The 57,671-nt window shown below is 39.9% G+C and carries 55 protein-coding genes (1 of these 55 running past the window's edge); 20 read left to right on the top strand and 35 right to left on the bottom strand.

Going from position 1 to position 57,671, the window contains the following annotated elements:
- From hisIE to rsfS, 12 genes are all read left to right on the top strand, one after another.
- Positions 1-413 carry the 3' end of a bifunctional phosphoribosyl-AMP cyclohydrolase/phosphoribosyl-ATP diphosphatase HisIE gene (gene hisIE / locus BLP87_RS02070; protein ID WP_074461218.1) on the top strand. Its footprint begins 874 nt before the window's first position, so only the last 413 of its 1,287 coding nucleotides appear in the window; its start codon lies beyond the left edge, outside the window; its stop codon occupies positions 411-413.
- Positions 414-422: 9 nt separating this feature from the next.
- Positions 423-2,300, top strand: coding sequence for a TIGR03960 family B12-binding radical SAM protein (locus BLP87_RS02065; protein WP_074461217.1), 1,878 nt, complete (start codon positions 423-425; stop codon positions 2,298-2,300).
- Between the two features lie 17 nt (positions 2,301-2,317).
- Entirely contained in the window at positions 2,318-3,046 is a 729-nt protein-coding gene (locus BLP87_RS02060; protein WP_074461216.1) for a TIGR03936 family radical SAM-associated protein, read from the top strand.
- Entirely contained in the window at positions 3,039-4,211 is a 1,173-nt protein-coding gene (locus BLP87_RS02055; protein ID WP_074461215.1) for a ribonuclease E/G, read from the top strand. The genes BLP87_RS02060 and BLP87_RS02055 overlap by 8 nt, the downstream gene beginning before the upstream one ends.
- An 86-nt stretch (positions 4,212-4,297) precedes the next feature.
- Complete coding sequence (gene rplU / locus BLP87_RS02050; RefSeq protein WP_074461214.1) at positions 4,298-4,606, top strand: 50S ribosomal protein L21; 309 nt, start codon at positions 4,298-4,300, stop codon at positions 4,604-4,606.
- A gap of 20 nt (positions 4,607-4,626) precedes the next feature.
- Positions 4,627-4,965, top strand: a complete 339-nt coding sequence (locus BLP87_RS02045; protein WP_074461213.1) for a ribosomal-processing cysteine protease Prp — start codon at positions 4,627-4,629, stop codon at positions 4,963-4,965.
- Positions 4,959-5,246, top strand: a complete 288-nt coding sequence (rpmA, locus tag BLP87_RS02040; protein WP_026654869.1) for a 50S ribosomal protein L27 — start codon at positions 4,959-4,961, stop codon at positions 5,244-5,246. The genes BLP87_RS02045 and rpmA overlap by 7 nt, the downstream gene beginning before the upstream one ends.
- Positions 5,247-5,324: 78 nt before the next feature.
- A complete protein-coding gene (gene obgE / locus BLP87_RS02035; RefSeq protein WP_074461496.1) occupies positions 5,325-6,683 on the top strand; it encodes a GTPase ObgE in 1,359 nt (452 codons plus the stop codon).
- On the top strand, positions 6,683-6,997 hold the full coding sequence (yhbY, locus tag BLP87_RS02030) for a ribosome assembly RNA-binding protein YhbY (protein WP_074461212.1): 315 nt from the start codon (positions 6,683-6,685) through the stop codon (positions 6,995-6,997). The genes obgE and yhbY overlap by 1 nt, the downstream gene beginning before the upstream one ends.
- Positions 6,998-7,024: 27 nt before the next feature.
- On the top strand, positions 7,025-7,633 hold the full coding sequence (nadD, locus tag BLP87_RS02025) for a nicotinate-nucleotide adenylyltransferase (protein WP_074461211.1): 609 nt from the start codon (positions 7,025-7,027) through the stop codon (positions 7,631-7,633).
- A complete protein-coding gene (gene yqeK / locus BLP87_RS02020; protein WP_074461210.1) occupies positions 7,630-8,211 on the top strand; it encodes a bis(5'-nucleosyl)-tetraphosphatase (symmetrical) YqeK in 582 nt (193 codons plus the stop codon). Before nadD ends, yqeK begins: the two co-directional genes overlap by 4 nt.
- A gap of 13 nt (positions 8,212-8,224) precedes the next feature.
- A complete protein-coding gene (gene rsfS, locus BLP87_RS02015) occupies positions 8,225-8,587 on the top strand; it encodes a ribosome silencing factor (RefSeq protein WP_074461209.1) in 363 nt (120 codons plus the stop codon).
- Between the two features lie 92 nt (positions 8,588-8,679).
- Here rsfS and lexA read toward each other — a convergent pair whose 3' ends face one another.
- Positions 8,680-9,300, bottom strand: a complete 621-nt coding sequence (gene lexA / locus BLP87_RS02010) for a transcriptional repressor LexA (RefSeq protein WP_074461208.1) — start codon at positions 9,298-9,300, stop codon at positions 8,680-8,682.
- Positions 9,301-9,471: 171 nt separating this feature from the next.
- On the opposite strand from lexA, the gene BLP87_RS15695 reads away from it, so the two are divergent.
- Positions 9,472-9,891, top strand: coding sequence for a LysM peptidoglycan-binding domain-containing protein (locus BLP87_RS15695; protein WP_176756587.1), 420 nt, complete (start codon positions 9,472-9,474; stop codon positions 9,889-9,891).
- Positions 9,892-10,049: 158 nt separating this feature from the next.
- The gene (locus tag BLP87_RS02000; protein WP_074461207.1) at positions 10,050-11,285 is read left to right on the top strand and encodes a D-alanyl-D-alanine carboxypeptidase family protein; all 1,236 of its coding nucleotides are present in this window, start codon (positions 10,050-10,052) and stop codon (positions 11,283-11,285) included.
- A gap of 93 nt (positions 11,286-11,378) precedes the next feature.
- On the opposite strand, the gene BLP87_RS01995 is transcribed toward BLP87_RS02000, so the two are convergent.
- From BLP87_RS01995 to BLP87_RS01865, 27 genes are all read right to left on the bottom strand, one after another.
- Entirely contained in the window at positions 11,379-12,395 is a 1,017-nt protein-coding gene (locus BLP87_RS01995; protein ID WP_074461206.1) for a tyrosine-type recombinase/integrase, read from the bottom strand.
- A 171-nt stretch (positions 12,396-12,566) separates the two neighbouring features.
- Positions 12,567-12,785: a hypothetical protein gene (locus tag BLP87_RS01990; protein ID WP_074461205.1), complete on the bottom strand. Its 219-nt coding sequence runs from the start codon at positions 12,783-12,785 to the stop codon at positions 12,567-12,569.
- A 123-nt stretch (positions 12,786-12,908) separates the two neighbouring features.
- Positions 12,909-13,682, bottom strand: a complete 774-nt coding sequence (locus tag BLP87_RS01985; RefSeq protein WP_074461204.1) for a PHP domain-containing protein — start codon at positions 13,680-13,682, stop codon at positions 12,909-12,911.
- A gap of 22 nt (positions 13,683-13,704) precedes the next feature.
- On the bottom strand, positions 13,705-14,754 hold the full coding sequence (locus BLP87_RS01980; RefSeq protein WP_074461203.1) for a M42 family metallopeptidase: 1,050 nt from the start codon (positions 14,752-14,754) through the stop codon (positions 13,705-13,707).
- 149 nt (positions 14,755-14,903) lie between these two features.
- Complete coding sequence (locus BLP87_RS01975; protein WP_074461202.1) at positions 14,904-15,236, bottom strand: hypothetical protein; 333 nt, start codon at positions 15,234-15,236, stop codon at positions 14,904-14,906.
- Positions 15,237-15,404: 168 nt separating this feature from the next.
- Positions 15,405-16,040: a cytidylate kinase-like family protein gene (locus BLP87_RS01970; RefSeq protein ID WP_074461201.1), complete on the bottom strand. Its 636-nt coding sequence runs from the start codon at positions 16,038-16,040 to the stop codon at positions 15,405-15,407.
- Positions 16,041-16,089: 49 nt separating this feature from the next.
- Positions 16,090-17,016 (bottom strand): RluA family pseudouridine synthase, encoded by a 927-nt coding sequence (locus BLP87_RS01965; protein WP_074461200.1) that lies wholly within the window; start codon positions 17,014-17,016, stop codon positions 16,090-16,092.
- Positions 17,017-17,028: 12 nt separating this feature from the next.
- On the bottom strand, positions 17,029-17,571 hold the full coding sequence (gene lspA / locus BLP87_RS01960; protein ID WP_074461199.1) for a signal peptidase II: 543 nt from the start codon (positions 17,569-17,571) through the stop codon (positions 17,029-17,031).
- A gap of 25 nt (positions 17,572-17,596) precedes the next feature.
- A complete protein-coding gene (gene aroB, locus BLP87_RS01955) occupies positions 17,597-18,703 on the bottom strand; it encodes a 3-dehydroquinate synthase (protein WP_074461198.1) in 1,107 nt (368 codons plus the stop codon).
- A 57-nt stretch (positions 18,704-18,760) separates the two neighbouring features.
- Positions 18,761-19,288: a cell division protein SepF gene (locus tag BLP87_RS01950; RefSeq protein WP_026654882.1), complete on the bottom strand. Its 528-nt coding sequence runs from the start codon at positions 19,286-19,288 to the stop codon at positions 18,761-18,763.
- Between the two features lie 115 nt (positions 19,289-19,403).
- Positions 19,404-20,870, bottom strand: a complete 1,467-nt coding sequence (locus BLP87_RS01945) for an HlyD family efflux transporter periplasmic adaptor subunit (protein WP_242871797.1) — start codon at positions 20,868-20,870, stop codon at positions 19,404-19,406.
- Positions 20,871-20,918: 48 nt separating this feature from the next.
- Positions 20,919-21,338 (bottom strand): twitching motility protein PilT, encoded by a 420-nt coding sequence (locus BLP87_RS01940; RefSeq protein ID WP_074461196.1) that lies wholly within the window; start codon positions 21,336-21,338, stop codon positions 20,919-20,921.
- 72 nt (positions 21,339-21,410) lie between these two features.
- Positions 21,411-22,376, bottom strand: coding sequence for a D-alanyl-D-alanine carboxypeptidase family protein (locus tag BLP87_RS01935; RefSeq protein ID WP_242871796.1), 966 nt, complete (start codon positions 22,374-22,376; stop codon positions 21,411-21,413).
- A complete protein-coding gene (mgsA, locus tag BLP87_RS01930) occupies positions 22,360-22,755 on the bottom strand; it encodes a methylglyoxal synthase (protein ID WP_026654885.1) in 396 nt (131 codons plus the stop codon). The genes BLP87_RS01935 and mgsA overlap by 17 nt, the downstream gene beginning before the upstream one ends.
- Positions 22,756-22,773: 18 nt before the next feature.
- Positions 22,774-23,901 carry an FtsW/RodA/SpoVE family cell cycle protein gene (locus BLP87_RS01925; protein ID WP_242871795.1) on the bottom strand — a complete coding sequence of 376 codons (1,128 nt, stop codon included), beginning with the start codon at positions 23,899-23,901 and terminating at the stop codon, positions 22,774-22,776.
- Positions 23,902-23,917: 16 nt separating this feature from the next.
- Complete coding sequence (locus tag BLP87_RS01920; protein ID WP_074461195.1) at positions 23,918-26,929, bottom strand: penicillin-binding transpeptidase domain-containing protein; 3,012 nt, start codon at positions 26,927-26,929, stop codon at positions 23,918-23,920.
- The gene (gene mreD, locus BLP87_RS01915; RefSeq protein WP_083334404.1) at positions 26,922-27,446 is read right to left on the bottom strand and encodes a rod shape-determining protein MreD; all 525 of its coding nucleotides are present in this window, start codon (positions 27,444-27,446) and stop codon (positions 26,922-26,924) included. The genes BLP87_RS01920 and mreD overlap by 8 nt, the downstream gene beginning before the upstream one ends.
- A 6-nt stretch (positions 27,447-27,452) precedes the next feature.
- Positions 27,453-28,334, bottom strand: coding sequence for a rod shape-determining protein MreC (mreC, locus tag BLP87_RS01910; RefSeq protein WP_074461194.1), 882 nt, complete (start codon positions 28,332-28,334; stop codon positions 27,453-27,455).
- On the bottom strand, positions 28,334-29,338 hold the full coding sequence (gene mreB / locus BLP87_RS01905; RefSeq protein ID WP_083334403.1) for a rod shape-determining protein: 1,005 nt from the start codon (positions 29,336-29,338) through the stop codon (positions 28,334-28,336). The genes mreC and mreB overlap by 1 nt, the downstream gene beginning before the upstream one ends.
- 10 nt (positions 29,339-29,348) lie before the next feature.
- Positions 29,349-30,062, bottom strand: coding sequence for a RadC family protein (gene radC, locus BLP87_RS01900; protein WP_074461192.1), 714 nt, complete (start codon positions 30,060-30,062; stop codon positions 29,349-29,351).
- Between the two features lie 61 nt (positions 30,063-30,123).
- The gene (locus BLP87_RS01895) at positions 30,124-31,425 is read right to left on the bottom strand and encodes a methionine gamma-lyase family protein (RefSeq protein WP_074461491.1); all 1,302 of its coding nucleotides are present in this window, start codon (positions 31,423-31,425) and stop codon (positions 30,124-30,126) included.
- Positions 31,418-32,356, bottom strand: a complete 939-nt coding sequence (gene miaA, locus BLP87_RS01890) for a tRNA (adenosine(37)-N6)-dimethylallyltransferase MiaA (protein WP_074461191.1) — start codon at positions 32,354-32,356, stop codon at positions 31,418-31,420. The genes BLP87_RS01895 and miaA overlap by 8 nt, the downstream gene beginning before the upstream one ends.
- Positions 32,353-34,389: a DNA mismatch repair endonuclease MutL gene (gene mutL, locus BLP87_RS01885; RefSeq protein ID WP_074461190.1), complete on the bottom strand. Its 2,037-nt coding sequence runs from the start codon at positions 34,387-34,389 to the stop codon at positions 32,353-32,355. Before mutL ends, miaA begins: the two co-directional genes overlap by 4 nt.
- Positions 34,390-37,032, bottom strand: coding sequence for a DNA mismatch repair protein MutS (gene mutS / locus BLP87_RS01880; RefSeq protein WP_074461490.1), 2,643 nt, complete (start codon positions 37,030-37,032; stop codon positions 34,390-34,392). It abuts the gene before it with no gap.
- 65 nt (positions 37,033-37,097) lie between these two features.
- The gene (gene miaB, locus BLP87_RS01875) at positions 37,098-38,567 is read right to left on the bottom strand and encodes a tRNA (N6-isopentenyl adenosine(37)-C2)-methylthiotransferase MiaB (protein ID WP_074461189.1); all 1,470 of its coding nucleotides are present in this window, start codon (positions 38,565-38,567) and stop codon (positions 37,098-37,100) included.
- Positions 38,567-39,811: a peptidase T gene (pepT, locus tag BLP87_RS01870; RefSeq protein WP_074461188.1), complete on the bottom strand. Its 1,245-nt coding sequence runs from the start codon at positions 39,809-39,811 to the stop codon at positions 38,567-38,569. Before pepT ends, miaB begins: the two co-directional genes overlap by 1 nt.
- A complete protein-coding gene (locus BLP87_RS01865) occupies positions 39,808-41,799 on the bottom strand; it encodes an alpha-amylase family glycosyl hydrolase (RefSeq protein ID WP_074461489.1) in 1,992 nt (663 codons plus the stop codon). Before BLP87_RS01865 ends, pepT begins: the two co-directional genes overlap by 4 nt.
- 143 nt (positions 41,800-41,942) lie before the next feature.
- Here BLP87_RS01865 and BLP87_RS01860 point away from each other — a divergent pair, with 143 nt between their 5' ends.
- Positions 41,943-42,302, top strand: coding sequence for a DUF1292 domain-containing protein (locus BLP87_RS01860; RefSeq protein ID WP_074461187.1), 360 nt, complete (start codon positions 41,943-41,945; stop codon positions 42,300-42,302).
- 34 nt (positions 42,303-42,336) lie between these two features.
- Here BLP87_RS01860 and BLP87_RS01855 read toward each other — a convergent pair whose 3' ends face one another.
- The 5 genes from BLP87_RS01855 to BLP87_RS01835 all read right to left on the bottom strand — a co-directional run bounded on the left by BLP87_RS01855 (position 42,337) and on the right by BLP87_RS01835 (position 50,816).
- Positions 42,337-44,241, bottom strand: a complete 1,905-nt coding sequence (locus BLP87_RS01855; RefSeq protein ID WP_074461186.1) for an ATP-dependent helicase — start codon at positions 44,239-44,241, stop codon at positions 42,337-42,339.
- Positions 44,231-45,709 (bottom strand): glutamate--tRNA ligase, encoded by a 1,479-nt coding sequence (gene gltX, locus BLP87_RS01850; RefSeq protein WP_083334399.1) that lies wholly within the window; start codon positions 45,707-45,709, stop codon positions 44,231-44,233. The genes BLP87_RS01855 and gltX overlap by 11 nt, the downstream gene beginning before the upstream one ends.
- 174 nt (positions 45,710-45,883) lie before the next feature.
- Positions 45,884-46,321: a dUTP diphosphatase gene (locus tag BLP87_RS01845; RefSeq protein WP_074461184.1), complete on the bottom strand. Its 438-nt coding sequence runs from the start codon at positions 46,319-46,321 to the stop codon at positions 45,884-45,886.
- Positions 46,322-46,506: 185 nt separating this feature from the next.
- Positions 46,507-49,119 (bottom strand): heavy metal translocating P-type ATPase, encoded by a 2,613-nt coding sequence (locus BLP87_RS01840; RefSeq protein ID WP_074461488.1) that lies wholly within the window; start codon positions 49,117-49,119, stop codon positions 46,507-46,509.
- A gap of 62 nt (positions 49,120-49,181) precedes the next feature.
- A complete protein-coding gene (locus BLP87_RS01835) occupies positions 49,182-50,816 on the bottom strand; it encodes a class I adenylate-forming enzyme family protein (RefSeq protein ID WP_074461183.1) in 1,635 nt (544 codons plus the stop codon).
- 173 nt (positions 50,817-50,989) lie between these two features.
- Here BLP87_RS01835 and iorA point away from each other — a divergent pair, with 173 nt between their 5' ends.
- Genes iorA through BLP87_RS01815 form a run of 4 tightly spaced genes read left to right on the top strand, consistent with a single transcriptional unit; the run spans position 50,990 to position 55,158 of the window.
- Positions 50,990-52,747 (top strand): indolepyruvate ferredoxin oxidoreductase subunit alpha, encoded by a 1,758-nt coding sequence (iorA, locus tag BLP87_RS01830; RefSeq protein WP_074461182.1) that lies wholly within the window; start codon positions 50,990-50,992, stop codon positions 52,745-52,747.
- A 2-nt stretch (positions 52,748-52,749) separates the two neighbouring features.
- Positions 52,750-53,325 carry an indolepyruvate oxidoreductase subunit beta gene (locus tag BLP87_RS01825; RefSeq protein ID WP_074461181.1) on the top strand — a complete coding sequence of 192 codons (576 nt, stop codon included), beginning with the start codon at positions 52,750-52,752 and terminating at the stop codon, positions 53,323-53,325.
- Positions 53,326-53,381: 56 nt separating this feature from the next.
- The gene (locus BLP87_RS01820; RefSeq protein ID WP_074461180.1) at positions 53,382-54,683 is read left to right on the top strand and encodes a phenylacetate--CoA ligase family protein; all 1,302 of its coding nucleotides are present in this window, start codon (positions 53,382-53,384) and stop codon (positions 54,681-54,683) included.
- 40 nt (positions 54,684-54,723) lie between these two features.
- The gene (locus tag BLP87_RS01815; protein WP_074461179.1) at positions 54,724-55,158 is read left to right on the top strand and encodes an acetolactate synthase; all 435 of its coding nucleotides are present in this window, start codon (positions 54,724-54,726) and stop codon (positions 55,156-55,158) included.
- A gap of 69 nt (positions 55,159-55,227) precedes the next feature.
- Here BLP87_RS01815 and BLP87_RS01810 read toward each other — a convergent pair whose 3' ends face one another.
- Positions 55,228-56,460 carry an ATP-binding protein gene (locus tag BLP87_RS01810; protein WP_074461178.1) on the bottom strand — a complete coding sequence of 411 codons (1,233 nt, stop codon included), beginning with the start codon at positions 56,458-56,460 and terminating at the stop codon, positions 55,228-55,230.
- Between the two features lie 300 nt (positions 56,461-56,760).
- A complete protein-coding gene (locus BLP87_RS01805; protein ID WP_074461177.1) occupies positions 56,761-57,204 on the bottom strand; it encodes an endonuclease V in 444 nt (147 codons plus the stop codon).
- Positions 57,205-57,424: 220 nt separating this feature from the next.
- On the opposite strand from BLP87_RS01805, the gene BLP87_RS01800 reads away from it, so the two are divergent.
- Positions 57,425-57,671: transposase (locus tag BLP87_RS01800; protein ID WP_074461176.1), on the top strand; the 247-nt coding region annotated here is incomplete at its 3' end.

Raw genomic sequence — 57,671 nt, 5'->3', positions numbered from 1 at the left:
ACGTAAAGTCTATTTATACAGATTGCGACTACGATACGATTCTTGCGAAAGTTAAGCAGATAGGCGCAGCTTGTCATACAGGAAAGTATTCCTGCTTCTTTAATGAGATTGCCAGCAGAAACTACACCGAAAAGAATCCTCAGAAGGTTCTTGACAGCGTGTTTGATGTTATCAAAGACAGAAAGGTCAATCCAAGAGAGGGCTCTTATACAAATTACCTGTTTGACAAAGGCGTGGATAAGATTCTTAAAAAGCTCGGTGAAGAGGCAACAGAGATCGTTATTGCTTCCAAAAATCCCGAGGAAAAAGAAATAGTTTACGAAATTTCTGATTTCCTGTATCATATGATGGTCCTTATGGCTGAGAAAAATGTCAGCTGGGAGGATGTTACAGACGAATTGTCAAGACGATAAGGGAAAAATATGAATTACAATTTAGCACTGTCAGATGACATACTTTTAAGTATCGAGAAACCTGAAAGATACATCGGCAACGAAGTCAACAGCATTATGAAGGATAAAAAAGCGGTTGATATTCGTTTTGCCATGTGTTTTCCTGATGTTTACGAGATTGGTATGTCACACCTGGGAATACAGATTTTATACGGAATGTTCAATTCTTTTGAGGACGTCTGGTGTGAGCGCGTTTATTCACCGTGGCTTGATATGGATGAAGTCCTCAGAAAAGAGGGCATTCCTCTTTTTGCGTTGGAATCTCAAGAACCTGTCAAGGATTTTGATTTTCTCGGATTTACTTTGCAATATGAGATGTGTTACACGAATATATTGCAGATTCTGGATCTTTCTAAGATTCCGCTTTTGGCAAAAGACAGAACATGGGATCATCCCATTGTCATAGGCGGAGGACCGTGTACATATAATCCGGAGCCTATCGCGGACTTTTTTGACATATTCTATATAGGCGAAGGCGAGACAAGATACAGAGAGATCTTTGATTATTATAAAAAATGTAAAGCCGACGGAACTTCAAGGGAAGATTTCCTTCATGCCTGTGCAAAGATGCCCGGTATCTATGTTCCGGGACTTTACAATGTCGAATACAAGGAAGACGGCACTATTAAATCCATGCTTCCGATATATGATGATGTTCCCAAAACCATCAAAAAAGAGATGTGTTTGGAAATATCAGATGTTTTTTATCCGACCAAACCTGTTGTCCCCTATATCAAGATAACTCAGGACAGAGTTGTTCTCGAGATCATGAGAGGATGCATCAGAGGATGCAGATTCTGTCAGGCCGGACAACTCTATAAACCTCTCAGGGAAAAAGATGTCGAGCATCTTAAGGAACTTGCCATTGAATCGCTTAAGAATACGGGATATGAAGAAATCTCACTTAGCTCTCTGAGTTCAAGTGATTATTCAAAACTTCCCGAGCTTATAGATTTCCTGATAAAGAGCTGTAATGAGAGAAAGGTCAATATTTCTCTTCCTTCGCTTAGAATTGATGCGTTTTCGCTTGATGTTATGAGTAAGGTTCAGGATGTAAAAAAGAGCAGTCTTACATTTGCGCCCGAAGCCGGTACTCAGAGAATGAGAGATGTTATAAATAAAGGTCTTACCGAGGAAGATATCTTAAGAGGCTCACATGAGGCATTTCTCGGAGGCTGGAACAAAGTTAAGCTCTATTTCATGCTCGGACTTCCGACAGAGACGGATGATGATATCCTGGGAATCGGAGAGATTGCCAATAAGGTTGCTGCGGAATATTTCGAGACCGTTCCGAAGGAAAAGAGAAACGGAAGAACAATTGATATTGTTGCAAGTACGTCGTTCTTTGTGCCAAAGCCGTTTACACCTTTCCAGTGGGCTCCCATGAATACGAAAGAAGAGTTTCTTGAAAAGGCCAATAAGACAAGAAAAGGCATCATGTCACAGCTTAACCAGAAGCATATCAAGTACAACTGGCACGAAGCAGATGCGAGTATGATGGAAGGCGTTCTTGCAAGAGGCGACAGAAAGCTTTGCGACGTCATCCTGAAAGCATATGAAAAAAGCTGTATCTTTGATGCCTGGGGCGAGTATTTCAAGTTTGACGTATGGATGGATACCTTCAAGGAATGCGGAGTTGATCCGATGTTCTATACCGTAAGGGAGAGAAGCGACGATGAGATTTTCCCTTGGGATATATTAAACTGCGGTGTTACCAAGTCCTTCCTTCTTCGTGAATGGAAAAATGCTCTTGCAGGAAACAAGTCAAGCAACTGCAGAAACGGCTGTCTTGGCTGCGGAGCCGCTTCATACGGCGTCGGAGTTTGCTTTGAGAACAAACTCAAGTAAAAAGGATAAATATATACATGAATAAATTACGTCTAAAATTTTCCAAAAACGGCCCGATCAAATTTATCGGCCATCTTGATGTAATGAGGTATTTTCAGAAGGCTATAAGAAGAGCCGAGATAGACATTAAGTATTCTGAAGGCTTCAGTCCGCATCAGATCATATCTTTTGCCCAACCGCTCAGCGTAGGTGCCACAAGCGACGGCGAATACATGGATATTACGGTTAATACCATGAATAGCGCCGAAGATATCATGAACAGGTTAAACGCTGTTATGAATGAGGGTATTGAGATTCTTGCGATAAGAGAACTTTCGGATGAAGACGAAAAGGCTATGACCGCGGCTTATGCGGCAAAATATAGAATTTCTTTCAGGGAAAAATTTATCCCTGATTACGACTGGATTGAGAAATTCAGGGAATATCTTTCTCTTGATTCGCTTCCTGCAATGAAGAAAACAAAGAAGGGCGAAAAAGAAATTGATATGAAGCCTTTAATATTTGATTTTTCTTTTAACAAGGAAGAGGGATACGTTGAGCTCTTGCTCAGTATGAGCAGCAGTGCGACTTTAAAGCCGGCGCTTTTGCTACAGGGCTTTTTTGACCATATCAAAGAGGAACTTGCGCCTCATGCGATGGCAATTCACAGACTTGATATATACAGGCTTGTCGAAAACGAAGATAAGCCCTATATTGAGCCATTTATAACAGATGATATGCAAACGAGGTTTTATTTAAATGTCTGAGATTATTATTTCCGAATATTTGAATACGCCTGTTGTAACTGCTTTTATCGGCAATAAGATGGAGTATCTTTCTTTTGTAAGAGATAATGAGCTTGGAAATATTTATGTTGCCAAAGTCGATCATATCGTAAAGAACATAAATGCCGCTTTTGTCAGATATGACAAGGATAAGACCGGATATCTTCCTCTCAAAAACATAACAGGTGCTTGTGTTATCAATCGCAAATTTACAAGCGATGACACTCTGAAAAACGGTGACGATGTTATTGTTCAGGTGGAATCCGAGGCGGTTAAGACTAAGAAGACCAAGCTTACAACAAATCTGTCGGTATCTGATAATTATGTCGCCGTAACTCTCGGAAAATACGGCGTCGGCTCATCGATAAAGCTTTCTGACGATATAAGAACGTTTCTTTCTGATAAGATAAAAGAAGATTATGAAAATATCATGGATGCTTATCACGAAAAACTTTCAGGCGCAACGGCGGGGATCATAATAAGGACACAGGCTTCAGAAATTGAGGAAGAGAAAGCCTTTAACGTTATCGAGGATTCATTTAAGTCATGCCTTGATGAACTGGCAAAAATCCTGTCAGACGGAAGAAACAGGACGACTTACAGCTGCATTCACAGGTCGGATAACGGAAGCACGGCGCAGCATATAGAAAATGCCGAAGCTTTTCTTAAAGTTAGAGGTGAATCGGATTATTCCGTCATTGAAGATACGGGTATTCACGGCATCAGATCTGCAATCGACGATCTTAAACACAGGAAAGTGTGGCTCAAGAGCGGCGCATATATCATAATCGAACAGCTTGAGAGCTTTAACGCGATCGATGTAAATACGGGCAAAGCCATTAAGGGAAAAGATGATATTGCCTTTAAGGTAAATCTTGAAGCCGTAAACGAGATATTCAGGCAGATACGCCTAAGGAATCTCACCGGCATGATTCTTATAGATTTTATCAATATGGATGATGACGAAAAATACGAAGAACTGATACATAAAGTTAAAGCGTTCTGCAAATATGAGCAGGTACATACGTGCTTTATAGACGTGACGGGGCTTGGCATAATGGAGCTCACCCGAAACAAAAACGATAAAACGTTAAAAGAAATATTGAAGGATGTCGAAAAAGCTGTTGACAACAGTATTTATCAATGATATTATATCTTGGTATGCCGCATAACTAGGCTTAAGTGGTTTTATCCCGCCAAAGTTAGCGAGTTTTTTGAAGAAGGAGGTAACTTATGTACGCAATTATTGTAACTGGTGGAAAGCAGTACAAAGTTTCCGAGGGCGATGAGATCAAGGTAGAGAAGCTTGATGTAGAGCCCGGAAAAGAAGTAACATTTGACAATGTTATTGCAGTAAATGATGACAAGGCACTTAAGGTTGCCGGCGATGTTAGCGGAGCTAAAGTTAGCGGAACAGTTGTTGAGCAGGGCCGTGCTAAGAAGGTTGTTGTTTACAAGTACAAGAGAAAGACTGGCTATCACAAGAAGAATGGTCACAGACAGCCTTTCACACTTGTTAAGATTAACAAGATCACACTGTAATTTATTTACAAATCGGAATAATGACTACTATTACATTTACCAAATCTTCAACAGATTCATATAAGAGAGTTGAATGTAGCGGACATGCGGGTTTTGCCGACAGCGGCGAAGATATTGTATGTGCTGCCATATCGGTTCTTACGATAAATCTTATCAATTCACTTGAGAAGTTTACCGAAGACGTTTTCAATCTCGATCAGAATGAAGATGACGGGTACATTTCAATTTCTTTTGAACATGATCCGTCGAAGGATGCAGATTTACTTCTGAGATCCTTTGAACTTGGTGTGAATAGTATATTCCAAGAGTACGGTAAGAAGTTTTTGAACATTAAATTTAGGAGGGATAAGTCATGTTGAATATGAACCTTCAATTTTTTGCTCATAAGAAGGGTGTTGGATCAACCAAGAACGGTAGAGATTCAGAATCCAAGAGACTTGGAGCAAAAAGAGCTGACGGACAGTTCGTTAAGGCCGGTAATATTTTATACAGACAGCGTGGAACACACATTCATCCCGGTGTAAATGTTGGAATCGGTAGCGATGACACATTATATGCACTTGTTGACGGTGTTCTTAGATTTGAGCGCAAGGGCAGAGATAAAAAGCAGGCTAGCGTTCATCCTGTAGAGAATAAGTAATTTAATTTAGCAGGGCTTCAAACTGATATGTTTGAAGCCCATATTTTATTGAATAGGAATTTTGAAAAGGGACAGATTATGCCAGTATTTGTAGATAAAGCCAAAATCTTTATACAAAGCGGAAAAGGCGGAGACGGACACGTTTCGTTTCGAAGAGAAAAGTATGTACCTAACGGCGGCCCCGATGGCGGAGACGGCGGAAAAGGCGGAGATATAATTTTTGTCGTTGATGAAGGAATCAATACACTTGCAGACTTTCATTACGGCGGAAAATACAAGGCACAAAACGGTCAGGACGGAAATAAGAGACGTTGCCATGGTAAAAATGGCGAGGATTTATATATAAAAGTTCCGGAAGGAACAGTCATAAAAGAAGCAAATACAGGCAAAGTCATTGCCGATATGAGCGGAGATAACAGAAAGGTTGTTGTTTTAAAAGGCGGTCGCGGCGGAAACGGTAACATGCACTATGCCACATCCACCATGCAGGCACCCAAATATGCACAGCCAGGACAACCTGCGCTTATGCTTGAAGTTATGCTTGAACTTAAAGTTATTGCTGATGTTGGGCTTGTAGGATTCCCAAATGTCGGTAAATCAACTTTTTTGTCCAAAGTATCAAATGCAAAGCCCAAGATTGCCAATTATCACTTCACCACATTGTCACCTATGCTCGGTGTAGTTGATCTTTCCGATGCAAGAGGATTTGTTGTAGCGGATATCCCCGGACTTATAGAGGGCGCTTCCGAAGGACTCGGACTTGGTCATGAGTTCTTAAGACATATTGAGCGTACCAGAATGATGATACATGTAGTCGATGCGGCATCTACCGAGGGACGCGATCCCCTGGAAGATATAGAAGCGATAAACGCAGAGCTAAAGAACTACAATGCGGATATATCCAGCAAGCCCCAGGTAATCGCAGCAAATAAAGTAGATATGCTTCCCGACGGAGAAGAGTCGGAGATCATCAAAAAGATAAGAGATAAATACGAACCTCTCGGAGTCAAGGTTTTTGCCACATCAACACTGACTGGAAAAGGAATCAGGGAACTGCTATACTATGTAAGTAGGACTCTTGATGAAATGCCTGAGGAATCGGTTGTATTTGAACAGGAATTCTTCCCTGAAACAATGGCTCGTGAGACTGATGAGGCATTTACAGTCACATATGACAGCGATGAGAAAGAATATGTCATTGAAGGACCTAAGATTGAGAAGATGCTCGGTTATACCAATCTCGAATCTGAGAAAGGATTTGCATTCTTCCAGAACTTCCTCAAGGACAATGGTATTCTCGATGAACTTGAGAAACTCCATATTAACGAAGGCGATACTGTCAGAATGTACGGATACAGCTTTGAATACTATCGAAATGCGGACACCGTTCCTGCAGACGATACAGATGATTATGATGATGAAGAGGATGAAACATAATGACTTTAACCAGTAAACAAAGAGCTTATTTAAAGAGTCTTGCGGCAGATCTCGATCCTGTTTTTCAGATAGGAAAATCAACCGTAACTCCGGAAATAATAGACGCAATTGCTGAAACATTCAATACACATGAACTTGTTAAGATCACAGTTTTAAAGAACTGCATGGATGACGTATCAAATGTTGCGATAATGGTTTCGGAAAGAACACGTTCCGATCTCGTGCAGGTTATTGGAAGAAAATTTGTATTATACAAACCTTTTAAGGATGAACCCAAGATTGTATTACCCAAGACAAAAAAGGCTGTAAACTGATATTTTTACCATTACGGAGGCACTCTTATGGCTAGCAGAAAGATTGGTATTCTTATTGGAAATTTTGACCCAATTCATTACGGACATCTTCTTTTAGGAGAAGCCGCAAGGGAGCAATATGGTCTGGACAGAGTGATATTTATCCCCGAGAAGCTTGCTCATCTTATGAAGGGCAATAATCTGTCATCGGGTGATATCAGATACAATATGGTCAAGTTGGCGATCAAGGATAATCCATATTTTACTTGTTCCAGAATTGAAATCGATAAGCCCAAGGGAACCTATACATATGATGTATTTCAGGAACTAAGAAGCATGTATCCTGGCGATGAATTATACCTGATACTTGGCGGAGACGCCGTTGTTGATATTGAAACCTGGTATAATGCAAAAGAGCTTTTAAAGTCATGTACCATTTTAGCTGCCGTAAGAGACAACCACGATGTTGCAGCCCTTGATAATGTAAGAAGAAAGCTGCTTAAACAGTATGATGTAGACATACAGCTTCTTACATTTAACAGAATTGATATTTCGTCGCAGGATATAAGAAAAAGAGTAAGAACGGGCAGAAGTATTAAATATATGGTTCCCAAAGAGTGCATAGAGTTTATTTGTTTAAAAGGATTATATAAATGAAGACCCTGGAGATTACTCAGAAACTTAGAAAAGAGCTTGAAAAAGAGCTAAAGCCCGACAGATACGACCATACTCTCGGTGTTGCATATACAAGTGCATCTCTTGCAATGGTACACGGTGCCAATGTTGACAAGGCTTTGATCGCAGGATTTCTGCATGATTGTGCCAAATGCCTTTCGCACGAAGAGCAACTTAATATATGCGAAAAAAATAATATTGAGATCACTGATGTTGAGAGAAGGAATCATTCTCTTCTTCATGCAAAAGCCGGAATGTATATCGCAAGTACAAAGTACGAAGTCAGGGATCCCGAGATACTAAATGCGATAAGATATCATACGACCGGAAAAGAAGATATGTCTCTTCTTGAAAAGATAGTATATATCGCAGATTTTATCGAACCAAACCGTAAGCCGCTTGATGACATGAATATTATCAGAAAAGAGGCTTTCACGGATATAGACAGATGCCTTGCGCATATATTGCACAATTCGATCGTATATTTAAGAACCATAGGTAAAGAGTGTGATGATACAACCATGAAAGCTTATGAGTTCTATAAGAAATACTATAATTAAGAACGAGGTGAATATGTCAGATATTGAGAACTCAAAGAAGATGGCTTTGATGGCGATGGAAGCGTTGGAAGACAGAAAAGGAATTGATGTTCACGCCATTGATATAAGCGAAATTTCTACACTTGCAGATTATTTCATCATTGCAAACGGAACTAACTCAAGCCAGGTTCAGGCAATGGCAGACAGTGTTCAGGATGCTCTCGGAAGAGCCGGATATCTTACAAAGAATGTTGAAGGATATGAATCGGCAAACTGGATATTGCTTGATTTCGGTGATATCATTGTTCATGTTTTTGACAGCGAAAACAGAGTATTCTACGATCTTGAGAGAATATGGCGCGATGGTAAGCCGATAGAGAAAGATAATCTTAACTGATTATAATAATTAAATACAATAATAAAGCGGTCGGTATGATCAGGTTTTAAACCCGAATCTTACCGACCGTTATTTATTTCATTAATGATAAATTACTTATAAAATCTCATTACTCCGAATACTTTTCCGAGGATCTTACAGTCATCGACGATTATCGGATCCATAGAATCATTTTCGGGCTGAAGTCTGATATGACCATTCTCTTTATAAAAAGTCTTAACGGTAGCAGAGTCATCTATAAGAGCAACGATCTGATCGCCGTTTTTTGCAGTATTGCATACTTCAACGAAAATCTGATCGCCGTTATATATGCCTGCATTGATCATTGAATCGCCCTTAACATTCAGAATAAATGCATCTGAGCCCTTGGGGCACATAGATGCGGGAATCGGAATGTATGAATCTATATTCTCTTCCGCAAGAATAGGTGCACCTGCAGCAACCTGTCCGACAACAGGAATACTTACAATCTCTGTCCTTATCATATTGAAGCTGTCATCACAGATGGTTATTGCGCGAGGTTTGGTGGGGTCGCGCTTAATATAACCTTTCTTCTCAAGATTACCTAGATGTGTGAAAACAGAAGATGTTGATTTAAGATTTACCGCAGCGCAGATATCGCGCACTGACGGAGGAAAGCCCTTTGTTAATGTCTCTTCTTTGATATAATCAAGAATTTTCTGCTGAATTGGTGTGAGTTTGCTTTTATCCATAATAACCTCCTAATCTAATCCAAGTATATCATAGAGAAAAGCATAATACAAATGTTTGTTCGAGAAAATATGTTCTCTTTTTTTCTTGACAAACGAATGTTTGCTCGATATTATGATAACAGAACGGTTGTTCGCAAATATTTGTTCGTATTTTACAGAGAGGTGAAGATTATGAGCGAAGCAATGATGATTGCAGCAAGTTTGTACAACGATCCGAGATATTTCAGTGAAAGTGAGGTCAGAATCAGAAATAACAAGATACGACGCAGGAAGATTGTAAGACGACAGTTTATTATGCTCATGGCTGTTTTGTCTGTTCTTATTTTTTTTATAATGTTTAACATTTCTGTTTTTAATTCAGATGCGCAGTCTGATACATATATGCCTGAATATAAGTATTACAAGTCAATTACGGTGAATTACGGGGATAGTCTTTGGACGATAGCCGATAGTCTGTATTCATCCGATCATTACGACGATATAAATGATTATATTACGGAAGTATGCAATATAAATAATCTTGCGGATGCTTCCGACATAATTGCAGGAAAATCGTTGATAGTTCCATATTATTCAACAGAATTTAAGTGAAATTTGTTAAATATACAGAAAAAACCTTTAAAAAAAGTGAGTTTTACATTCATGTAAGTTTTTTTTTCATTATTTTGTAGCTTTTTCCACTTGAACAAATAGATAAAAAAATGATAACATTTACTTGTTGTATTTTTTTATTAGGGTGGATTTAAAATTTGAGAAACAGCAGAAAGAGAAGACGTTCTTTAGGGAGAAGAACTTACAGAAAAAGAAACGGACAAAGACTTTCCGTTAGAGAATATAAATTAAGACGAAGAAAAGAAATAATCGTACATACAGTTTCACTAGCCGCGGGGGTTGCGTTACTTGTAACAGTATTTGTATTTATCATAAGCAAAGTCCATATAACCTTACCGAAGGATGGACCGTTCGATACTATGACCGAACAAGGGGACGATGAAGTAGCACATGATATTGTCGATACAGAAATAAAAGAAGTCGAGTTAAATCCTTTCTTGGAAAAATCCGAGGATGCGCGTTCATTCTTCAAGGGTTATAAAGTTGATTATATGGAGACTAATGTTGCTCATTTAAACAGCAACAATAAAGAAAAAGAAGACTTTGTAGCCAGTTCATACGCTGTTCTTCTCGATCTTGATACCGGAAAAGTTATCGCGGGAAGAGGCGCCAAGACTAGAATGTTTCCGGCATCCATGACCAAGATATTGACAGTTTTGGTTGCAGCGGAACATATAAAAAGCCTTGATGACGAATATGAGATAAATGAAGGCATCGTCAAATATGTCTTAGAAAATGACTGTAGTAACGTAGGTCTTGATGTCGGCGACAAACAGACAGTCAAAGACCTTATGTACGGTACGATTCTTAAATCAGGCGCTGATGCAGCTATCGGACTTGCCGAATATGTTGCAGGCTCTCAAGAGGCCTTCGTAGAGCTTATGAACCAGAAAGTTGCAGAGCTCGGACTTTCAGGTTCTGCGCATTTTACGAACTGTGTCGGAATTTTTGATGAGGACCTTTATTGCACGCCATTGGATATTGCGATTATTTTAAAAGCTGCCGAAGAGAATAAACTTTGCCATGAAATCCTTTCTACAAAAGAGTATACTACATCCCCTACAAAGGCTGCGCCGAATGGAATAAATATAAGCAACCTTTTTATCAGAAGAATAGAAGATAAAGATACTCTTGGTACAGTAATGGGAGCAAAAACCGGTTATGTGCATCAGGCAGGATCATGCGCGGCCAGTTATGAAGTCTCTGCTACAGGAAAACATTATATCTGTGTTACAGCAAAGTCATGGAGTTCCTGGAGATGTATTTACGATCATGTGGCTATTTATACCTCTTTCGTGGATAAAACACCTGAAGAAATAGCTAATGAAGACAGCGAAAATATCGAAGCAAGTAAAGAAGCTTCGAAACAATAATTTAGTTAAAAACCTGCTTGGAGAAATTTGATTCTCAAGCAGGTTTTCTCAAAACTTTCTATTATTCAATCATATTTACTTTAAGTGATATTTTCATCTCAATCCCTGTAACAATGACCTGGATTCTTTCATAGCTGTATCAGAGGCTTTTGCATATATATTTGTTGTTTGAATACTCTTATGATTCATTTTTTTCTTAAGAAGCAGAATATCATTATCGCTTGCAGCATAAAAACTCATCGCAAAACTTGATCTTAATTTGTGAGGCGATATTATCCTTGTTTTTTCCGGAAGGCATACAGAAACATATTTCTTTACCAGAATTTCGACCGCACGCACTCCCAGCCTATTGCCGGTAGTAGTGGTGAAGGCGGGGAATTTAAGATTCTTTGAGGATAAGCCAAATTTGGCCTTTTGAGATGTGAAATATATCTCCAGATAATCTCGGCATTCATCGGAATAGTAGATTGTCTGCGTATCACCGCCTTTTCTTGTGACAACAACGCTACATTCCTCAAAATTATAGTCAATAATATCCGTATCGAGCATCTCGGAAACACGCAGTCCTGTATCAAGAAGCAACAAAAACATGGCCGAATCTCTGTCAGCATAGATATAATGTACCTTTGCGACAGAATCGTGAAGATTTGTTCCATGCCTTACAGTATCCAGAAGTACACGTTGTTCTTGATTTGTTAAATAAATAACATCTTTGCTTGGAATTTTAATTGTCTTGGTAGCGGCAATTGGATTGCGTGGCATTTTTCCCGTAGCAACAAAGAAGCCATACATACTGGATAATGAAGCGCGTTTTCTTTTAACCGTTGATTCCTTGTGATTACCTGAAAGCGTTGTCAGAAATCTGTTTATATCAAGGATCTCTACATTTGCAACGTCATCTATGGACAATTCCTTAATATTTTTATCGCAGTGCTTTGGAAGGTAACTTACAATATATTCAAGATAGACCTTTATGTCACGACAATATTCGAGTTTAGTCGCATAATTTTCAACACGACCGAAGTTATATATGAAATCTGAAACAAACTCAGGCATTTCATTTAAAAGCTCATTAATCTTATCAGAGTATTGCGTTTTGTTCTCAGGCATAGTAAGTTTTCCTCCAATAGGTACAGTTTTATAACCAATAAAATATAGATATATAGGATTAAATCCCATATATCTATATTATCACACTATATCTTTTTCGTAAAACTAGAATTTTGCGAAAAAGTATATTTAATACAAAACTACTATCAATTGCTTCCAAATTGTACAGTTTTATTTCTTAAATAATCCTCCGGCAATATTCTTGATATCACCAAGGTCAAACTTGCCGTCTGCAAGTGCCGATTGAACCTTTTTGACATCTGCCTCGTCAATATTGATGTTTGCTTTTGCAAGAAGATCCTTTGCCTGACTGAGATCGGCCGCCGAAAGTTGTTTTAAAAGATCTTTGTTACCTGAAATCTGCTTGATAATACTTGTGATATCTGCCATATTCAAATACCTCCTTTAATAACAATACTTTTTTATCATTATATCAAAAACAACCTAAAAACAAGCATAAAAAAGAGGTTATCTTATCTTTAAAATAAATAACCTCTCCATTTAACTAAATATTCAATGCCAGATAACTTCAAGTGTCGGTCCCTGTGTAGGTACCGTAAGAGCTTTATCGCCTGACACTTCCTTAAATTCACGATTTGAAGATATATCTCTCATAAATACCGGTGTTCCCTCGTTATTCATGAAAGCTTTGACATACTCGTCTATTGAATTTATCTTATGATCAAAGCTCATTCCGCCCATATCAGGTTGTCCGGGATTATGAATATCGGAACCGGCGGACATTCTGAAATTCTTCTCAACGGCATATTGGTAGCCGAGTGAATTCTGATAATCGGGATTGCATGCGTTGTAAGCCTCAACGCCGTCGCAAACCGAAGGTGTCAGATTTATTTCGCTTAGATAGCCTCTTTCCCTGTAAGGGTGAGCCTGTATCATTATTCCGCCGTAATTATGCACGGATTCATAAACTTCATGTCTGCTCTTTTCAAGAATATCGGGATTATCAAGCAGCCACTTTTTATCTACTCCGTAAAGAAGAAATTCATCTCCGTGAAAATTATATTCTATACCGAACATGACAACCAGATCTGAATTTGTACTACTGGCTTCTTCAAGAGCATGCTCATAGCCGCTGCAATACTTCTCTACTCTCTCCTCCCAGGGAAGATCCTTGGGAATGCAACTGTTTCCGTTAAAAAAATGATCTGTAATAATTATTCCGCTGTAACCAAGATCGGACATGTATTTAATGAACTCGCGGGCCTCTGTTCCGGAGCAGGCGCTCGCTTCCTTGGTGTGCATGTGAGTCTCATAAATATACTTCATAATGTAGTCTTTTCACACTCCTTTAGTCAGTTGTATATGCCAATAATAAGCGAAGTGTATTTTCTGCACCGTCTTTGTGACTTCTTTCATATCCGTGAGAAGCATAGACACCGGCGCCTATAAGGCCGTGCCTTAGATCGTTTCCGGCACGAAGCGATGCTTCGGCGTCACTTCCGTAAAAAGGATATACATCAACGGCATAGTCAATATCATTATCCATTGCTGCCTTGATAAGAGACTTTACAACATTGTAATTGTACGGTCCCGCGCTGTCTTTCGCACAGATAGAAACCTGTCTCTCACTGCAGTCAAGCTTTTCTCCGACGCATCCCATATCAACAGAAATTACCTCTGTACAGCCTTCGGGAACGCTTCCGCATCCACCGTGCCCAACTTCTTCAAAAACCGTTATATGGGCATATATAGCTCTTTCAGGGGTAATGTTATTATCTTTAAGATATTTTGCATAAGCAAATAAAATTCCGACACTGAGCTTATCATCAAGGAATCTGGACTTGATATATCCGCTCTTTGTCACTCTGAAATTCGGATCAAAACAGACTATATCACCGATGGCGATTCCAAGCTTCTTGACGTCATCGGCAGTTTTTACATCTTCATCAAGAACAACTTCACAGCTGTCCCAGTCTCTTTTTTGCTCGTTATATTTTCCGTTAACATGGATCGAGGCATCGTTTAACTGGAAAGTACCTTCATACTCACCGTTAAATTTCGTAATGACTTTAACATTTTCAGTCTCGGCATTATTGGGATTCATACCGCCGAGATTTGTAAGCTCCAGTCTGCCGTTTGACTTGATCTTAGAGACCATTCCGCCAAGCGTATCAACATGAGCTTCCAGAAGGAGCCCGTTGTCTTTATCTTTGCCGCCAAACTCGACAATAATACCGCCTTTAACCGTGTAATAAGCATTAAAACCAAGCGCTTCAAATTCATTTTTTACAAAAGAAGCGGCTTCTTCGGTATAACCCGTGGGAGAATCAATATTTATGATCTCTTCGGTTTTCTTTACAAGATAATCGACATATTTCTTTTCAATTTTTCTCTTCATATTTACTTCGCTCCTCAACAAAACATTCTACTCTTGAAAAATGCAATATTCCAGCAAAAAAGGATAAAAACTTTGGTAAAACTTTATTTTGAATCCCCTGATAACGCAAAAAGTCTGTATCCGTAAGATACAGACTCTATTGATAAAAATTATTGCAACAATGATTCCGCAGCATTATCCATTGCAGATTTAACTTTAGTATTCATATCATCCGAGATCTGCACATGAAGCATATTGATTACTCTGTTATCAATTGAGTAGCCCAGTCTTGACGCATGTTCGTTCAAATCGTCAGAATGCATATTCTCATAACTTGTACGAAGATTTGCGCTCAAGAGTTTCATTGATGTCATTGATTCATATACTTCGGCAAAATCAGCTCCAAATTTCTTCTTGTCCTCTTCACTAAGTGACGAAATTGCAGTCTGATTCAGATATTTATTAGTAATGCTGTCAACCGATGCTAAAAAATTAAAATCCATAAATGAATTATCTCCCTGGAATTGTTCAGCTACAAAATATATATCGGAGAAGACGTATTTTAGTTAAGTTATTTTATAAAAAATTCGAAATATGCCATATTTTGTTTAATAACATAAAAAGAGCAAAACAGATTTAAAACCTGTCCTGCTCATGATTTTCTCTTGCTATTAGTCTTTTTTGGCAGCTTCATAGTCTTCGATATACTGAATTATCAGCTTCACCGTGCCTTCAATACCAAGAATGCTTGAGTTTATGCATAGATCGTAGCTGTCAGCTCTTCCCCACTTCTTGGAAGAATAGTAATTGTAGTAGCTCTGACGCTGCTTATCTTTCTTTATCATCATCTCACGTGCTTTTTCGTTTGATGTGATATCGGAAAACCTCTCTCTGATCCTCTTGATCTTACATTCTTCATCGCCGTAGATAAAGAGATTAAGAACATTAGGAAGATCGCTCAGCGCATAATCCGCGCATCTTCCTACGATGATACAAGGCTCTTCCTTTGCAATCTTCTTGATCGTATCAAACTGAGCAAGGAAAACCTTGTGACTGATAGGCATATCTACAAAACTTGAGGAATTATATCCAAAAGAATATGTATCCATTACAAGATTGTACAAAAAAGAATTTGTAGGCCTCTCATCGTGATTCTGGATCATCTCTTCACAAAATCCGCTTTCCTTGGCAGCTCTTGATAAAAGCTCCTTGTCATAACATTTTATTCCAAAATGATCGGCAACCATTTCTCCGATTTCTCTTCCGCCCGATCCAAACTGTCTTCCGATAGTGACTATAGTATTCATACAGATCACCCCTTTTTTTATAAAAAGCTTTACCTACTTATATCTTACATTATTTGAGAACATCAAGCAAATGCTGAAAATATGCGGGTAAAGGAGCATCTGTCTCGATATATTCAGATGTCTTTGGATGAACAAAGCACAGAGTCTTGGCATGCAGACACTGTCCGTCCGTTTTAAACTTACTCTTTCTTCCGGAAGCATAGACCTCATCTCCCAAAAGAGGATGCCCGATATGCGCCATATGAACCCTAATCTGGTGCGTTCTTCCTGTTTTTAACTTACACTCTATATAAGTCATATTATCCTGCTCAAAACGCTTTAAAACGCGATAATGTGTAAACGCATCTTTTCCGCCTTTTGAAACGACAGCCATTTTCTTTCTGTCAGAAGTACTTCTTCCGATCGGCGCATCAATATCGCCTTCATCTTCTTTGATTATTCCATAGCAGATGGCATGATAAATGCGGTCTATGGAATGTTCCTTGAGCTGAGCCGCAATTTCTCTGTGCGCTGCGTCATTTTTGCAGATAATAACGGAACCTGTCGTATCTTTGTCGATCCTGTGCACGATTCCGGGTCTTAAAACGCCATTTATACCCGACAGATTCTTGCAATGAAACATAACGGCATTTACGAGCGTATCGGAATAATGGCCGGGAGCCGGATGCACCACCATGTTTTTTGGCTTATTTACAACAAGCACATCTTCATCCTCATAAATGATATCAAGAGGGATATCCTGCGGTACAATCTCGGGAACTTTAAGCGGCGGAATCTCCATCTTTATAACATCATTCTCAGATACAACATAACTTGCCTTTACATTCTTATCATTGCAAAAAACCTTTTTATCATCGATAAGTTTTTTTATATAAGAACGCGAAAAAGAATCGATAAGTTCACTTATAAGCTTATCGATTCTGTATCCTTCATATTCATCGGTAACTACACATTCAAAGAGATTAGTTTCATCCATTCTCAAAATACCTTATTTGAACTCCTTGAATTTCTTCTGCTGCTTGAAGCTCAAAAATTCAAAATCGTTATCCTTGTAGTAAAAAAGAAGAAGTACCGCAAAGATAAATGTTGCAACCGTAACATAAATATCGGCCACATTAAAAATAGGAAAATTGATGATAACAAAATAAATGAAATCAATAACATAATCATTATGTATTCTGTCGATCATGTTTCCTGCGGCACCGCTTGCAACAAGCGCCAAAACAATATGCAAGATATTATATTTCTTGTCATCGGGCATTCGGAAAAGAACGTATGCGATGACAACAAGCATGATAGCTGCGATAAGTACAAAGAAAACCTTCTGATTCTGAAGCATTCCAAACGCAGCTCCGCTGTTTTTCAAAAAATTAAGCTCGAGAACACCGTTGATTATCTTGATCGCAGGCTTATCCTGAAGATGTACAAGTGCAAGATATTTCGTGAGCTGATCCAAAAATATCAGCAAGATAATAAGGAATAGATCTGAAAGTAAAAAAAGTTTTTTCTTCTTAGATAAATTTGTGTTCATAATAAATCCTCTGTAAAACTTCTATTTATTCATTGGCCTTTTTGGACCAATCAATTTCTTCGAGAGCGGCTCTCATCTCATCATCCGTAACCGTCGTATCAATAACGGCTCTGCCAATCTTTTTGATAAGAATAAACTTAATCTTATCCGCATCGGCTTTCTTGTCGGATTTTGTAAGTCTGATAACTTCTTCCGCATCAATACTGTCAAGAGAAATAGGAAGATTAAACGGAACGAGCATATCTCGTACTTCGTAATATTCCTCCATCGAAAGAAGTCCCTTCTTCCAAGAGATAAATGCTGCCGCAACAAAACCGAGCGAAATACACTCTCCGTGCATAAGCTCAAAGTTTTTGTACTTTTCAATTGCATGTCCGAGCGTGTGTCCAAAGTTAAGAAGTGCTCTTTCGCCCTTCTCCGTGGGATCCTTCTCAACAACAGCTTTCTTTACAAGGCAGCTTCTGTATACCATCTCCAAAAGTGTATCAACATCTCTTTCATCAATCTCATACATATTGTCGATGAGCCAGGTGTAGAATTCGCTGTCCTTGATGATACCGTGTTTCATAACCTCTGCAAAACCGGAAGCAAACTGCCTTCCATCGAGAGTCTTAAGAGTTGATATATTCATATAAACAAGTCTCGGCATATAAAAAGCTCCGACCATGTTCTTATAACCTTTGTAATCAACGCCGGTCTTTCCGCCGATGCTGCTGTCAGACTGAGCAAGAAGCGTCGTGGGAATCTGGATAAAAGCAATTCCTCTTAAATAAGTTGCAGCCGTAAAACCTGACATATCTCCTACAACTCCGCCTCCGAGAGCGACAATAAGGTCATGCCTGTCAAAACGGTTCAAAATAAGCTGTTCGTATATTTTATTTATCTCGTCGAGGTTCTTATTTTTCTCTCCCGCGGGTATTACACATTTTATAACAGCTTTTGCAACTTTATTTAGTATATCACATACTTCATCAGAGTAAAGTCCATCTACGTTAGAATCTGTAATAAGACAGATTTTTCTGTTCTCAAAACCGATTTTCTTAATTTCTTCGCCAAGTTCCGCAAAATCTTTGCTATATACAATGTCATAGCACGGCTTTTCTTGATAGCATACGTTTAATATCTTTTCCATAATATTCTCCCCAAAAAAAGACTGTTGACCTATTATCAGCGTCAACAGCCTCGATTTTTAATCTATCTGCTGTGGTCCTTCCGTAATTCCACCACCGAACGTTCCGCTCAAAATACTCTGGAAATCACCTGAAATATCAACAGATGCAGGTGTAATAATAAATATATATCTGGAAATCTTCTGAAGATTACCTGATATTGCGAATGTCGAACCCGAAGTAAAATCAATGATCCTCTGCGCGATATCAACATCAAGACCTTCCAGATTAAGCACTACAGTCCTGTTTGCCAAAAGCGTTTCCGTTATCTCCCTAGCATCCTCAACAGACGTAGGTTTTATCACGCAAACCTCCATGCCTGCCGCAGATAAAGCCTTCCTTGATCTGGTAGGAACAACTTTGGGAGTTGTCTTTTTCTTTTCCTCGGAAAGATCGATCGCAGGAACATCCTTTCCTATAGGAGTCGTATTGCTAAATATATCGTTTTTGGAACTGCTATCATAGTAGACATCATCAGAATCGTAATATCCGCTTTCATCATCTCCCGTAAGCTGTATTGCTTTTAAAAACTTATCCATTACGCTCATTATCTATATGCTCCTCATAATAATAATCCCAGCAAAAAACTACTTTAATATTATCGTAGGTTTATACCGTATGTCAAATCGCTGTTGTAACAAACAGGCTCTTTTCCACTTTATTTCAGGAATCCGTGGTCGACCCGCCGTCTGCCGATTCATCAATTGTTGCTTGTGAATCATCAATATTCTGTGAAAGATTTTTGTCATATGATTCGGCATCCAGAATAATATAGTCATAAACTCTCAGGCCATATCTGGTTTTTGACTTAACAATTGAATATTCCTCGTTATCGTAAAGAACCTCGATCTGCTTAAAATCGGCATATCCCTTGTTATAATTGTATACGCCCTTTAGTGTACCCGTCTTTCCGACGGTAAATGTCGCCGTCGAATCAGGCTTTATAAGCACATCTCCTGCTCTCAGCACATCCGTATCGATATAACAATCGGAATCATCCTCATTATAAATTGATATATTTACCGATTCAACCGTCTTATTTCCCTGCTCATCGTATTTATCACGGAGAACACTCTTTGTACTGTCATTGTTATCGGAAACAAAATCCTGCGGGATCGTATAAAAACTCTTTTCTACAATGGCGGAATTAGGTATCTTCAGACCGTTATTGCTTTCAGTAAGAATCTCAACACTCAGGAATCTGTCCTTACAAAAAGTGATCATAGAATTGGTAAAAGACAACATGAAAAATTTATCACCGTTTCCGTTTGTAAAAGTAGACACCTTTGCCGATGAAACATCCTGATTCTTGATAAATTTTACGTCGACATACTGATGACTTTCAAGTTCTTTCGCCTGCTCTTCATCCTTAACATTGATGATTATTGACCAATCCTCACTGTCACAGATCTTATAAACCGGATCGCCTTTTTTTACAAGTGTGTTATTTATAAGCTGCTTCTTTTCATATTTGGACTGATCGAAATTTTCAAGTGTTATGTTCTCCGGAGAAAGATTCTCATAGCCGTCTGTTGAATAAATTACAATACCGGGTTCCTGCGCATTGATCCTGGCAATGGAATTATTCAGATTAAGAGACTCAATATCGCTTAAAAGACTGCTGTTTGAGAGCTTCTGAACCGTTCCGTCAAGACTGTTCTTAAAATCATATGCGGTATAAAAATTTTTTTCATCGAAACTTGAAGTAAACGACATGATCTGAGATCTGAGTTCCGACATACTCTCATCATTCAGCGCCACTTCTTCCGATCCCTGTGATTTCAAATATTCAATAAGCTTCCCCGATTCATCGATAGTATAAACAAAGTCACCTGCCGCCGCTCTGCTACCTTCGGATGCGATATAATAAACATAGCCCGCACGGTCGGCCTGAACGATCTTCTCGCTTCTGATGGCGATAGCCTCATAAATGTTATTGGCAGAAAGAGATCCGTCCATAACCTGATAAGGTATCACGCGGTCTTTGCCGAGGTAAATGAAAACACTTATGATTATATATATTGCCACGGCAACAAAGAAAACCACACCTATATTTATGTTATTAATGTTTTTGGGATATTTTGTAATTTTTCGGCTATTCTGGCCGGCCATATTATTAACCTTCTTCATACATTGAGCCGCGGAATACCGCGGCTCAAATATCTGATACTTAAAAATTTAAAGTGAAATAACAACATTTGATTTTACGCTTTCAGGAAGTTCTGACTCATCCATAGAAAGACTGAGAACAAAATCAATATTAAACTTTTCGCCAAGCTTTTCGAGCTTGTCGATAGTTCCTGAAATATCTTTTCCTTCAAGACAGGATATTTTCAAAAAGCTGTCAAAATACATTTGCTGGAGATCATGGTCCTGAGAAATAATACCACTGACGAAACCTATGAATTCATCGGAATTTTCTATCATAAACTCCGAGACGACTATCAGACGAATCTTATTGTTAAGTTCATACATGTGCTTGGTACTCTTATCAAGAAAGGCTATTGAACCGAGAACATTCTTTACCTCGGTGTTTACCTTGTCCAATAAGCATTTGGTCTTACCTTTTCCTTTTTTCCCAACAATTAACTGAACCATCGGCATACCCTCCCGCAAGTAAGTATTTTATCGATATATTAATTATAGGATATTAGGTGCTAAAAGACAACATCATTTAACGATTTCATTAAGCATATTAGTCATGTCCGAATACAATGTATCTCCGTCTGTATCACGTAGAATTACCGCAATGTACGGATTACCGTTACCGTCCTTCGCAAGAAGGATAAGGCAATGTCCGGCAGCATTTGTGGTACCTGTTTTACCACCTATAACAGTAACTCCGCTGGGTGCTTCCACATCTCCTCTAAGATACCCGTTTGTATTATCAATTGTCCTTGATTGGCCTTCACCGTTTTCATCGGTCCACTTTACATCATAAGAATTCATGCTGATTATCTCTGAAAACTTATCATATTTCATAGCGGCACTGAAGATCAGATACATATCATATGCGGTAACAAGGTGATCTTCAACATTAAGACCGTTTGGATTCTTGAAATTAGACTGAGTCGCACCAAGTTTTAAGGCTTCGGCATTCATCATATCGGCAAAAGCCTCAATGGAGCCCGCAAGATTAGTCGCAATAAGATTTGCCACGTCATTTGCGGAATAAATAAGAAGCGCATAAAGTGCTTCGTTCAGCGTCATCGAGCAGCCTTCCTTAAGTCCGAGTGCCTGAGCTCCGCTCTCATTGGCATATACCGATGAGTCTGCAACAAGCACCTTATCAAGCTGATCTCCGAAATATTTAAGCGCAATATAAGCAGTCATGACTTTCGTCAGACTGGCGGGTTTAAGTCTTTCATGTACGTTCTTTGCATAAAGTGTTCTTCTTCTGTTAATGTCAAACAGACCGGCACTTGCTTTGTCATTGACCTGCATGTCCTGGCTGGAAATATCCTCTACGTCGGCAATACACTTATCTGCCGCAAAAGGCTCACATCTGTTACTTGTTGTTGATTTATCAATCGAATACTTTGCTTCGTATGGAATTGAAGAACATCCGCTCACAAAAACAGATGACAACATCAACACTATAGCAAAAAAAGAACAAGGCTTACTTATACATTTCACGCCACTCAAGATCTCCTCTATCCAAAGATTTAATAAGCAGTTCTGCTGAAGCAAGATTAGTTGCAACCGGGATGTTATGCATATCGCAAAGAGTCATGACATTGCTGATGTCAGGCTCATGTGATTTAACAGTGAGCGGATCTCTCAAAAAAATAACAAGATCGATCTCATTATGTTCAATAGCTGCTCCAAGTTGCTGTGCACCTCCGAGGTGTCCCGCAAGATACTTATGAATACTAAGATTTGTAACTTCTTCTATAAGTCTGCCCGTTGTACCCGTGGCGAAAAGATCGTTTTTACTCAATATACCCCTATATGCTATACAGAAATTCTGCATAAGCTTCTTTTTTGCATCATGTGCAATAAGCGCAATATTCATTTCTATCTGTAACCCTCCCTAGATATACTTGTTGCTTTGCAATCTGACATTAAGGACAACACCCATGCCTGCATACATACTTAAAATTGCAGATGTTCCTGCGCTGATAAACGGAAGCGGAAGTCCCGTATTTGGGAAAAGACCTGTAACAACGGATATATTGATGAATCCCTGAAAACCGACCCAAGCTCCCATTCCTGCTGCAAGAAGCTGTCCTGCTTTGTCTTTTGCCCTAAAAGAGATCATTAAGCATCTGACCGCAATTATTAAGATAAGAAAAATAACCGCGCATCCCCCAATGAAGCCAAATTCCTCTCCTATTACCGCAAAAACAAAGTCTGACTGAGGTTCTGAAATAAATCCCGCATTAAGAACGGTGACATCATCTGTGTTATATCCTTTTCCGCGGATTCCACCCGAACCGATTGCCATAAGCGAATGTAATGTCTGATAAGCCTTGTCAGTTGTAAAATCTTCGGGATGTAACCATGCAAGTATTCGTTCACCTTGATATACTTTTAGAATCTTACCAAAAACAATACCCCAACCGTTTACAGCATCACCGATAACAAATAAAACAAGCGGAACTGCCACGGTTAGCGCAATTGCAACCAGTCTCCAGTCCATTCCGGCAACAAACAACATGCACGCAAAAGTAACAAATATCATGATGCATGTCGAAAGATCGGGCTGCCCTATAATAAGCAAAATAGGAGCCCCCAACAAAGCAAAACAAACAAAGATAAAGCGTATATCTTTAACTTTATCTTTATATTTCATAATAAACTGCGCAAAAAATAAAATCAATATTATTTTGGCCGCTTCACAAGGCTGAAATCTGAAGCCAAGATTCAACCACCTTCTTGCACCGTTAATCGTCGTTCCCATAGGAGTAAAAATGAGTGCCAAAAGGACAAGATTTGCAATGTAAAAGAACCAATTAAATTTTAGCAAAAAAGTATAGTCCACAAGCGACAAAAATATCATTAGCAAAAAACTTATTATCGATCCGCCGATTACCATTGTCTTCAATGTGGGAAAAGAGGAAGTGACGGCAAGGATACCAAAGATATTTGTTATTAAGATCATTGCCACAAGGAAAAAATCATATTCAGTTATCTTATATTTTTTCAGCATTTCACGCATTTATTTTCTCCAAACTTTAGTCCTCGCGTCCGCCTCCGACAAGAGATTCTCCTCCGCCGAGAATTTCATCAAGTGTCTTATATTCAAAATAGTATTCAAGAACCTTTTCAGTAATCTGGGCCGCATAACTTGATGTATATCCGTTTGCAACTCTGGTAGCAACCGCAATTTTAGGCTGCTCGTTCTTATCACTGTACGGTGCATAACAGACAAACAGCGAATGGTTGGGATTCCATCCTTCTTCCGCCGTTCCGGTCTTACCCGCAACAGGGCATCCTTTATTTGAAAGCTCGCTGTAATAAGGCTTATCCATTACTACTTCTCTCATTCCATGATGAATGAAATCCCAGTAAGCCTGCGGCATATTTATCTGATTTCTGACCTTAGCACTGTTATCTTTCATTTTGCCGTAGGAATCAAGCGCAATCTTATCTACCAATGTAAGATCAAAACATTTTCCGCGGTTTGCAACAGTTGTAATATATCTTGCAAGACCAACAGTTGAATAGTTATTTGTATCCTGTCCGATAGCGCCACGGACAGCATCCTCTGAGGCAACTTCTGGTTCCGCTTCGGCAATCTCTATTCCGGATTTATCTGTCAGGCCATATTCTCCCGCATATTTAGCAAGCTTGGCGCAACCAAGATCTTTGTCATATTTATTGCCACTTGTTCCCAATCTATAACCGACTTCATAGAAAAAGCAGTTACAAGAATTTCTGATACCACCTACAACATTAAGTGAACCGTGTCCGCCTGCTTTCCAACATTTTGCGGGATGTTGAGGATCCGATTTACTGAAAATTCCGCTACAGCCAATGGTTGAAGTTGTAGTTATAACATTTTCCATAAGTCCCGCAGTAGCCGTTACCATCTTGAATGTAGAACCGGGTGCGGTCTTCTCAAGAGTGGCATGATTATACATAGGTTTAGCATTTGACTTATCCATCAAAAGACTTGTCAGATAATCCGGATCTCCATCGCTCAGACGATTGTTGTCATAACCGGGGTACGATACAAGTGCCAGAATATCACCTGTCTGTACATCTGTAATAACCATGGAACCTGTACAAGGATATAAACCAAGCTGTGCAGGTGTTATATCAAGTTTTTCCAACCTGTTACGTAAAAATACGTAAGGTGACACTCCGCCATTTTTCCAGACTGTAAGTTCATCGGGATCAATATTTTCTGCTTTTATGATTCCCTGCTCCAAGAGAACATTACATACCTGCCTTGGAGTTATGGTATCTGAATAAAGCATATGCTTATATAGATAAGTATCAAATACATGATCATTATTAAGTCCGTACTGCTTTGTGGCACCCTTACCTTCTTTTCCCGCGACAATATAATTGACAATCTCAGCGTAAGTTTCATCCGAATCAGCGTAGAGATTCTCAATATCAAGCTTATATGCGTCAACCCATTCGTTTATTATCGCTCTGTCAATATACTGGGCAAGAGAAATAGTTCCCGCTTTCCATTCCTTATTGATCTTAACAAAATCTTCATCATCCTTATCGGCTGAAATTATCGGATAATTCTTATCCCTTAAGATATCCAGAATATGATCCATATATTCCTGATACTCTTCAGGAAGCTGATTTTTAGGAGTTTTCTTATTCAGAAGTTCATCCTTGATTGCAGCGATTGTTTCTTTTTTCTTTGGAACAAATGCTGCATACAAAGCCTTTTCGTTTTCCTGTGCATCTGCGTTCTTGAATTTAGAAATATCTATAATATCATTCACAAAAAGATTTATATATGCGTCATATATGGGAAGCCACATCTGATTTGCACTGGGCTTCTCGTCGAAAACAGGACCGCGTTTTGAATCTTTAAGCTTATCAAGAAGGATGGTTGCAAGATTTTTTTCAAGAATCTTATAACATCCCTTGGTAAGTTCTTTATCGATGGTAAGATACACATCATGACCTGCGACAGGAGCAACACTGTCACTTACTTCAAGAATATGTCCTGTTTTGTCAACGTGAATGGTATCTTTTCCTTTTGTTCCCTGAAGTTCACTTTCAAGCGACTTTTCAATACCTGATTTTCCGACAATATCATTCAGATCATATTTTTGTTCTTCATCATCGTCAGAACCGCTTTTGGCAAATAAGCCTTTTTTATTATCTTCCGTTTCATCGCCTGCTGCTTTATTAAATTCATCAAGCTCCGAGACAGATATTTTTCCCGTATAACCAAGAATGGGTGAAAAGCAGAAGAAATCATCATCATACATTCTTACATAGCTGCTTGTAATATCAACACCCTCAAGTTGATCTTTACTCTCCAAAATTGCAGCGGCGGTTTCTTCCGAAACCTTCGAAGCAATAGTGGTAGCAAGATAATTCTGAAAGCCCTGTTTAGCCATTCTATATCTGATAACCAGTATCTTAAATCCAATTTCGGGCGAATACCCCTTCATAGCCTCAAATGTTTCTCTGCTCTTATTTTGAGGATCCGTATAATCTCCGATACTGAAGCTATAGCAAAGATCTTCAACTACCTGTTTAGCTGTCTTTACTTTTTCTTCGGGTTTAAGCTCCTTTACGGAAGTTCTTCCATAAGCATCCCTAAGGAACTTAAGGATATCCGATTCATTCTCCGGCTTAAAAATATATTTTCCCGAAACATCTCTCACGATATCAAAATCAAAATCTATTTCATCATTGTTGGCTTCGATAATCTCAATAGTCTTCTGTAATGTTTCATTGATCTTACGGTTCTTTTCCGTCAGTTTCATATCGGGATATACATCTTCAATTGTTACGGAATCCGCACGCTCATCATGAGCAAGAAGATTCTTGTTTCTGTCATAGATGCATCCGCGAGGTGCAGGGATATACTTATCCTTGATTGTTTCGTTTATAGCTGTTTCTTTGTAATAATCTCCCATTATTATCTGCAAATAAAACAAACGGGCAAGCAAAACACATGCAAATGCAATAATTACACCTGCAAGCATTACGGATCTTGAAGTTATGAACTTTATAAATTTCTCTTTAATCTCGTCAAACAAATTTTTTCTCGCTCCTTTGTTCCTTCTCAAGAATCCATTCATGTATCTTCAAGATGACCGGATAATAGAAAATCGAAACAAGCGCCGTATAGACAACTCCCGGTATTATCGTGTTCATCATATAATAACCGATGTCAAATTGCTTTCTGAACAAGAGCAGCAAAACATAACATACAAAATTATAGATAAAATCAGAAACAGATATTATCGTGATGGGAATTGCAATATTCTGAGAATAAAAGACCTCGTTCAGTTTTCCCACAAGGAATCCGAGATACATATAGATAAGTGCATAAAACCCGAGGTGACCGAAAAATATATCTATTAAAAAACCCGCAAAAAAACCGGTCATAAGTCCCGGTTTTTCTCCTCGCAAAAAGGCAACAGAGGTCACAAAAACAAGCATAAGATCCGGAGTGACACCTCCGAAATCCAATACTCTGTTAAAAACTGAAATCTGCACTGCAAACGTCAATATCGACAATAAAAAATTTACTAATAATCTTCTTATACTCATCTGTTTTTATTTTTGTTTAAATGGTTTAGGATTCTTGACAACAAGCACTATGTCCAAATGCTCAAAATCAACAGCGGGCGTAATTGTTCCTTTTTTTGTATTGTCGGGCTCATTCTCTATACCCGAAATATTACCGATCAAAACACCCGGAATATATTTTTCACTGATGCTTGATGTAACTACAGAATCTCCAAGCGCAATTTTATCGTCTTTAAATCTTGAAAAAGTAATATTTCCACTGTAGTCGTACTCTTTAAGGTTACCTGAAACATTAAGATTTTTCTTAAGGCTCAATACTGTTCCGGTTACATTATTGTCATCCTGAATAATCGTACGAACCTGAGCCCAGTCAGGACCCAATTTGATAATACGTCCGACAAGTCCACCATCGGCAAGAATATTCATATCAACTTCAAGTCCGTCATCTTCTCCCTTGTTGATAATAAAGGAGTCATACCATTTACATTTACCGGGTTCTTTAGCTACAACCTTAGCAGCAACCGTATCAAAATTATACTGATCATCGAGTTCTTTAAGTTCACGCAATTCTATAAGTTCGTATTTATCTTGCTGAAGCTTGCTGTTTTCAATCGTAAGCTCATCTACTTTTGCCTTGAGTCTTTCGTTCTCGTCAAGAAGTCTTGAAATTTCAGACAATCTGTCTGCCGTATTTTTAATCTTGGTACCGACAGTCGTGATGCCTCTTTGAAGCGGCATCATAAAGACACTTGCAAAAGCATTTATCGGTCCTTCAAGCGGACCTGCATTGATCTTGTCTGCATTAAACGTTATCAGCATAAGAACAATACATAATGCAGTTAAAATAGAGAGAAGATATTTACTGGGGACAGTAAACTCTTCTCCGTTTCTCCTAATAACAGGGCTCATTATTTATCCTCTTCGATTCCATAAGCAAGAACCTTGTACTGGTCATCTTTAATAATCTTAGAAAGACCAAGGGCAACAGAACCAATCGGGTTCTCGGCAAGATTAACATTAAGGCCTACACCGTTTGAAAGTCTCTGTGCAAGGTGGCAAATCTGAGAAGCACCACCTGTAAGGTAAAGTCCGTGCTTGAAGATATCTGCCGCAAGTTCCGGAGGAGTTCTCTCAAGTGTGGCTTTGATATTATCAAGGATTACGTCAAAGCTCTCAATAAGAGCCTGATTGAGAAGATCTGTAGGGATCATTCTCTCTACGGGAAGACCTGTTACGATATCTCTTCCGTAAACGACTGCATCCTTACCCTCTTTTTCAAGATCCTTAAGTGACATTTTTACAGTTTCCGATGTTTTTTCACCAATAAGAAGACCAAATTCCTTACGGATAACGGTTCTTATCGCCTCGTCGAACTTCTTTCCGCCGACTTTGATAAGTTTGCTGACAACGATTCCTCTGAGTGAAAGAATTGAGATCTCTGTTGTGTCATATCCGACGTCAACAACAAGTACACCCTGTGAATTCATAACGTCAACATTCATTCCGAGACCGTCGGCCAAAGGCTTCTTAACCATCATGATCTTCTTGGCTTTAATTCCGGCATCATTTATAAGATCGTGGAAGGCACGTCTTTCTACTTCCGTAACATCCCTGGGAACTGCAATATAAACTTCACAAGGCTTAACCGAACCCTTCATCTGATCTGTCAAAAAAAGCTTTACGAGAGCTTCCATGTGTTCGATATCAGCAATAACACCACTGCTAAGAGGATATGTGATCTGAATCTTATCGGGAGCTTTCTCATACATTTCGTATGCAGAATTACCATACGCAAAAACTCTTGTCTTGTTTTCGATGGCGATCATGTTCTTCTCAACGAAAAGCCCGTCCTCATCTCTGTTGTAAATTTTAATGTTGCTGGTTCCAAGATCGATTCCAAATATGTTACTCAAAACGTCCTCCTTATTGCCATAACAGCCCTTTTTCTTCAAAGCTGTAATATGAGCGATCTCCTATAATTATATGATCCCTTAAATTGATATCAAGCATTGCCCCCGATTCTCTGATCTTATTGGTTATCAAAACATCCGATTTGCTCGGAGACGGATCTCCTCCCGGATGATTGTGCACCAATATCAGATTTGAAGCTCCTGTTTTAAGAGCATGAATAAAAACATCTCTCGGTGATAATGAGGCTGAATTGACAGTCCCCATGGACAAAAGAACTTCGCGGACAAGCTTCAATCTGTTGTTAAGACAAAGTAAAAAGACCCTCTCGGATTCTTCATGCCTTAGCTTTTCCATAAAATATTCCGCAACCATAGACGGATCGTTGCATAAAAGTCCGATATCCGCTTTCTGGCAAGACATTCTCTTTGCAAGCTCAGCAATACACTTAAGTTTTACCGCCTTCACTTCCCCAATGCCGTGAACTTCCATAAGTTCTTCAACAGAAACACAGAAAAGACTGTTTAGCCCTTTCTCTTTTCCTCTACCCATTGCCATAACTTTCTTTGCTATATCAACCGGAGATGCACTGCTGCTTCCTGTTCGTATTATAATCGCAAGAAGTTCGGCATCGGTCAGACTTTCCGGACCTGACTTTAAAAAGCGCTCATAGGGAAGCTGATCCTCATATGTTCTGTGCTCTTTAAAAGAGATATCTGATTGCTTCATGTGATTCCTCCTGACTAGCTTCCGGGCGATCAGCAAGAATCAAAATCATACAGCTATTAGTTTAGCACAAGATAAGGCCTGCATCTACAAGATTTTGCAAAGTCTTTAGTATACCGATCTTGGCATGCGGCCATGTAAGTCCTCCCTGAAAGAAAACAGAGTAAGGCTCTTTAATCGGTCCGTCTGCCGAAAGTTCTATTGAAGAGCCTGAAACAAAGGCTCCTGCAGCCATTATTACCTGCGAATCATAACCGGGCATATCCCATGGTTCGGGAGTTACAAATGAATCAACGGGAGCCGCAGCCTGTACCCCCTTACAAAATTCTATAACGCCCTCAGGCTTTCCGAATGTAACAGCCTGTATAATGTCGTGCCTTTCTTCTTTGCTGTCGGGACAAACCGAGAATCCAAACTTTTCATAAATGTTGGCGGCAAAAATAGCGCCCTTTAAAGCACTTGCGGTCACAGTAGGTGCAAGGAACAATCCCTGATAGAAAGAAGGAAGTATTCCGAGCGAAGCACCGACTTCTTTACCAAGTCCGGGTGATGTAAGCCTAAATGCCGCATTTTCAACACATTCTTTTTTACCCGCAATATATCCGCCGATCGGAGCAAGTCCGCCTCCCGGATTCTTGATAAGAGATCCGACTACCATATCGGCACCGACATCCGTAGGCTCGATCCTCTCAACAAATTCTCCGTAGCAATTATCAACCATGCATATTACATCGCTCTTTATCTCTTTGATAAATGCGATGAGTTCGCCGATTCTTGATACGGAAAGAGTCGGTCTTGTCTGGTACCCCTTTGACCTCTGTATTGTAACGAGCTTTATATTCTCATTTTCATTAAGAACCTTTTTGATGTTGTCATAATCAAAACTTCCGTCGGGAAGAAGGTCCACCTGAGAGTATGTGATACCGTATTCCGCAAGAGAGCCCTTTGATTCTCTTATTCCGATAACTTCTTCAAGCGTATCGTACGGTTTTCCGACCGGTGAAAAAAGCATGTCTCCGGGTCTTAAATTACTCATAAGAGCAAGCGCAAGTGCATGAGTTCCACACGTTATCTGCGGGCGCACAAGCGCATCCTCTGTATGAAAAACAGAAGCATATACAGCTTCCAGTTTCTCTCTTCCGATATCATTATAGCCATATCCCGTTGTACCCATAAGACAAGCTTCACTGACCTTATTGTCCTGCATTGCCTTAAGGACTTTGAGCTGGTTGTACTCGGCAGTTTCATCAATCTTTTTAAATCTCTCCGAGAGCTCCTCAATTATTATCTCGCCAAATCTGTGCACCTTCTCTGAAATGCCGAATTCTTCATATATCTTATCTGTTGTTAGGTTCAATTCATTCATTTTCATATATCCTTAATATTTCTTCTAAAATGAGATTATCATCTCTGCCAAATGCCGACTTATCAATCCATCGGACATCTTTTTCTCTTCTAAACCACGTAAGCTGCCTCTTTGCAAAATGCCTTGTGTTTCTCTTTATGAGATACACAGCTCTCTCAAGGTCATATTCTCCGTCAAGATATCCGAATATCTCCCTGTACCCGAGGCTCTGCATAGATGTTGCAGTCTTTGGTATGTTCATCCTTCCGAGAGCCTTCACTTCATCGACAAGGCCGTTCTTTATCATATCATCAACTCTTTTATCTATCCTTGAATAGAGAACCTCCCTGTCATCAGTAAGCACAAAGTAGTAAAAATCATACGGTGATACTTTCTCACTCTGCTCCTTGTTATGTTCGGAAATCTTGCGTCCTGTCTTCATATAATACTCAAGAGCACGAATAACCCTTTTGGAATTATTTTCATGGATCAAAAGAGCCGACTCGGGATCAACACTTTTTAGCTCTTCATAAATTCCGGAAGTCCCTTCAATGCGAACTCTTTCTTCAAGCTCTCGCCTTATACTGTCGTCTTCATCCGTCTCCGTAAAATCGATGTCATAAAGAACCGCCTGAATATAAAAGCCCGTCCCTCCGACGAGTATCGGTATCTTTCCTCTTGATGAAATATCTAAAACAGCTTCTTTCACAAGTTTCTGGAACATAAAGACATTAAAGTCCTCTTTGGGATCCAGAAAGTCGATTAAATGGTGAGGAATACCGCCCATTTTCTCTTTTGTGATCTTGTCCGTGCCAATATTCATATATTTATAGACCTGCATAGAATCAGCGGAGATTATCTCTCCGCCTATCTTTCCGGCAAGCTCTATTGATAATTTGGATTTTCCTACCGCTGTAGGCCCCGTTAAAACAATCAGCTTCTGTTTATTCATTCCACAACTCGTTTAAATTTCTTATCAATCTCATACTTTGTCATCGATATGATCGTAGGTCTACCGTGAGGGCAATTGTAAGGATTGTCAAGAGTAAGAAGTTCATCCAAAAGAGCTTCCATCTCAGCTCGTGACATCTTGGTATTTCCCTTAACGGAAGCCTTGCACGCCATGCTCGCGATCTTATAATTTATCACATCCGGAGTCCTGTCAAGATTGGTCTCATGTGACAGTTCATCCAAGATCTTGATAAACATGTCTTTCTCATCATTGCATCCGTACAGATCTACCGGAATTGCTCTCATTGCGTACTCGTGCCCGCCAAAGTTCTCGATATTAAAACCAATCTTCTCAAAATACTGTCTGTAGCGAAGGAATAGTTCTTCTTCCGCGGAAGCCAAAGTGATAATAACCGGAGGATTTACCATCTGTGAAAGAAGTTCACCCGATTTATATCTCTTTATCATACGCTCATAGTTTACTTTTTCATGAGCGGCATGCTGATCTACAAGAAGCATCTTATCTTTGTAACCGATAATCCAGTATGTTCCAAAGATCTGACCTAGTATCTCATACTCTTTGACATTGTCTTTGCTAAGAACCTTTTCTTCGAAAAGATCAAGCTGTACCGGCTTTTCGACTATGATAGCTTCCGAAGGCTTTATTATAGGTGAAGGATGCTCGGCTTTTTCCGCCTGCTTTCCCTCAAGGTCTCCAAAAATCCTTGTCCAGACAGCAGATTTGTTGTTATCACTTATTTTTACGGTTTCTCCGCTTGCATCTTTCGAATAAACGGGAGTGTCTTCTTTTACAAGATTCTCAACAAACCTCTGCTTTTCAAACGGTTCTGGTGCAATCTTCTTAACCGGACTTTCCTTTTTCTCTTCCGTTTTTTCAAGCTTTTCGCTTGCTTCGACCTTGATTTCTTTTTTCTCCGAGTTTCCTAAATCACCCTTGCTGTCGTCAAAAAATACGTCGACTTTTTCAGGTTTGATTTCATCCGGAGCTTTCTTCTTTTCATCAAGAACCGCATCCGGTATCATTTCACGGTTTCTAAGCGTATTCTCAACATTTGACCTGATCATCTCATAAAGCGCGGTCTGATTGTCAAATCGAACTTCCAGCTTGGCAGGATGGACATTTACATCTACCATCGCGGGATCCATCCTGATATGAAGGACCGCAAACGGGAACTTATGCATCATGAGATACTGCTTATATCCCTCTTCGAGAGCTTTGGAAACGATCTTATCCTTTACATATCTTCCGTTTACAAAAAAGATTTCAAAATTTCTGTTCGATCTGTTTATCGAAGGCTCACCGAGATATCCTTCAAGTGTGACGCCTCTTTCCGTAACATTTATCGGAACAAGATTAAGCGAAACATCCCTTCCGTAAATCCTGTAGATTATCTCTTTAAGATCTCCGTTTCCGGATGTATTGAACTTATCGTCTCTGTTATTTATGTAATGAAACGAGATCGTCGGATTATCAAGCGCAAGATGCTCCATGACATCTCCGATATAACTTGCCTCGGTCTGCGGAGTTTTAAGAAACTTCTTTCTTGCAGGTGTGTTGAAAAAAAGATTTCTCACAATAAGAGACGTTCCGTCAGGAGCACCTATCTCCTCAAAACACACTTCTTCACCGCCGCTTATACTGTATCTGATCCCGACAAGGTCTTCCCTTGTCTTTGTTATCAGATCGACCTGCGCAACGGATGAAATACTCGAAAGCGCCTCTCCTCTGAATCCGAGCGAATGGATCTTAAAAAGATCGTCAATTGATTTAAGCTTACTCGTAGCATGTCTTTTAAATGCTTTTCTTATTTCGCTTTTTTCAATTCCGGAACCGTTGTCTGTAACGCGAATCATATCGATACCGCCGCCTTTTATCTCAACGGTTATTGCCGTGGCTCCCGAATCTATCGCATTTTCCACAAGTTCTTTTACAACACTTGCAGGTCTTTCAACAACTTCTCCTGCAGCAATCTGGTCAATAGTATTTTTGTCGAGTTCGTTAATGAATGCCATTTAGTTTTTCCACCTGTTTTTCAAATCGCTCTGAAGCTTGTACAAAGTGTTAAGAGCGTCCATAGGCGTAAGAGTTGTAATGTCAATTTCCTGCAATCTCTTAAGCACATCTTCATCGGTTACCGTATCAAACAGTGACATCTGATCCATATCAACGTCGTCATAATGCTTAACCTTGACCTTTTTATCACTCTTATTGTCCTTTGCGATGCTCTGGACTTTGCCTGTGATATCATTGTCCGTAAGTTCGGCTACAATCTCCTTGGCCCTGTCAATGACCATATCGGGAACACCTGCGAGCTTTGCAACCTGAATGCCGTAGCTCTTATCGGCGCCACCCTTTACGATCTTTCTCAGAAAAACAATATCATCGCCGTTTTCTTTTACGGCAATGCAGTAGTTATTTACATTGTCCATCTTGCCCTCAAGCTCTGTGAGCTCGTGATAATGTGTAGCAAACAAAGTCTTTGCGCCGAGAATCTTTCTGTTACTGATATGCTCGGTAACAGCCCAGGCTATGGCAAGACCGTCATACGTCGATGTGCCCCTTCCAATCTCATCCAATATCAAAAGAGAATTTGGAGTCGCATTCCTTAATATATTTGCAACTTCATTCATCTCAACCATGAATGTAGACTGACCGCTGCCAAGGTCATCGGAAGCACCGACTCTTGTAAATATCCTGTCGACAACGCATATATCAGCTTTTTCCGCAGGAACGAAACTTCCGATCTGCATCATAAGTGATATAAGCGCCGTCTGTCTCATATATGTGGATTTACCCGCCATATTGGGACCTGTGATAATTGAGATGCAATGCTTTTTGTTATCAAGATATGTATCGTTAGAAATAAACATATCGGAAGAATCAAGCATAAGCTCAACGACGGGATGTCTTCCGTTTTTGATATTAAACACACCCTTTTCGTTTATTGAAGGCTTAACATAATGATTCTTTTCGGCAACATAAGCAAGTGATGCATATACATCAAGAAGCGCCAGTGCTTTGGCCGTTTCCTGTATCCTGTCTATTTCAAGAGCGATGGAATCTCTTATTTTACAAAACATCTCATACTCAAGATTATTAAGCTTATCCTGAGCATTTAAAATTGTATCTTCAAGCTCTTTTAATTTTGGAGTCGTATATCTCTCGCAATTTGTAAGAGTCTGTTTTCTTATGAAATAATCGGGAACTTTGTCTTTGAAAGAATTGGTTACTTCAAAGGAATAACCAAACACATTGCTGTATTTGATCTTTAGATTTTTTATCCCCGTCTTTTCCTTTTCTTCATCCTCCAGCTGTGCAAGCCAGCTCTTCCCGTTTGTTCCGGCCTCTCTGAATGTGTCGATATCTTTGTCAAAGCCGTCTTTTATGATTCCGCTCTCTTTAATCGTAAGCGGAGGCTCTTCAACGATAGCCATATCGATAAGATCGTAGATATCCCTGAGCGGATCTAGTCGCTCTTCAAGTGAAGCAAGCTCGCTGTCATCCTTAACATCTATTAAAGAAGTCTTTATCGCAGGTATCATCCTGATAGAATTTCTAAATGCAAGAAGGTCTCTCGGATTAGCCGTCTTAAATACGATCTTCGACATAAGTCTTTCAAGGTCGTACACTGGATTCAGATACTCCCTGATTTCTTCCCTTGTGACCACATTTTTTACAAGCTTTTCAACCGCTCCCTGCCTTAATAAAATATCCTCTTTCTCGATAAGAGGCTGTTCCACAAAGCTTCGAAGCGTTCTTGCACCCATTGCAGTCTTGGTCTTATCAAGTACCCAGAGAAGCGTTCCTCTTTTCTGCTTATCTCTCATTGTTTCAACAAGTTCGAGATTTCGCCTTGTCGAAGAATCAAGAAGCATATATTTACTCGTAAGATACGGATAAATATGAGTAATATTGGCTATCTCAGTCTTTTGCATATCAATGAGATACCGCAAAAGAGCTCCCGCGGCCACAATTCCGTTTCCAAAATCATCAAGCCCGAGTCCGATCAGTGATTTTACCTTAAAATGCGTAATAAGTGCCTTTTTGCAATCTTCTTCATCATAATATCTTGCATCAAGAGGATTTATATATACGCCGAGTCTGTTCTTTATGTCATCTGTCGAAACTCCTGAAAAAGTAAATGCTTCATTACAGATAAGTTCCGAAGGCATGTACTTTCCGATCTCGTCACACGCTTCTTTTATCGTAGAAACTTCGGTCAGATAGTAATCACCCGTCGTAACATCCGCAACAGAGATTCCTATGCACTCAGAATCATAAAATATACACATGAGGTAATTGTTTCTGGTTTCCTCAAGGGCCTGCATATTAAGGTTGGTTCCGGGAGTGACGATCCTTGTCACATCTCTTTTTACAATGCCCTTAGCCTGTTTTGGATCCTCAGTCTGTTCGCAGATAGCAACTTTATATCCTTTTGAAACAAGTCTTGTAAGATAAGTATCTACCGAATGGAACGGCACTCCGCACATCGGAGCTCTTTCTTCAAGTCCGCACGCTTTACCCGTTAGCGTAAGTTCCAGTTCTTTTGAAACAGTCTTTGCATCATCAAAAAACAGTTCGTAGAAATCCCCAAGTCTGTAAAACAAGACGCAGTCTTTGTACTCATTTTTTGTCTGAAGATAATGCTGCATCATAGGTGATACTTTTTCTATATCTACATTTTCATACATCGTGGTATTCTCCACGTATAATCCCTCCGTTACTCAGCTATTTCTCCAAAGAAATAAAAGCCGTGACATTCAGTAATCTTTACCTTTACCATCTTTCCGATAAGTTCCCTGTCTCCGGGGAAATGTACAAGTGTGTTGTTCGACATTCTTCCCGTCATAAGAGATTCATCGTGATCGTTTACATTTTCAACAAGAACTTCCTGCACCTGTCCGTTGTACTTAAAGGACTGCTCTTTCGCCGTATCCTGAACGACTTTAAGAAGCCTGTCGAAATTCTCCTTAACGACATCTTCAGGCACCTGATCTTCGAAAGTTGCGGCAGGTGTGCCGGATCTCTTTGAATATATAAAAGTAAAGGCGTTGTCAAACGCTGCTTTTTTTACAACATCAATAGTATCATCGACATCCTCTTTCTTTTCTCCGGGGAATCCGACAATGATATCTGTTGTGATTGCCACATCAGGAAGCTTTGTTCTTATCTTATCTACAAGATTAAGATAATCTTCCTTGGTGTACTTTCTGTTCATTCTCCTCAAGATCTCGGTATTTCCCGACTGAAGAGGAAGATGAATATGTCTTGCGATTTTTTTGTTATTTGCAATAACATCTATGAGCTCATCGGAAAAATCCTTGGGATGAGGCGTCATAAATCTTACTCTTTCTATGCCTTCAACCTTTGTGACTTCGTCAATAAGCTTGGCAAAAGAAATCTTATCCGGATTTCCGTCCTTGAAATCATTTCCGTATGAATTGACATTCTGTCCAAGAAGCATGATTTCCTTAACACCGTCAGCAGCAAGCTTTTCGCACTCTCTGATGATATCCTTGGGGCTTCTGCTTCTTTCACGGCCTCTTACATAAGGAACAATACAATATGTGCAGAAATTATTGCAGCCAAACATAATATTTACGCCCGACTTAAATGAATACTTACGAAGAACGGGAAGATCCTCAACAATCTTGTCGGTCTCTTTCCAGATATCGATTATCATTTTGTCGGAATTAAGCGATCTGTATAAAAGCTCAGCAAACTTATAAATGTTATGCGTTCCGAAAATAAGATCTACAAATCTGTAGCTCTTTTTGATCTTCTCAACGGATGAATCTTCCTGCATCATACATCCGCAGATGGCAATTTTCATATGCGGATTGTTCTTTTTAAAATTGCTGCACTGACCAAGTCTTCCAAGGACCCTCTGATCTGCGTTGTCTCTAACGGTACATGTGTTGTAGATGACAAAATCTGCATCTTCCGATTCGGTTTCCTCATATCCCACAAGCTTAAGTGTCGCAAGGAGCTTTTCAGAATCCCTTGCATTCATCTGACATCCGAATGTGGTAACACAAGCCGTTAATTTTCTTCCGAGCTCTTTTTCCAAAAAAGAAACCTGAGCTTTGGCTTTTTCTATATATTCAAGCTGTCTTACGCTCTCTTCATCGGCAACATCCTGCCTGTTGGCGTTTAATATGCTGATATTTTTTGTATTCTCAATAGCCATTAAAAATCTTCTCCGTATACTTTTACAATTCCCAAAAGAATATCTACAACCTTGCGCATTTCCTGTATTGAAGCATACTCATACTTGCCGTGATAATTATATCCGCCGGTGCACAGGTTCGGGCACGGAAGTCCCTTGTATGAAAGAGAAGCTCCGTCTGTACCGCCTCTGATAGGTGAATCTATCGGCGTTACTCCAAGTTCTTCCATCACCTTCTTTACATTGTCAACAAGATGCATATGTGGGCGTATCTTTTCGATCATATTAAAATACTGATCTTTGACATTAACTTCAACGGTTCCTTCTCCGTACTTCTTGTTAAGATAATCTGCAGCTTCTTTAAAGAGTTTTTTCTTTTCTTCAAAAAGCTTCTCGTCGTGATCTCTTATGATATATGTCGCTTCTGCATTTTCCGTTCCGCCGTTTACACCTGTCAAATGGAAGAAACCTTCTCTTTTCTCGGTATACATGGGGTTCTGGAAAACAGGAAGCATTGAATGAAACTCATAGCAGATAAGAGCCGCATTTATCATCTTATTCTTGGCATCACCGGGGTGAACGCTTCTTCCGTGAACTTTTACAGTTCCGCCCGCAGCATTGAAATTCTCATATTCAAGTTCTCCAAGTTTACCGCCGTCAACGGTATAAGCAAAGTCTGCGCCAAATCTTTCTATGTCAAAATAAGCCGTTCCCTCGCCTATTTCTTCATCCGGAGTAAACGCAATCTTAATCTCGCCGTGCTTGATCTCGGGATTTGACAAAAGAGTCTCAGCCATCGTCATGATTTCCGAAACACCGGCCTTGTCATCCGCACCGAGAAGAGTTGTTCCGTCCGTTACAATGAGATCTTCACCGATATGATTTAATAGCTCGGGAAAATCTTTAGGCGAAAGAACAACTTTTCCGTCTTTTGAAAGGCAGATGTCACTGCCCTCATAATTGTCAACTATTCTGGGATTAACGTCTTTTCCGCTGACTTCATCGGATGTATCCATGTGCGCGACAAAACCCATTTTATATCTTTTCTTACCGTCATCGATATTAGACGGGATTGAAGCATATACATAGCAGTGCTCTTCATCATAATAAACGTCGGAAGCCCCTATACCAATGAGCTCATCTCTTAAGATTTTCGCAAGATCATGCTGCTTCATGGTAGAAGGCGATGTTCCGGAATCAGGATCCGACTGAGTATCTACCTTTACATATTTTAAAAATTTTTCAATTACATCCGGTTTATTCATTTCTTTTTACTACTTTTCCTTTTATTTTCTTTTATATTTTTAAAGCTTTGATATATCCTGACAGAACGCTCTGTAAGTGTAACTTTATCAGGGTCTGAAGCTCTTTTTTCGGAAGGCGCGCCTGTGCCTTGTTCCGTATATGCGGTATCGGATATGAGTTTCCACGAATCCCCGTCCGGAAGCTTTGGAAGGGCTATCTCCGATTTATTCCAGCACATATTGTAGCACACATATACAAATGATTTATCATCGGACTTTTTGTCATAAAGGCCGCAATAAAGAAGTCCGAGAACATGGCTTTGCGCTGTGAAATCAGGTCTCCATGCGTCTCTTCCGTGACACGAAAAATCGGGATATCCGCAGGAAATATAGTCCATAAGCTTAAAAGGAGCGGGTTCTCTGAACATGATATGTGCTCTTCTTACACCCATCAAATATTTTACATATTCAAGAATATCTCCGTTTTTATCAAGTGCTTTCCAGTCAACCCATCCCGTCTCATTATCCTGACAATACGGATTGTTGTTGCCGCCCTGCGAATTTCCAAATTCGTCTCCGCTGAATATCATCGGGGTTCCCTGCGCCAGAATAAGCATTGTGAGAATATTCTTTATCTGTCTGTTCCTGAGATCGAGAATACTCTTTTTCCTGGTCCTCCCCTCAATACCACAATTCCAGCTATAATTATCGTCTGTTCCGTCCTTGTTATTCTCGCCGTTCTCCTCATTTCTCTTATGTTCAAAAGAAACAAGGTCGGCAAGCCTGAATCCTTCGTAGTTGCAGATATAATTTACAATACCGTGATCGCATCCGTTTGCTATCATTGCTTTCAGGAAATCGCCGGCAGTATTGTCATCGCTTTTTAAGAACTTTCTCGATGAATTCAAAAATGTATTGTTATATTCGGCAAGGAATCGCTTTTTAACAGGCTTTCCGCCGTATATGTCACCGTAATCAAACCACTCATGCCATATCTTAACATCGGCAAACAGCGGATCTTTTGCAATATTTCGAAGAGGGAGCCTTGCCCCTTTTACATGGAAGCCGTCAACTCTGTACGTACATCTCCAATATCGCAGTGCATCTATTATGATGCTCTCACTTTCATCGGCTTCAAAATAAAACTGAAGAACAACCTCGATACCGTTTTCATGCATTGTCTTTATAAAGCTCTTAACTTCATTTTCCGCATTTGACGGATCTACGCAATACGAAGTCCTCGGCGCAAAATAATAACCTTTTTTATATCCCCAGAAATTAACTTTATGATCAAGGCTTCCCTTGTTGGTTATATTTCCGTTTCTGGAAAAGATGACATCGCTTCCTTTAAGTGCTTTCGCACTCTTGATAGCGCTGTGAATCCCGCTTCTTTTCTCCGAATCCTGAAGCTCATTCATCTCATATACAGGCATAAGTTCAATGCATGTAACACCAAGAGATTTAAGGTAATCAAGCTTTTTTATTATTCCGGAAAAAGTACCTCTTACATCAGCCGGAAGACCGCTTGAAGAGCTCTTTGTAAAGCCTCTTACATGCATAAGATAAATAAAGCTGTCTTCATACGGTATCTGAGGAGCTTTGCTCTTTCCCCAGTCAAAGCAAGACGATGAATCGGATCTAAGCGACTTATTGTCAAGTTTGGCCCTTATATCCGAATCCTCAACTTCCGCTCCGAACTTCTCAAGTCCTATGACAAGCTTTGCGTACGGATCGCAAAAGTATTCCTCATCTTCAAAAAGGTTATATTCTATATAGCTGTCCACGTCCTTAATTCCGGATATTCTCGCAGAATAAATATTCCCGCGCTTACAATCCGCAGGAAGTTCAATAACAAAGCCGTCGTTTTTCTTGTTTCCGCCGCGGTATAGTGTGATGCCGCGCTTGGAGCCGCCGTTAAATACGGCTCTGACAACAAGACTTTTATCATAATCAATATAGCAGCCGAGTGGATAGGGCTTTTCATCAGTAATCTTATACGCTGAAGTCATATTTTCTCCGAAATTTGTGCTCAAAGTTACTGTCATTGTATCAAACAACATAAGCCCTAATATTTTAACACATAATGTCTTTATATGCACGAAGTATGCTATAATCATGGTAACCATTGACAAAGATTTTCAGGAGGATTTTTATGGAATTTTCCAAAGTAGCAACAGAAATGAATACCAGAATTGAAAATGACGAGCAGATGACTGTAGATATTGAACTTGATGACAACAAAACAGTCACATGTGCCATCATCATAGTTCTTACAGTTAATTCAAAAGATTACATCGTTCTTCTTCCGCTTGATAAAAACGGTCAGAACAACGATGGCAACGTATGGTTCTACGAATTCATCTATAAGGGTGAGGACGAAGAGCCGGAACTTGGTTACATTGAAGACGACGCCGAGTATGATGCCGTTGCCGAGGCATTCAACCTCTATCTTGATGATGTCGAATTTGACGAGATCGTTGAGATTCCCGAGGAAGATGCTGAAGATCTGTAAAAAATAATATTCACCATTTAAAAACCAGCGGATTTTAATCTGCTGGTTTTTTATTTTCCTTTTCCCAGAGTTTTCTAATTGGTCGAAGGAACCTCGAAGGAAGCATGGCATTTTCTTTTGTGCCACATACATAAGACATTATCAAAGCCTCTTTAGCTCTGGTCATTCCCACATAGAGCATGCGTCGTTCTTCCTCTTTTCCTGATTCGGATACGGCGCTTCGCGATGGGATTATTCCTTCGTTTAGATCAGGAATCCATACGTATTTATATTCAAGGCCTTTTGAGCCATGGAGTGTAATTATATTTATTGTGTCTCCTGTTTTGCTATGTTTCCCATTTCTTTTGTTTATAACAGCGTAGTTTTCTTTTTCTTCATTAAAAAATCTTATAAACGCCTTAGTATCTGCATATTTTTTTGCCATATCTTCAAACAAATCCAATTTCTTTTTACTGTTTGGATAAAGCTTATCTAACCCGATCTCTTTCCTGATAAACCTGACAGACAACGCCGGTCGCATCTTTGATATCATCGAAATCTCATGAAACAGCTTATTTACAACCTTACTTCTGTCCCTGTTTCCTTGATAAAAAGCTAAGACATCTTCTTTCCTGACTATTTCCTTCATAGCGCTTTCTCTTGATATATAGCGAAGAGGCTTGTTCATAATCTTATAAAAGAGCGCCCTCGAGCTTTCGATGCACGCAAAAGAAAGATAACAGCCACACAGAATAACTCCCTCATCGTCATAGAGCGTCATATCATCCGTGTTTTCGATGTTGCTCTTTATGCCTTTTTGTTTTAAAAATGACGCAATCGTCTTACACTCCGAATTGGTCCTGCATAAGATACCGATGTCATTTAATTTACTCTGTCCGCTAATAAACACGCTCATCGCTTCATATTGTTCTTCTTTTGTCCTGTATCTTCTTGCTATGACATATCCGTTTGTTCCTGTTCCGGATACGATTTTCTTCTTAAATCGCATCTTATTTTCAGCTATGACCAAACTCGCATTATCCAAAATAGACTTGCCACACCTGTAATTTACGGAAAGATTTACTATATGAACCTCTCTTTTCATGCGCTTTTCAAACTCCATCATTATTCCGGGTTTTGCGCCTCGAAATCCGTATATTGCCTGATCGTCATCCCCTACAACAAAAAGATTTTGATCCCCGTTCAGGATCGACTCGATATTTTTTTGCTGCATCTCATTGATATCCTGATATTCATCAATAAGGATGTACTTATATCTTTCTTTATAAAGTTGTGCAATTTCATTTCTGCTCTCAAAAATCTGCGCACATATAAGAGACATATCGTCGAAATCGATTTTCCCAAAGGATTTTAGACTGTTATTATATTTTTCAAATATCACCTTGAAATAATCTTTATACGGAACAGAATCCGAGACGGAATCAGGCGAGAGTCCCGCGTTTTTTATCCTTGAAATCTCAGACGTAATATCTTTTACAATCTCATTTTCATCAAGGATAGAAAGCTTATTCAAATTCTCCCTGCTGTTTTTGAGCGCATTAATGAGAATATCTTTTACCAGCTTGTATTTAAAAAGCTCGTCCGCTATCTCAATTTTGTTGTAGAAGCCGGCCGCTTTACTGTTTTCTCTTAGTATGTTGTAAAAAAGTGAATGGAAGGTTCCGAACGAAACCTCAGGATATGAACTATCCGTGATCTTTAAAAATCTTTGCTGCATCTCAATGGCAGCAGCTTTGGTAAACGTTATAACAAGAATCGAAGAAGGAGGAACATCATATTCTTCGATTAAAAACTTAAGCCTTTGAACTATCACAAAAGTTTTGCCGCTTCCCGGCCCCGCAAGTACCATTGCAGGGCCGTCTTTATGAGTTATTGCTTCTTCTTGAGCGGCATTTACTTTAACGTTTGCCAAACATTGATAAACGTTATTATTTCTCAAGTAATTCAATTCCTTTTTTGATTCTGTTTATTGTCTCTTCTTTGCCGATAACTTCCATAAGCTCAGTAGCTCCGCAAGGAGTCATCTCTTTTCCCGAAACAGCGATTCTTACAGGCCAGAGAACAAAACCGTTCTTGTATTCATTGGCCTTGATGTAATCGGAAAGAAGTGCGTAAAGAGCATCATTTGTATAATCATCGTGTGCTTCAAGAATGGGAAGTACCTCTTTTAACACCTTAAGTGATGTCTCTTCGTTGGTCTTCATCTTCTTGTGAGTATAGATAGCCGTATCATACTCGGGAAGCTTTGCAAAGAACTTGACCATATCGGCAATGTCAGGCCAGATCTCAATACGAGTCTTTACCATATTTGAAATCTTCTTAAGCTTGTCATCATCGGAAGAAATCACGCCGTCGCCCTCTTCCTTAAGAGCATCGACGATATAGGACTTGGCTGTCTCAAAGAACTTGTCCTCGTCCATCTTCTTAAGATACTCGCCGTTCATCCATTTAAGCTTGGTATAGTCAAATACGGCAGGTGACTTATTGATACGCTTATAATCAAATTTCTCAATAAGCTCCTGAAGGCTCATAATCTCATTGTTATCATCGGGAGACCAGCCAAGGAGTGCAACGAAGTTTACAACTGCCTCGGGAAGGAATCCCTGCTCGATAAGATCTTCAAATGAAGAATGTCCGCTTCTCTTAGAGAGCTTTTTGTGCTCCTCATCAGTGATAAGAGGACAATGTATGTACTTGGGAATCTCCCATCCAAATGCATCATAAAGTCTGTTGTACTTGGGTGATGATGAAATATACTCATTACCTCTTACAACATGAGTGATTCCCATGAGATGATCGTCAACAACGTTAGCAAAATTGTAAGTCGGATATCCGTCAGACTTAATAAGGATCATATCATCGAGCTCTTTGTTATCAACTGTTACATCTCCGTAGAGCTCGTCATGGAAAGTTGTTGTTCCTTCTGTCGGATTGTTCTGTCTTATAACAAAAGGCTTTCCCTCAGCAAGATTCTTCTCGACTTCTTCTTTTGAAAGAGAAAGACAATGCTTGTCATAAACACTGATTTCTTTACCTTCAACAACCTGAACAAGTGAAGCAAGTCTCTCCTGATCGCAGAAGCAATAATATGCTTCGCCTTTTTCTACAAGCTCTTTTGCATAAGTCATGTAGATTCCGGCTTTCTGTCTCTCACTCTGAACGTAAGGGCCTACTTCTCCGCCCACATCCGGACCTTCATCATGGATAAGTCCCGTTTCCTTGAGAGTTCTATAGATAATCTCCGTAGCGCCTTCAACAAAACGCTCCTGGTCTGTATCTTCAATTCTTAGAATATAATCGCCGCCCTCATGCTTTGTGATAAGATAAGCATAAAGAGCTGTTCTTAAGTTTCCGACGTGCATACGGCCTGTTGGGCTCGGTGCATATCTTGTACGAATCTTTGCCATATTTAACCTCGATATTCTTTATGAATTATTTTATTGTATTCTCTGGTCAAATACATTTAAAAAAGTGTATTTGCGTATCCAAACGATTTACTATTGTAGCATACAATATCTTTTTTTCAATAGATGGCGAAAATAAAGCCTCAATGCCTTAATGAAAAAAACAGATCGTTTATATTATTTTTTACCTGTTGATCCAAATCCGCCTCTGTCGGCGCCTTCAAGATGGTCACATTCATCAAATACGATCGCGGGCTGATTCTCCATGATCCTGAACTGACAGATTCTGTCATTGAATCCGATATGTGTATCTCTCATTGCAATTACAGGCATAAACCACTGATCGTTATCCCCGCAGTATGAATGATCGACAACACCCATGTGATTGGTCTGCACAACACCAAAGTTCTTAAATGTAGAACTTCTCGGAACGATATGCGCTTCATAGCCTTCAGGAATCTCCATTGCAACCCCGAGCGGCACTAGATGAAACTCACCTTCCTTAAGATCCACATCCTCGGCACTCCTAAGATCGATCCAATCTGACTTTCCATCGATATATGTAAGCTTTTCAAGCTTATCATTGAAGTATTTTATCTTAATATTTTTTCCCACTTATCTATCATCCTCTCCAATAATTTGTTCAACGAATTTTATTATAATTGATTTATCTTGATTATCCAATCTTTTATTACGCCATTTATTGCGACATCTATTATGGCATTTTGCAAGCAAAAAGCGGGTGCAACATCACGTTGCACCCACACAAACACTACATATTTTACCTATTCAAATATCCATTATTTTATCTCAATGACCTTATAATCCTTCTCCTCAATTGCTTTTTTAAGGATATCATCGGAAACATCAAGGTTAAGCGTTACGACCGCAGTATTTTTCTCATGGCTTACAACAGCTTCAGTAACACCTTCGACCGCTTCAAGCGCTGCTTTTACGGTATTTTCGCAGTGATTACACATCATTCCTTCAATACTGATTGTCTTTGTCATATTAATTTCCTCCGCTTTAGAAAGAGACGAAACGATTATCTCATTATCGGGATCTTCATCTTCATCAGTTTTTTTGCGAACTTTGCTCTTATTGTACATCTTCTTGTCTTTTGATGCGTCGCGAATATCAAAAAGATTGAGTCCCAGAGCATTAGTAACAACAAAGAAGCTTGATAAACTCATTGCGGCGGCTCCGAACATAGGACTTAATTTAAGACCGAAAAGTTCTATAAAGCAGCCCGCTGCGATCGGTATACCTATCACATTGTAAATAAATGCCCAGAAAAGATTCCTGCGTATATTTGCAAGAGTTCCTTTTGACAATCTTATCGCACCGGAAACATCAAGAAGACTGTTTCTCATAAGAACAATATCTGCCGCATCTACGGCAACATCAGTTCCCGCGCCGATGGCAATTCCGACATCCGCAGCCGTAAGTGCCGGAGCGTCGTTAATTCCGTCGCCGACCATAACAACTTTTCCCTGTTTCATGAGTTCATCGGCAATATCTTTTTTGCCACCCGGAAGGACGCCTGCGTAAACCTCGTTGATACCTGCTTTTGCAGCGATTGCTCGCGCAGTATTTTCATTGTCACCCGTCATCATGACAACTCGTATGCCCATATTCTTGAGCTCTTCGATTGCCTGAGCCGAGTCATCTTTGATCGTATCCGCAACGGCAATGATTCCCACAAAAATATTATCTTTTGCAAAAAACAGCGGTGTCTTTCCTCTGATGGACAATCCGTATGCTCTCTTAGAAACTTCCTCCGGAATATTGGCATACTTGGAAATAAAATCAAGATTACCGCATCTGATTACGGCACCTTCAATAGTTCCCTCAAGTCCGTTACCCGAGATCTCGCTGAAATCATCCACGGGAACATCCATATCCGCACAGAGATTTACAGCATGAGTTGCCACCGCCCTTGCAAGAGGGTGATTGCTTTTTGACTCAAGTATTCCTGCAAGTCTGACAAACTCAAGCTCAGCGTTAAGATTTTCTTCTGCCGAGTAACCGCTCTCAGTGATCGCTTCAGCCAGAAATACATCGGTAACAACAGGTTCACCCTTTGTGATGGTTCCTGTTTTATCAAGGATCACGATATTACATTTACCTGCATTTTCAAGTGTTGCGGCAGTTTTAAAAAGAATGCCGTTCTTTGCTCCGACACCGTTTCCGACCATTACCGCAACCGGAGTCGCAAGACCAAGTGCACACGGGCAGCTTATTACAAGTACCGCAACTCCTCTGGCAAGCGCATAACCAAAACTTGCTCCCACTATAAGCCATGACATTATTGTAACCAGGGCTATACACATAACTACAGGAACAAAAACGCCGGATACTTTGTCCGCAAGCTTTGCAATAGGAGCTTTCGTTGCGGCCGCATCACTTACCATTGTGATGATCTGTGAAAGAGTTGTATCTTTTCCTACTCTTGTAGCCTTACATTTAAGATAACCGGATGAATTTATTGTTGCAGCAAATACATCTTCTCCGACATTCTTATCAACCGGAATACTTTCTCCCGTAAGAGATGATTCATCAATTGCGCTGCTACCTTCGACAATAACACCGTCGACAGGGATCCTCTCCCCTGCCTTAACAACAAATATATCTTCAACTTTGACCTGCTCGATCGGAACTTCTTTTTCAGCTCCGTTTTCATCTATCACAGTCGCCGTCTTTGATACAAGCTTCATAAGACTCTTAATGGCTGTTGTTGTTTTGCCCTTGCTTCTTGCTTCGAGCATCTTACCTACCGTTATAAAAGTAAGTATCATGGCAGCCGACTCAAAATAAAGCTCATCATAGAACAGATTTGTTTTTTCGGGAGCCCCGTTAGCTTTTGAGATCATCATAATAGCCAGCGCAAACGCACTGTACACAAAAGAAGCCGAACTTCCGAGGGCCACAAGAGTGTCCATATTGGGCGACTTATGCATCAGCCCTCTGAATCCGCTTATAAAGAAATTTCTGTTTATGATCATTATGACAATGCATAAGATCATCTGAATTATTCCGATTGCAATAACATTTCCGTCCAAAAACGGCGGAAGCGGGAACCCAAAAATCTTATGTCCCATGGAGAAATATATAAGAACGAGCAGAAATCCGACCGAATAAAGCAGTCTTCGTTTAAGAATAGGAGTCTCTTTGTCTTTAAGTGCCTCTTCCTCCTCGTTTTTTTGACTTTCTTCATCAAGTAGCGTTGCGCCGTATCCGGCATCCTCAACAGCCTTGATAATGTCTGAGGTAAGAACATTTCCCTCAACCGTCATTGAATTGGTAAGAAGATTAACAGTACACTCCGTCACTCCTTTGAGAGAATTAACTGCTTTCTCCACACGCACCTGACATGCAGCACAACTCATTCCGGTAATTACATACTTTTCCATAACATTCCCTTTTTCATACTCCGCAATTTCTGTCGGTTTTTTCCCCTGACAGCTTGTGAGCATCAAGATTTATTCTGACGTTCAACAAGATGTTCTCCGCAGTATATTTCACGGAGCTTCGGTTTGTCAATTTTTCCCGTAGGATTCCTTAATACGTCGGCAAAAATAATCTTTCTCGGCCTCTTGTATCTCGGAAGATCCATACAGAAACGATCGACATCATCCTCAGTTAAAGTCATTCCCTCTTTTACCTGGATAATGGCAGCTGCGATCTCGCCGAGTCTGTCATCCTGAAGTCCTATAACTGCAGCATCATGTATCTTGTCATTTTTCATTAAGAAACTCTCTATCTGAACCGGATAAAGATTTTCTCCACCTGAAATTATAACATCTTTTTTTCTATCTACAAGAAATATGAATCCATCTTCGTCCTGACGAGCCATATCTCCGGTAAATAACCAGCCGTCTTTTAATATTTCGGCCGTCGCCTCGGGGTTCTTGTAATACTCGACCATTACTCCCGGGCCTTTTACGCAGAGCTCCCCAATTTCGCCCTGATCAACGGTCTTGCCGTTTTCATCGACAATCTTTGTCTTCCAGCCGTATCCGGGAATTCCGATGGCGCCGACTTTCTTAACATTCTCAAGTCCCAGATGCACGCAGCCGGGGCCCGTTGACTCCGAAAGGCCGTAGTTTGTGTCATACTTGTGATGCGGGAAATATTTAAGCCATCTCTTTATGAGACTCGGCGGAATCGGCTGAGCACCGATATGCATAAGTCTCCACTGTTTTAAATGATAGTCTTCTATCTTGAGTTTTCCCGAATCAAGCGCTGCCAGAATATCCTGCGCCCACGGAACAAGAAGCCATACTATCGTACATCTTTCTTCCGAAACCGCCCTGAATATCGATTCGGGGGAATTACCCTTAAGAAGTACGGCTCTGCTTCCGGTATAAAGAGATCCAAACCAGTGCATCTTGGCTCCCGTGTGATACAAAGGAGGAATACAAAGGAAATTGTCCTCATGTGTAGTTTCGTGATGAATAGCCTCCATCTTGGCAGACTGCATAAGCGCAGTATGAATGTGTAAAATAGCTTTGGGAAATCCGGTAGTTCCCGATGAAAAATAAATTGCCGCATCATCCTTATCTTCTATAAGGATCCTTGGTGCGACTGATGAACTGTTTGAAACCTGTCTGTAGTAATCTTCCGCATAAGAAGGACACTGATCGCCCACAAAGAAAAGAAGCGTCTCTTTCTTTATCTTCTGTGCGATATCCTCGATACGTCCGATAAATTCAGGCCCGTAGAATAAAACATCCGAATCGGATGCGTTAAGACAATAATCAATTTCTTCAGCATCAAATCTGAAATTAAGAGGAACCGCTATTGCTCCCGCTTTTAATATTCCGAAATAAATAGGCAACCATTCAAGGCAGTTCATAAGAAGTATCGCACATTTCTGCCCTTTTTTGATTCCCCTTTCGATGAGCATATTTGCAACTCTGTTTGCTTTCTCATCAAATACAGACCACGTGATCTGTCTTCTGTAATATGCTGTGGAAGTCGGCTGTATAAGCTCGTATTCTCTCCACGTAACCCTCTGCTCTTCTTTAATCTCCGGATTGATCTCAACAAGAGCAACTTCATCCCCATACAATTTGCTGTTTCGTTCCAATAAATCCGTAATTGGCATAAGAAATCCTCCGCTTTAAAGTGCTAAAGTAAAGTATAAACGTATTCTATTTAAAGGTCAAATATGATATATTAACTTTATCGCGCTAAATTGATTACTGTTCGCTCGCATACTTTTCGCCTGATTGAACAGTAATTATGAGCCATCTAAAATTCTGTAGGAGGTTTTTTACCATGGATCAAACAAAAAATGGGCAGCTGATGCTGGGCAACAAGGCTGTTGCTCGCGGTCTTTATGAGGCCGGAGTATGCTTTATTTCCAGTTATCCCGGAACACCCAGCACGGAAGTTACCGAAGAAGCTGCCAAATATGATGAAATATATTGCGAATGGGCTCCAAATGAGAAGGTTGCTATGGAATCAGCTTTTGGTGCTTCTCTCGCAGGTCGCAGAGCATTTTGTGCTCAGAAGCACGTTGGACTTAACGTTGCCGCAGACCCTCTTTATACAATGTCTTATACCGGAGTAAATGCCGGTCTTGTTATAGTTGTTGCCGATGATGCCGGAATGCATTCTTCCCAGAACGAGCAGGATTCACGTCATCACGCCATCGCAGCTAAGGTTCCTATGCTCGAGCCTTCAGATTCCAAAGAAGCTCTTGAGTACACCAAGCTTGCTTATGAGATTTCCGAGAAGTTTGATACTCCCGTCCTTCTTAAGATGTGCACAAGAGTAGCTCACTCTCAGTCTATCGTTGAGACAGGCGAGCGCACTGTTCCCGACAAGCCGTATGAAAAAAATATCGCTAAATACGTTATGATGCCCGGCAATGCCAAAAAGCGTCATCCCATCGTTGAACAGCGTACCAAAGATCTCATCAAATTTGCAGAAGAAAATCCCATTAACAGAGTTGAAATGGGTGACACCAAGATCGGTATCATCACATGCTCAACTTCTTATCAGTATGTAAAAGAAGTTTTCGGTGACTCAGTAAGTGTCCTCAAGCTTGGAATGACCAATCCTCTTCCCTGCGATCTTATAAAGAACTTTGCTGCAAAAGTTGACAAGCTCTTTGTTGTTGAAGAACTTGATCCTATCATCGAAAATCACGTTAAGGCTCTCGGAATCAAAGTTACTGGAAAAGAGCTTCTTCCCATTATTGACGAATTTTCTCAGAATCTTATCGCTAAGGCTTTCGGAAAAGATGTAAAAGAAGGCTTTGCTGTCGATGAGCAGATTCCCGCAAGACCGCCTGTAATGTGTGCAGGTTGCCCTCACAGAGGACTCTTTTATACTCTTAAAAAGAATAATTGCACCGTTCTTGGTGATATCGGATGCTATACACTCGGCGCTGTTCCGCCTCTTGGAGCAATCGAGATGACACTTTGCATGGGTGCTTCAATCGGCGCCGTTCACGGCTTTAACAAAGTTCGCGGCGCTGAGAGCGAGAAAAAGACTGTTGCCGTTATCGGCGATTCCACATTCATGCACTCAGGTATGACAGGACTTGCAAATGTTGCTTACAACCAGTCAAACTCAACTATCGTCATCGTTGATAACTCAATCACAGGAATGACAGGTCACCAGCAGAATCCCACAACAGGTTACAACATCAAGGGAGATCCTGCAGGCAAGATTGATCTCGAGGCACTTTGCAAAGCTATGGGCTTTGAGCGCGTAAGAGTCGTTGATCCTTACAACTTAAAGCAGTGCGACGAAGTTCTTAAGGAAGAACTTAATGTAGAAGCTCCTTCAGTTATCATCTCGAGAAGACCTTGTGCTCTTCTTAAATATGTAAAGCACAACGCTCCTCTTAAGGTTAATACAGATAAGTGCGTCGGATGTAAGTCATGTATGAAGATCGGATGTCCTGCCATCTCAATGAAGAACGGCAAGGCAACTATTGATAACACATTATGTGTAGGCTGCAATGTATGTTCACAGATGTGCCCTGTCGGTGCATTTGAAAGCACAGCAGAAAGTGAGGCATGATAATGGAAACAAAGAATATTATGATTGTCGGAGTTGGCGGACAGGGCTCTCTTCTTGCCAGCAAATTATTGGGACACCTCCTCCTTTCACAGGGCTACGACGTTAAAGTGTCAGAAGTACACGGAATGTCTCAGCGAGGTGGTAGCGTTGTTACTTACGTAAGATACGGAGATAAGGTTTACTCTCCCGTTATCGATAAAGGCGAAGCTGATTACATCGTTTCATTTGAGATTCTCGAAGCTGCAAGATGGCTTCCTTTCCTCAAAAAAGACGGACAGATCGTTACAAATACACAGCAGATTGATCCTATGCCTGTAATTACAGGTGCTGCAGAGTATCCCGAAGACCTTGTTTCCAAGTTAAAAGCTACAGGTGCTAAAGTAGACGCTCTCGATTGCCTTTCACTTGCTGAACAGGCAGGTTCTGCAAAAGCCGTTAACATCGTTCTTCTTGGAAGACTCTCTCACTACTTCGATCTTCCCGATGAAGCATGGATGAAATCACTTGAAGCAAATGTACCTTCCAAGTTCCTTGAAATGAACAAAAAAGCATTTGAGCTTGGAAAAAACATGAAGTGATATTGCTATCATAAGCTTTTTTATCACCTATCTACAAACACACGGAGGAATTATACATGGAGCGATATTATCAAAAGGACATTGAGTGTGCGCCCTATGAGGAAATTCGCAAGATTCAATCAGAAAAACTAGTTAAGCAAGTAAAACACGTATGGGACAATGTTCCTTACTACCGCAAAAAAATGGAAGAAAAAGGTGTTACACCTGATGATATCAAGTCGGTTGACGACCTCCATAAACTTCCTTTTTTATCAAAAAAAGATTTAAGAGACGCATATCCTTACGGGCTTCTCGGAAAGCCCTTAAAGGACTGTGTTCGTATTCACTCTACATCGGGAACAACAGGAAAAAGAGTTGTTGCTTATTACACACAGCATGATATCGACCTTTGGGAAGACTGCTGCGCACGTGCGATCATGGCAGCAGGCGGAACAGATGAGGACGTAGTTCATGTTGCATACGGTTACGGTCTCTTCACAGGCGGTGCCGGAATTCACGGCGGTTCACACAAAGTAGGATCTCTTACTGTTCCTATCAGCTCAGGAAATACAGACAGACAGATCATGTTCATTAACGATCTTGGTGCTACTATCCTCTGCTGTACTCCCAGCTATGCTGCTTACCTCGGTGAGCGTTTCAAAGAGATGGGCTACGGCCCCGACGATATTCCGCTTAAAGCAGGTATCTTCGGAGCTGAAGCATGGAGTGAAGAAATGCGTGCCGATATCGAGAAGACTCTTGGAATCAAAGCATATGATATTTACGGACTTACAGAACTTTCAGGTCCCGGTGTTGCTTTTGAGTGTTCTGCACAGGACGGAATGCACATTAATGAGGATCACTTCATTGCCGAGATCATCGATCCCGATACGGAAGAAGTTCTTCCCGAAGGCTCACAGGGTGAGCTCGTATTTACAGCCGTAGATAAAGAAGCTTTCCCGATGATCCGTTATCGTACAAGAGATATCTGCAAACTCACAAGAGAAAAATGCTCTTGCGGAAGAACTCATGTCCGCATGGCTAAGCCTATGGGACGTTCTGACGATATGCTTATAATCAGAGGTGTAAACGTATTCCCGAGCCAGATTGAGACGGTTCTTATGAACAACGGTTATGCAGCAAACTACCAGATTGTCGTAGATAGAGTAAACAACACCGATACTCTCGATGTTCAGGTTGAGATGACTCCCGAGATGTTTACCGATAATGTGGGTGAGATTGAAGAAAGACAAAAGAAACTCGTTGAAGGCCTTAAATCCATGCTCGGAATCAAGGCAAAGGTTTCACTCCTTGCACCTAAGTCAATTGCAAGAAGCGAAGGCAAAGCCGTTCGTGTAATCGACAAGAGAAAAATCTAATCGTATAATGAATATATAAGACGCAAAGGGGGATACAGCTATGAGCGTAATGCAGATTTCCGTATTTCTTGAAAATAAACCCGGTACCTTGAAAAAAATGACAAGTGTACTTGCAGCAAACAAGATTGACATGCGTGCTACTTCTCTTGCGGAGACCAAAGACTTTGGTATTGCAAGACTGGTTGTTGACGATGCTCTCGCAGCTGTTAATACTCTTAAAGAAAATAATTTTGTAGCAAGCCTCACTCCCGTTCTCGCAATCGAGATTCCGGATGAGACGGGCGGACTTGATAAACTTCTTTCGGTATTTGACGAAGCCAAAGTCAACATCGAGTACATGTACGCTTTCTCAGGCGGATGCGCCAAGGATCACGCTTACATGATATTCAGAGTTTCAGATACCAAAAATGCCGAAGCAAAACTTGCAGGAAAACATATCAAGATACTTGCTCAGGAAGATCTTGCACAGATTTAAAGAAAAAAAGGCTGTGAACCGATGAATTTTCATTAGTTCACAGCTTATATTTTTGCAAATAGGCAATCATCAAATATAGCTTATCGGAAGAGCAACCAGGTTTTCTCTTAAATAAGTCTTCTTATCGATCAAACACAATATCACACCTAAGCCTCTCTTCTTATCGGGAATGCTGTCCAATACAACGTTTGTGCCTCCCATCGAAGCTTTAGGGTTACCGGTCATTTTTATCTCGACGGGGTACAATTTTCCGTTCTCTTCAATGATCAGATCTATCTCATTCTCTTTTGAACTTGATTTATCTTTTCCCCTGTAATAAAAAACACTGAATCTATAATCCATTCCTTCATTCGAGAACGATTTAAGAATTTCAGAAACAACAAATGTCTCAAACATATTTCCGGCAACCGCACTGTTCTTCAATGCATCTGCAGTCAACCAGCGAGTCAGGTAGCATGCCAGTCCCGTATCCCTAAAATATACTTTTGGGGCTTTAATAGCTCTTGTAAGAGCACCTGAAGCATATGGTTGTAAAAGATATATTATTCCTGTTCTTTCCAATATTGAAATCCAGTTCTTGATTGTAGGTTCGGATACGCCAACATCGGATGCTATATTTGCATAGCTAAGTATTTCGCCGGTTCTTGCGGCAACGGCAGTTAAAAATTTCAAAAATGTAATACTATCGGCTGTTATAAGTTCATTTATATCTCTTTCAAGATAAGTATTCACATACGATGAATAGTAATCTTGCCACTCCCTATCAACGTCATACAACTCAGGATATGAGCCCTTATGTATTATTGTCCATATTTCATCATACTCTGTGAGTTCCTTTTCGCGTTCTTTCAGATAATCTTCCGTTGGAACAAAATGCCTATTGAAATTCACAGAATTAATCTCTCTAAGAGACAGTCCCGAAAGTTCCATTATCGAAACTCTTCCGGCCAAAGTCTCACTCATTCCCTTCATGAGCTCCAGTTTTTGTGAACCGGAAAAAATAAACTGTCCTCTCTCATCCGAATCATCAATCATTACCTTTATATCTTCTAAAATACTGTTCTCTTTTTGAATTTCATCAATAAAAAGCGGACGAGGATTATTAAGAAAAAACAACTTAGGTTCTTCCCTTGCCTGCAAACGAATCATCTTATCATCAAAAGAAACCCTGTTATAATCTTCAAATTTATGCTTGATAAGTGTAGATTTCCCAACTTGTCTTGCTCCTGTGACAAGAACACACTTGCTGGACTCAACTCTTTTTTCCAATACATCAGAAATAGCTCGTTTAATGTAGGACATATACACCTCCGACCAATCTAAAATCTAATTTTATTTTAGCCATATTTTTCAAACAAGTCAATAAAAAAGCGTCTGATCCAAATTCAGACTCGTATATATTCTTCATGAATTCTCTTGCATTTAAAAAATTCTATTTTAAACTTAGAATTACTGTATATTCTGGGATTGCCCCACTACATATTTTATCTGTTAACCCTATATCCGCTTGTCTATCTGCTATTTTTTTATCATATTCTTCCTTTGAAATAAAATGTATATGTTCAAAGAAGTCAGAGGGACGGTTCTTTTGTCTTTTTATCTTTAGCGCAAGTTAAAAGGAAAACATGACATTAGAACCGTCCCAATGTCATTTCGAGAAGGTTTCTCGAGCATTATGCCTGCATAAGTAGCAAGCCCCATGTGCCGGAGATGCAAGTAACCATTGCCATCAAACGCAAACAAATCTACTTTGTTTTCTAATAAACTGACTGTTTTTTCAACTAAATCATATTCCCGAAATGCTAAACACCCTGGAATATATGGAACTGTAATTTCACCAACAGAATGTTTCTTTTCTATAATAGAAAAATCAGTATAATCTAACACTACAATACAGCAACAAGCATATTCTTTATCCTTTTGTTTCCAGTATGCCAAATCTACGCCTGCTATCGCATGTAGATTATCTATATCAACTCTATTATCTAAACAAATTTTCGAAATCAGTTCTTCTTGTATTTCTTCAAAATATTGTTTTTCATTCAAAATAGATTCCTCTATATATTTTCATTTCTATTATTGATAAATTTCTTTAAACTTTTCATAAAGTTTTTTTTCGCCTTCTGATAGCTCTTTCTTTTCACGAATCAATATTCCACTTTCATCAAATTCTTTCATAGATAATATTAGTGTTAGCATCTAATTAGTACATTTTAAAATGAGTTAATCCTTTAAATAGCATATAATACAAGAGGAGGAACTCATTATGCCAAGAAAAAACAAACAACACACAAAGCAGTTCAAGTTGGATGCTGTCAACTATCGCAAGGAACATCCTGATCTCACACAGGTTGAATGTGCTAAGAATCTCGGAATAGGTACCAGTACCTTAGCAAGGTGGGAAACCCAGTTCAAAGATAATGATGGTGATATCCCTACCAGAGGATCAGGTAACTACTCATCTGACGAAGCCAAGGAAATAGCCCGTCTTAAACGTGAATTACGTGATGCTC

This window comes from Butyrivibrio hungatei (assembly GCF_900101605.1).
GTDB lineage: Bacteria > Bacillota > Clostridia > Lachnospirales > Lachnospiraceae > Butyrivibrio > Butyrivibrio hungatei_B.
This window is presented reverse-complemented; position numbering and strand designations above follow the sequence as displayed.

Bases quoted from the DNA above. Each gene is read 5' to 3' on its own strand.
- BLP87_RS02065 (WP_074461217.1), top strand. From the start codon at position 423: ATGAATTACAATTTAGCACTGTCAGATGACATACTTTTAAGTATCGAG.
- BLP87_RS02060 (WP_074461216.1), top strand. From the start codon at position 2,318: ATGAATAAATTACGTCTAAAATTTTCCAAAAACGGCCCGATCAAATTT.
- BLP87_RS02055 (WP_074461215.1), top strand. From the start codon at position 3,039: ATGTCTGAGATTATTATTTCCGAATATTTGAATACGCCTGTTGTAACT.
- rplU (WP_074461214.1), top strand. From the start codon at position 4,298: ATGTACGCAATTATTGTAACTGGTGGAAAGCAGTACAAAGTTTCCGAG.
- BLP87_RS02045 (WP_074461213.1), top strand. From the start codon at position 4,627: ATGACTACTATTACATTTACCAAATCTTCAACAGATTCATATAAGAGA.
- rpmA (WP_026654869.1), top strand. From the start codon at position 4,959: ATGTTGAATATGAACCTTCAATTTTTTGCTCATAAGAAGGGTGTTGGA.
- obgE (WP_074461496.1), top strand. From the start codon at position 5,325: ATGCCAGTATTTGTAGATAAAGCCAAAATCTTTATACAAAGCGGAAAA.
- yhbY (WP_074461212.1), top strand. From the start codon at position 6,683: ATGACTTTAACCAGTAAACAAAGAGCTTATTTAAAGAGTCTTGCGGCA.
- nadD (WP_074461211.1), top strand. From the start codon at position 7,025: ATGGCTAGCAGAAAGATTGGTATTCTTATTGGAAATTTTGACCCAATT.
- yqeK (WP_074461210.1), top strand. From the start codon at position 7,630: ATGAAGACCCTGGAGATTACTCAGAAACTTAGAAAAGAGCTTGAAAAA.
- rsfS (WP_074461209.1), top strand. From the start codon at position 8,225: ATGTCAGATATTGAGAACTCAAAGAAGATGGCTTTGATGGCGATGGAA.
- lexA (WP_074461208.1), bottom strand. From the start codon at position 9,300: ATGGATAAAAGCAAACTCACACCAATTCAGCAGAAAATTCTTGATTAT.
- BLP87_RS15695 (WP_176756587.1), top strand. From the start codon at position 9,472: ATGAGCGAAGCAATGATGATTGCAGCAAGTTTGTACAACGATCCGAGA.
- BLP87_RS01995 (WP_074461206.1), bottom strand. From the start codon at position 12,395: ATGCCTGAGAACAAAACGCAATACTCTGATAAGATTAATGAGCTTTTA.
- BLP87_RS01990 (WP_074461205.1), bottom strand. From the start codon at position 12,785: ATGGCAGATATCACAAGTATTATCAAGCAGATTTCAGGTAACAAAGAT.
- BLP87_RS01985 (WP_074461204.1), bottom strand. From the start codon at position 13,682: ATGAAGTATATTTATGAGACTCACATGCACACCAAGGAAGCGAGCGCC.
- BLP87_RS01980 (WP_074461203.1), bottom strand. From the start codon at position 14,754: ATGAAGAGAAAAATTGAAAAGAAATATGTCGATTATCTTGTAAAGAAA.
- BLP87_RS01975 (WP_074461202.1), bottom strand. From the start codon at position 15,236: ATGGATTTTAATTTTTTAGCATCGGTTGACAGCATTACTAATAAATAT.
- BLP87_RS01970 (WP_074461201.1), bottom strand. From the start codon at position 16,040: ATGAATACTATAGTCACTATCGGAAGACAGTTTGGATCGGGCGGAAGA.
- BLP87_RS01965 (WP_074461200.1), bottom strand. From the start codon at position 17,016: ATGGATGAAACTAATCTCTTTGAATGTGTAGTTACCGATGAATATGAA.
- lspA (WP_074461199.1), bottom strand. From the start codon at position 17,571: ATGAACACAAATTTATCTAAGAAGAAAAAACTTTTTTTACTTTCAGAT.
- aroB (WP_074461198.1), bottom strand. From the start codon at position 18,703: ATGGAAAAGATATTAAACGTATGCTATCAAGAAAAGCCGTGCTATGAC.
- BLP87_RS01950 (WP_026654882.1), bottom strand. From the start codon at position 19,288: ATGAGCGTAATGGATAAGTTTTTAAAAGCAATACAGCTTACGGGAGAT.
- BLP87_RS01945 (WP_242871797.1), bottom strand. From the start codon at position 20,870: ATGAAGAAGGTTAATAATATGGCCGGCCAGAATAGCCGAAAAATTACA.
- BLP87_RS01940 (WP_074461196.1), bottom strand. From the start codon at position 21,338: ATGGTTCAGTTAATTGTTGGGAAAAAAGGAAAAGGTAAGACCAAATGC.
- mgsA (WP_026654885.1), bottom strand. From the start codon at position 22,755: ATGAATATTGCGCTTATTGCACATGATGCAAAAAAGAAGCTTATGCAG.
- BLP87_RS01925 (WP_242871795.1), bottom strand. From the start codon at position 23,901: ATGCGTGAAATGCTGAAAAAATATAAGATAACTGAATATGATTTTTTC.
- mreD (WP_083334404.1), bottom strand. From the start codon at position 27,446: ATGAGTATAAGAAGATTATTAGTAAATTTTTTATTGTCGATATTGACG.
- mreC (WP_074461194.1), bottom strand. From the start codon at position 28,334: ATGAGCCCTGTTATTAGGAGAAACGGAGAAGAGTTTACTGTCCCCAGT.
- radC (WP_074461192.1), bottom strand. From the start codon at position 30,062: ATGAAGCAATCAGATATCTCTTTTAAAGAGCACAGAACATATGAGGAT.
- BLP87_RS01895 (WP_074461491.1), bottom strand. From the start codon at position 31,425: ATGAATGAATTGAACCTAACAACAGATAAGATATATGAAGAATTCGGC.
- miaA (WP_074461191.1), bottom strand. From the start codon at position 32,356: ATGAATAAACAGAAGCTGATTGTTTTAACGGGGCCTACAGCGGTAGGA.
- mutL (WP_074461190.1), bottom strand. From the start codon at position 34,389: ATGGCATTCATTAACGAACTCGACAAAAATACTATTGACCAGATTGCT.
- mutS (WP_074461490.1), bottom strand. From the start codon at position 37,032: ATGATGCAGCATTATCTTCAGACAAAAAATGAGTACAAAGACTGCGTC.
- miaB (WP_074461189.1), bottom strand. From the start codon at position 38,567: ATGGCTATTGAGAATACAAAAAATATCAGCATATTAAACGCCAACAGG.
- pepT (WP_074461188.1), bottom strand. From the start codon at position 39,811: ATGAATAAACCGGATGTAATTGAAAAATTTTTAAAATATGTAAAGGTA.
- BLP87_RS01865 (WP_074461489.1), bottom strand. From the start codon at position 41,799: ATGACTTCAGCGTATAAGATTACTGATGAAAAGCCCTATCCACTCGGC.
- BLP87_RS01860 (WP_074461187.1), top strand. From the start codon at position 41,943: ATGGAATTTTCCAAAGTAGCAACAGAAATGAATACCAGAATTGAAAAT.
- gltX (WP_083334399.1), bottom strand. From the start codon at position 45,709: ATGGCAAAGATTCGTACAAGATATGCACCGAGCCCAACAGGCCGTATG.
- BLP87_RS01840 (WP_074461488.1), bottom strand. From the start codon at position 49,119: ATGGAAAAGTATGTAATTACCGGAATGAGTTGTGCTGCATGTCAGGTG.
- BLP87_RS01835 (WP_074461183.1), bottom strand. From the start codon at position 50,816: ATGCCAATTACGGATTTATTGGAACGAAACAGCAAATTGTATGGGGAT.
- iorA (WP_074461182.1), top strand. From the start codon at position 50,990: ATGGATCAAACAAAAAATGGGCAGCTGATGCTGGGCAACAAGGCTGTT.
- BLP87_RS01825 (WP_074461181.1), top strand. From the start codon at position 52,750: ATGGAAACAAAGAATATTATGATTGTCGGAGTTGGCGGACAGGGCTCT.
- BLP87_RS01820 (WP_074461180.1), top strand. From the start codon at position 53,382: ATGGAGCGATATTATCAAAAGGACATTGAGTGTGCGCCCTATGAGGAA.
- BLP87_RS01815 (WP_074461179.1), top strand. From the start codon at position 54,724: ATGAGCGTAATGCAGATTTCCGTATTTCTTGAAAATAAACCCGGTACC.
- BLP87_RS01810 (WP_074461178.1), bottom strand. From the start codon at position 56,460: ATGTCCTACATTAAACGAGCTATTTCTGATGTATTGGAAAAAAGAGTT.